43 protein-coding genes are annotated in these 47,703 nt (G+C 73.6%); 22 read left to right on the top strand and 21 right to left on the bottom strand.

The features are described from left to right. The 6 genes from ACFQH9_RS16560 to ACFQH9_RS16535 all read left to right on the top strand — a co-directional run. On the top strand, positions 1-204 hold a 204-nt coding region (locus tag ACFQH9_RS16560; protein WP_379567026.1), incomplete at its 5' end, for a Trp biosynthesis-associated membrane protein. 67 nt (positions 205-271) lie between these two features. Further along, a complete protein-coding gene (gene trpC, locus ACFQH9_RS16555; protein ID WP_379567025.1) occupies positions 272-1,099 on the top strand; it encodes an indole-3-glycerol phosphate synthase TrpC in 828 nt (275 codons plus the stop codon). 50 nt (positions 1,100-1,149) lie between these two features. Continuing rightward, entirely contained in the window at positions 1,150-2,466 is a 1,317-nt protein-coding gene (gene trpB, locus ACFQH9_RS16550) for a tryptophan synthase subunit beta (RefSeq protein WP_379567069.1), read from the top strand. Then, on the top strand, positions 2,463-3,284 hold the full coding sequence (gene trpA / locus ACFQH9_RS16545) for a tryptophan synthase subunit alpha (RefSeq protein ID WP_379567024.1): 822 nt from the start codon (positions 2,463-2,465) through the stop codon (positions 3,282-3,284). Before trpB ends, trpA begins: the two co-directional genes overlap by 4 nt. A gap of 66 nt (positions 3,285-3,350) precedes the next feature. Further along, a complete protein-coding gene (gene lgt, locus ACFQH9_RS16540; RefSeq protein WP_379567023.1) occupies positions 3,351-4,358 on the top strand; it encodes a prolipoprotein diacylglyceryl transferase in 1,008 nt (335 codons plus the stop codon). Then, the gene (locus ACFQH9_RS16535; RefSeq protein WP_379567022.1) at positions 4,355-5,005 is read left to right on the top strand and encodes a DUF2461 domain-containing protein; all 651 of its coding nucleotides are present in this window, start codon (positions 4,355-4,357) and stop codon (positions 5,003-5,005) included. Before lgt ends, ACFQH9_RS16535 begins: the two co-directional genes overlap by 4 nt. Positions 5,006-5,123: 118 nt before the next feature. On the opposite strand, the gene ACFQH9_RS16530 is transcribed toward ACFQH9_RS16535, so the two are convergent. Further along, complete coding sequence (locus tag ACFQH9_RS16530) at positions 5,124-5,459, bottom strand: VanZ family protein (protein ID WP_379567021.1); 336 nt, start codon at positions 5,457-5,459, stop codon at positions 5,124-5,126. A 53-nt stretch (positions 5,460-5,512) separates the two neighbouring features. Here ACFQH9_RS16530 and pyk point away from each other — a divergent pair, with 53 nt between their 5' ends. From pyk to ACFQH9_RS16510, 4 genes are all read left to right on the top strand, one after another. Further along, positions 5,513-6,934, top strand: coding sequence for a pyruvate kinase (gene pyk, locus ACFQH9_RS16525; protein WP_379567020.1), 1,422 nt, complete (start codon positions 5,513-5,515; stop codon positions 6,932-6,934). A gap of 22 nt (positions 6,935-6,956) precedes the next feature. Next, positions 6,957-7,871 (top strand): acyl-CoA thioesterase, encoded by a 915-nt coding sequence (locus ACFQH9_RS16520; protein WP_379567019.1) that lies wholly within the window; start codon positions 6,957-6,959, stop codon positions 7,869-7,871. Between the two features lie 71 nt (positions 7,872-7,942). After that, positions 7,943-9,262 carry an O-acetylhomoserine aminocarboxypropyltransferase/cysteine synthase family protein gene (locus tag ACFQH9_RS16515; RefSeq protein ID WP_379567018.1) on the top strand — a complete coding sequence of 440 codons (1,320 nt, stop codon included), beginning with the start codon at positions 7,943-7,945 and terminating at the stop codon, positions 9,260-9,262. A 1-nt stretch (position 9,263) separates the two neighbouring features. Next, positions 9,264-9,740, top strand: a complete 477-nt coding sequence (locus ACFQH9_RS16510; protein WP_379567017.1) for a CoA-binding protein — start codon at positions 9,264-9,266, stop codon at positions 9,738-9,740. 48 nt (positions 9,741-9,788) lie between these two features. On the opposite strand, the gene ACFQH9_RS16505 is transcribed toward ACFQH9_RS16510, so the two are convergent. The 6 genes from ACFQH9_RS16505 to ACFQH9_RS16480 form a co-directional block, all read right to left on the bottom strand. Then, the gene (locus ACFQH9_RS16505) at positions 9,789-10,835 is read right to left on the bottom strand and encodes an ABC transporter substrate-binding protein (RefSeq protein WP_379567016.1); all 1,047 of its coding nucleotides are present in this window, start codon (positions 10,833-10,835) and stop codon (positions 9,789-9,791) included. 24 nt (positions 10,836-10,859) lie between these two features. Continuing rightward, a complete protein-coding gene (locus ACFQH9_RS16500) occupies positions 10,860-11,519 on the bottom strand; it encodes an ABC transporter permease (RefSeq protein WP_379567015.1) in 660 nt (219 codons plus the stop codon). Beyond that, the gene (locus ACFQH9_RS16495) at positions 11,520-12,245 is read right to left on the bottom strand and encodes an ABC transporter permease (RefSeq protein ID WP_379567014.1); all 726 of its coding nucleotides are present in this window, start codon (positions 12,243-12,245) and stop codon (positions 11,520-11,522) included. Further along, the gene (locus ACFQH9_RS16490; RefSeq protein WP_379567013.1) at positions 12,242-13,258 is read right to left on the bottom strand and encodes an ABC transporter ATP-binding protein; all 1,017 of its coding nucleotides are present in this window, start codon (positions 13,256-13,258) and stop codon (positions 12,242-12,244) included. Before ACFQH9_RS16490 ends, ACFQH9_RS16495 begins: the two co-directional genes overlap by 4 nt. Before the next feature lie 225 nt (positions 13,259-13,483). Beyond that, the gene (locus ACFQH9_RS16485; protein WP_379567012.1) at positions 13,484-13,801 is read right to left on the bottom strand and encodes a hypothetical protein; all 318 of its coding nucleotides are present in this window, start codon (positions 13,799-13,801) and stop codon (positions 13,484-13,486) included. A 9-nt stretch (positions 13,802-13,810) separates the two neighbouring features. Then, the gene (locus ACFQH9_RS16480; RefSeq protein ID WP_379567011.1) at positions 13,811-14,956 is read right to left on the bottom strand and encodes a DUF418 domain-containing protein; all 1,146 of its coding nucleotides are present in this window, start codon (positions 14,954-14,956) and stop codon (positions 13,811-13,813) included. A 139-nt stretch (positions 14,957-15,095) separates the two neighbouring features. On the opposite strand from ACFQH9_RS16480, the gene ACFQH9_RS16475 reads away from it, so the two are divergent. Next, entirely contained in the window at positions 15,096-16,079 is a 984-nt protein-coding gene (locus tag ACFQH9_RS16475) for a malate dehydrogenase (protein WP_379567010.1), read from the top strand. A 76-nt stretch (positions 16,080-16,155) separates the two neighbouring features. Here the strand turns inward: ACFQH9_RS16475 and treZ are convergent, their stop codons facing one another. The 5 genes from treZ to ACFQH9_RS16450 all read right to left on the bottom strand — a co-directional run bounded on the left by treZ (position 16,156) and on the right by ACFQH9_RS16450 (position 24,004). Further along, positions 16,156-17,898 (bottom strand): malto-oligosyltrehalose trehalohydrolase, encoded by a 1,743-nt coding sequence (treZ, locus tag ACFQH9_RS16470; protein ID WP_379567009.1) that lies wholly within the window; start codon positions 17,896-17,898, stop codon positions 16,156-16,158. A 352-nt stretch (positions 17,899-18,250) separates the two neighbouring features. Then, complete coding sequence (locus tag ACFQH9_RS16465; protein WP_379567008.1) at positions 18,251-18,718, bottom strand: MarR family winged helix-turn-helix transcriptional regulator; 468 nt, start codon at positions 18,716-18,718, stop codon at positions 18,251-18,253. Positions 18,719-18,936: 218 nt separating this feature from the next. Further along, positions 18,937-21,291, bottom strand: a complete 2,355-nt coding sequence (treY, locus tag ACFQH9_RS16460) for a malto-oligosyltrehalose synthase (protein WP_379567007.1) — start codon at positions 21,289-21,291, stop codon at positions 18,937-18,939. Positions 21,292-21,305: 14 nt separating this feature from the next. Further along, a complete protein-coding gene (gene glgX / locus ACFQH9_RS16455) occupies positions 21,306-23,456 on the bottom strand; it encodes a glycogen debranching protein GlgX (protein ID WP_379567006.1) in 2,151 nt (716 codons plus the stop codon). Positions 23,457-23,536: 80 nt separating this feature from the next. Then, the gene (locus ACFQH9_RS16450) at positions 23,537-24,004 is read right to left on the bottom strand and encodes a PPOX class F420-dependent oxidoreductase (protein WP_379567005.1); all 468 of its coding nucleotides are present in this window, start codon (positions 24,002-24,004) and stop codon (positions 23,537-23,539) included. A gap of 72 nt (positions 24,005-24,076) precedes the next feature. Between ACFQH9_RS16450 and ACFQH9_RS16445 the strand changes: the two genes are divergently transcribed. From ACFQH9_RS16445 to ACFQH9_RS16425, 5 genes are all read left to right on the top strand, one after another. After that, entirely contained in the window at positions 24,077-24,514 is a 438-nt protein-coding gene (locus ACFQH9_RS16445) for an HIT family protein (protein ID WP_379567004.1), read from the top strand. Positions 24,515-24,517: 3 nt separating this feature from the next. Beyond that, a complete protein-coding gene (locus tag ACFQH9_RS16440) occupies positions 24,518-25,147 on the top strand; it encodes a histidine phosphatase family protein (protein WP_379567003.1) in 630 nt (209 codons plus the stop codon). Between the two features lie 70 nt (positions 25,148-25,217). After that, positions 25,218-27,206 (top strand): 1-deoxy-D-xylulose-5-phosphate synthase, encoded by a 1,989-nt coding sequence (gene dxs / locus ACFQH9_RS16435; protein WP_379567068.1) that lies wholly within the window; start codon positions 25,218-25,220, stop codon positions 27,204-27,206. Continuing rightward, on the top strand, positions 27,206-27,871 hold the full coding sequence (locus ACFQH9_RS16430; RefSeq protein WP_379567002.1) for a response regulator transcription factor: 666 nt from the start codon (positions 27,206-27,208) through the stop codon (positions 27,869-27,871). The genes dxs and ACFQH9_RS16430 overlap by 1 nt, the downstream gene beginning before the upstream one ends. A 15-nt stretch (positions 27,872-27,886) precedes the next feature. After that, entirely contained in the window at positions 27,887-29,023 is a 1,137-nt protein-coding gene (locus tag ACFQH9_RS16425) for a sensor histidine kinase (RefSeq protein ID WP_379567001.1), read from the top strand. On the opposite strand, the gene ACFQH9_RS16420 is transcribed toward ACFQH9_RS16425, so the two are convergent. Beyond that, positions 29,016-29,996 carry a glycosyltransferase family 2 protein gene (locus ACFQH9_RS16420; protein WP_379567000.1) on the bottom strand — a complete coding sequence of 327 codons (981 nt, stop codon included), beginning with the start codon at positions 29,994-29,996 and terminating at the stop codon, positions 29,016-29,018. The two genes, ACFQH9_RS16425 and ACFQH9_RS16420, sit on opposite strands and share 8 nt — an antisense overlap. Positions 29,997-30,153: 157 nt before the next feature. Between ACFQH9_RS16420 and ACFQH9_RS16415 the strand changes: the two genes are divergently transcribed. Next, the gene (locus ACFQH9_RS16415; protein ID WP_379566999.1) at positions 30,154-31,044 is read left to right on the top strand and encodes an ATP-grasp fold amidoligase family protein; all 891 of its coding nucleotides are present in this window, start codon (positions 30,154-30,156) and stop codon (positions 31,042-31,044) included. A gap of 7 nt (positions 31,045-31,051) precedes the next feature. On the opposite strand, the gene ACFQH9_RS16410 is transcribed toward ACFQH9_RS16415, so the two are convergent. Then, entirely contained in the window at positions 31,052-32,404 is a 1,353-nt protein-coding gene (locus ACFQH9_RS16410; protein ID WP_379566998.1) for a lipopolysaccharide biosynthesis protein, read from the bottom strand. Continuing rightward, positions 32,401-33,774 carry a UDP-glucose dehydrogenase family protein gene (locus ACFQH9_RS16405; protein ID WP_379566997.1) on the bottom strand — a complete coding sequence of 458 codons (1,374 nt, stop codon included), beginning with the start codon at positions 33,772-33,774 and terminating at the stop codon, positions 32,401-32,403. Before ACFQH9_RS16405 ends, ACFQH9_RS16410 begins: the two co-directional genes overlap by 4 nt. 242 nt (positions 33,775-34,016) lie before the next feature. Here ACFQH9_RS16405 and ACFQH9_RS16400 point away from each other — a divergent pair, with 242 nt between their 5' ends. Next, on the top strand, positions 34,017-35,243 hold the full coding sequence (locus ACFQH9_RS16400; RefSeq protein WP_379566996.1) for an FAD-dependent monooxygenase: 1,227 nt from the start codon (positions 34,017-34,019) through the stop codon (positions 35,241-35,243). Positions 35,244-35,272: 29 nt separating this feature from the next. Here ACFQH9_RS16400 and ACFQH9_RS16395 read toward each other — a convergent pair whose 3' ends face one another. From ACFQH9_RS16395 to ACFQH9_RS16385, 3 genes are all read right to left on the bottom strand, one after another. Beyond that, positions 35,273-36,532 (bottom strand): HRDC domain-containing protein, encoded by a 1,260-nt coding sequence (locus ACFQH9_RS16395; protein WP_379566995.1) that lies wholly within the window; start codon positions 36,530-36,532, stop codon positions 35,273-35,275. Positions 36,533-36,623: 91 nt separating this feature from the next. Beyond that, on the bottom strand, positions 36,624-37,277 hold the full coding sequence (locus tag ACFQH9_RS16390; protein ID WP_156067259.1) for a response regulator: 654 nt from the start codon (positions 37,275-37,277) through the stop codon (positions 36,624-36,626). 306 nt (positions 37,278-37,583) lie between these two features. Then, positions 37,584-38,177, bottom strand: a complete 594-nt coding sequence (locus ACFQH9_RS16385) for a DUF3000 domain-containing protein (protein WP_379566994.1) — start codon at positions 38,175-38,177, stop codon at positions 37,584-37,586. A 105-nt stretch (positions 38,178-38,282) separates the two neighbouring features. On the opposite strand from ACFQH9_RS16385, the gene hemE reads away from it, so the two are divergent. The 3 genes from hemE to hemQ are packed head-to-tail and all read left to right on the top strand — an operon-like array spanning position 38,283 to position 41,493. Further along, entirely contained in the window at positions 38,283-39,335 is a 1,053-nt protein-coding gene (hemE, locus tag ACFQH9_RS16380) for a uroporphyrinogen decarboxylase (protein WP_379566993.1), read from the top strand. Continuing rightward, positions 39,335-40,825, top strand: coding sequence for a protoporphyrinogen oxidase (gene hemG, locus ACFQH9_RS16375; RefSeq protein WP_379566992.1), 1,491 nt, complete (start codon positions 39,335-39,337; stop codon positions 40,823-40,825). The genes hemE and hemG overlap by 1 nt, the downstream gene beginning before the upstream one ends. After that, entirely contained in the window at positions 40,798-41,493 is a 696-nt protein-coding gene (hemQ, locus tag ACFQH9_RS16370; protein ID WP_379566991.1) for a hydrogen peroxide-dependent heme synthase, read from the top strand. The genes hemG and hemQ overlap by 28 nt, the downstream gene beginning before the upstream one ends. 66 nt (positions 41,494-41,559) lie before the next feature. Here hemQ and msrB read toward each other — a convergent pair whose 3' ends face one another. Together msrB and ACFQH9_RS16360 are read right to left on the bottom strand one after the other, a co-directional pair. After that, entirely contained in the window at positions 41,560-42,021 is a 462-nt protein-coding gene (gene msrB, locus ACFQH9_RS16365; RefSeq protein WP_379566990.1) for a peptide-methionine (R)-S-oxide reductase MsrB, read from the bottom strand. Positions 42,022-42,094: 73 nt separating this feature from the next. After that, entirely contained in the window at positions 42,095-42,403 is a 309-nt protein-coding gene (locus ACFQH9_RS16360; protein WP_379566989.1) for a hypothetical protein, read from the bottom strand. Between the two features lie 339 nt (positions 42,404-42,742). Between ACFQH9_RS16360 and ligD the strand changes: the two genes are divergently transcribed. Beyond that, on the top strand, positions 42,743-43,759 hold the full coding sequence (gene ligD / locus ACFQH9_RS16355; RefSeq protein ID WP_379566988.1) for a non-homologous end-joining DNA ligase: 1,017 nt from the start codon (positions 42,743-42,745) through the stop codon (positions 43,757-43,759). A 40-nt stretch (positions 43,760-43,799) separates the two neighbouring features. Here the strand turns inward: ligD and ACFQH9_RS16350 are convergent, their stop codons facing one another. Then, positions 43,800-46,445 carry a LuxR C-terminal-related transcriptional regulator gene (locus ACFQH9_RS16350; RefSeq protein WP_379566987.1) on the bottom strand — a complete coding sequence of 882 codons (2,646 nt, stop codon included), beginning with the start codon at positions 46,443-46,445 and terminating at the stop codon, positions 43,800-43,802. Positions 46,446-47,703 lie beyond the last annotated feature (1,258 nt).

The raw sequence follows: 47,703 nt of genomic DNA, 5'->3' as shown, positions 1-47,703 counted from the left end.
GTGCTCCTCGCGGCGGACCGGCGGCTGCCGCGGATGAGCGCGCGGTACGACGCCCCCGGCGCGCCCCGCCGGCCGGCGGATCCCGAGCGGGCGGCCTGGGACGAGCTCGACTCCGGTGTCGACCCGACCACGGAGGGTGCGTTCGCGCGGGAGCGTGGGCCGGACGGCGGCCCCCGCCCCGGCCGCCCGGACGGCACGGAATAACATGCGGATAACGCCTGGTAGGCCCGAACCCGGAAGGGGAGTGCGCCCCGTGGGCGAGCACGGTGACGTGAGTGCGGGAGTCCGGCCCAGCGTGCTGGACTCCATCGTGGAGGGTGTCCGGGAGGACCTCGCGGCCCGGGAGGCCGCGGTGGACTTCGCGGAGATCAAACGGCGGGCCGCCGCGGCGGCGCCGCCGAAGGACGTGCTGGCCGCGTTGCACGAGCCCGGGGTCGGGGTGATCGCCGAGGTCAAGCGGCGCAGCCCGTCCAAGGGCGCGCTGGCGACGATCCCGGACCCGGCCGTCCTGGCGAAGTCCTACGCCGAGAACGGCGCGCGCGTGATCAGCGTGCTCACCGAGCAGCGCCGCTTCGGCGGCAGCCTCGACGACCTGGCCGCCGTGCGCGCCGCCGTGGACGTCTGCGTGCTGCGCAAGGACTTCGTCGTCACGCCCTACCAGGTGCACGAGGCGCGGGCGTACGGCGCCGACCTGGTGCTGCTGATCGTGGCGGCGCTGGAGCAGCCGGTGCTGGTGTCGCTGCTCGACCGGGTGGAGTCCCTCGGGATGACCGCGCTGGTCGAGGTGCACACCGAGGAGGAGGCCGACCGCGCCCTCGAGGCCGGGGCGAAGGTCATCGGCGTCAACGCGCGGGACCTCAAGACCCTCGACGTCGACCTCGGCGTGTTCGGGCGGCTGGCTCCCGGCCTGCCCAACGACGTGCTGCGCGTGGCCGAGTCCGGGGTGCGCGGCCCGGGCGACCTGCTCACCTACGCGGGCTGGGGTGCCGACGCGGTGCTGGTCGGCGAGGGCCTCGTGACCAGCGGGGATCCGGGCGCGGCGGTGCGGGCCCTGGTGGCTGCGGGCTTCCACCCGTCGTGCAGCAGAATGGTGCGGTGAGTTCCTCCACCAGCGTCCGGGCGAGCAGCCAGGTCACGGCCAGTCAGGGCATCGAGACCCCGTCGGGCCACGAGCCCGACGAGCGCGGCCACTTCGGCCGCTTCGGCGGTCGATGGGTGCCGGAGGCGCTGGTCGCCGCGCTCGACGAGCTGGAGACGGCCTACGAGAAGGCCCGGCACGACCCGGAGTTCCTCGCCGAGCTGGACCGGCTGCACCGTGACTACACCGGGCGGCCGTCCCCGCTCACGGACGTGCCCAAGCTGTCCCGGCACGCCGGCGGGGCGCGGATCCTGCTCAAGCGCGAGGACCTGAACCACACCGGGTCCCACAAGATCAACAACGTCCTCGGCCAGGCGCTGCTCACCAAGCGGATGGGCAAGGAGCGGGTCATCGCGGAGACCGGGGCGGGCCAGCACGGCGTCGCCACGGCCACCGCGTGCGCGCTGCTCGACCTCGAGTGCGTGGTCTACATGGGCGAGGTCGACACCCGCCGGCAGGCGCTCAACGTCGCGCGGATGCGGCTGCTCGGCGCGACCGTGATCCCGGTGAAGACCGGTTCGCGCACGCTGAAGGACGCGATCAACGAGGCGCTGCGGGACTGGGTCACGAACGTCGACAGCACCCACTACCTGCTCGGCACGGTCGCCGGCCCGCACCCGTTCCCGCAGATGGTGCGGGACTTCCACCGGGTCATCGGGCTGGAGGCGCGCGCCCAGGTGCGCGAGCGCACCGGCAGGCTGCCCACCGCGGTCGCCGCCTGCGTGGGCGGCGGGTCGAACGCGATCGGCATCTTCCACGCCTTCCTCGACGACCCGGGCGTCCGGCTCGTCGGGTTCGAGCCCGGTGGCGACGGCGTGGAGACCGGCCGGCACGGGGCGACCCTGTCCGAGGGCTCGCCGGGGGCGCTGCACGGTGCCTTCTCGTACCTGCTGCAGGACGAGGACGGGCAGACCGCGGAGTCGTACTCGATCTCGGCGGGCCTGGACTACCCGGGTGTCGGGCCGGAGCACGCGCTGCTCAAGGACCTCGGCCGCGCCGAGTACCAGCCGGTGACGGACGCGGAGGCGATGGAGGCGTTCGCGCTGCTCTGCCGCACCGAGGGCATCATCCCCGCCATCGAGTCCGCGCACGCCGTGGCCGGCGCGCTGCGGCTCGGCAAGGAGCTGGGGCCGGACGCGGTCATCCTGGTCAACCTGTCGGGGCGCGGCGACAAGGACGTCGACACCGCCGCGAAGTGGTTCGGGATGATCGGGCAGGACGAGAGCGCCGAGTCGGCCGACGGCACCGCCATCGCCGAGGGCGCCACGCAGGAGCGGTCCGGGTCGTTCGCCGACCCGGGCAGCGAGACCGAGGGGATCCAGGCGTGAGCGAGCAGGCGAGCCAGGGGCGGAGCGTCGCCGACGTGTTCGCCCGGTGCCGGGCCGAGGGCCGCGGCGCCCTGGTGGGCTACCTGCCCGCCGGCTACCCGACGGTCGACGGCGCGGTGGAGCTGCTCACCGCGATGAGCGAGGGCGGCTGCGACCTGCTCGAGGTCGGCGTGCCGTACTCGGACCCGGTGATGGACGGGCCGACCATCCAGGCCGCCGCGGACACCGCCCTGCGCAACGGCTTCCGCCTGCGGGACGTGTTCGGCACGGTCGAGCGGGTCACCGCCGCCGGCGGCAACTGCGTGGTGATGACCTACTTCAACCCCGTGCTGCGCTACGGTGTCGACCGCTTCGCCGCGGACCTCGCGGCCGCCGGCGGTCTCGGCGTGATCACCCCGGACCTGATCCCGGACGAGGCCGACGAGTGGTTCGCCGCGTCGGCCGAGTACGGGCTGTCCCGGATCTTCCTGGTCTCGCCCTCGTCCACGGACGAGCGGATCGCCTCGACCGCGGCCGCCTCGAGCGGCTTCGTCTACGCCACCTCGATCATGGGCGTCACGGGCGCGCGGGACTCGGTGCACTCGGCCGCGGGCGAGATCGTCGCCCGGACCCGCCCGCACACCTCGCTGCCGATCGGCGTCGGGCTCGGGGTGCGCAACGGCGACCAGGCCGCCGAGATCGCGGGCTTCGCCGACGGCGTGATCGTCGGCTCGGCGTTCGTCAGCGCCGCCGAGCAGGGCGGGCCCGACGCGGTCCGCGACCTCGCCCGGGAGCTCGCCGCCGGCGTCGCCCGGGCGGGCCTGCCGCAACCGGCCTGACCCGGACGGGGCACGGCCGGGAGGTGGGGCGGCCGGGCGTCGGCCCGCCCGCGCTACGGTGGCGGCGTGAGCGCCCTCGCGAGCAGCACCGTGCTGGCCTACCTCCCCAGCCCGGACCGCGGCGTCTGGTACCTCGGGCCGATCCCGATCCGCGCCTACGCGCTCTGCATCATCGCCGGGATCGTCGTCGCGATCTGGTGGGGCGAGAAGCGGTTCGTGGCCCGCGGTGGCCCGGCCGGCACGGTCGTCGACGTCGCCGTGTGGGCGGTGCCTTTCGGCCTGGTCGGCGGGCGGCTCTACCACGTCGCGACCGACTGGCGGACCTACTTCGGTCCCGGCGGCGACCCGGTCAACGCGCTCAAGATCTGGGAGGGCGGGCTCGGGATCTGGGGCGCGATCGCGCTCGGCGCGGTCGGGGCCTGGATCGGGTGCCGGCGGCGCGGGATCCCACTGCCCTTCTTCGCCGACGCCGTGGCGCCCGGCATCGTGGTCGCGCAGGCGATCGGCCGGCTCGGCAACTACTTCAACCAGGAGCTCTACGGCGCCCCGACGACGCTGCCGTGGGGCCTGGAGATCTACGAGCGGGTGAACCCGGCCACCGGGGCGTCGGACCCGCTGGGCGGCGTGGCCGTCGACACCGCCAACCCGATCGCGATCGTGCAGCCCACGTTCCTGTACGAGCTGATCTGGAACCTGCTCGTCGCCGTCGTGATCGTGTGGGCGGACCGGCGCTTCCGGCTCGGCCACGGCCGCGTCTTCGCGCTCTACGTCGCCGGCTACACGCTGGGCCGGTTCTTCATCGAGCTCATGCGCACCGACCCGGCCACCCGGGTGTTCGGCGACATCCGGATCAACGTCGTGGTCTCCGCGCTGGTGTTCCTGCTGGCCGTGCTGTACGTGGCGCTGGTCCGCAAGCCGCGCGAGGTGCTGCCGCCCGAGGTGGCGCACCCGGACGGCGTCCCCGGTGACCCCGTCGCCGGGGACCGTGCCGAGGCCGCGGTCGACCGCTCCGCCGACGCCGACGGTCCCGAGGTCGGGGAGGGGTCCCGGCAGGCGGGCGGCCGGACGCCGTGACCACCCTGGCGACGCGGTTCGAGGGCTTCGGCGACGGCGCCGTCGAGTTCTACGACGGCCTGCTGGCCGACAACAGCAAGGCGTACTGGACCGACCAGCGCGAGGTCTACGAGACGCACGTCCGCGCGCCGATGACCGCGCTGCTCGCCGAGCTGGAGGAGGAGTTCGGGCCGGGCAAGATCTTCCGCCCGTACCGCGACGTGCGGTTCGCCAAGGACAAGTCGCCGTACAAGACCCACTGCGGCGGCTTCGCCCCGCCCTTCTACGTCCAGGTCGGTCCGGACGGGCTGCTCGCCGCGGCCGGGTACTACGGCATGGCACCCGACCAGGTCGCGCGCTACCGCACCGCGGTGGACGACGAGCGCCGCGGCGAGGCGCTGCGCCGGATCCTCACGGCCACGGAGAAGGCCGGGCTGACTGTCGGCGGGGAACAGCTGCGCACCCGGCCGAAGGGCACCGACCCGGACCATCCGCGGCTCGACCTGCTGCGACACAAGGGGATCATGGTGGCGCGCCGCTGGCCGCCGGACGACGTGCTGCACGAGCGCAGCTGCCTCGACCGCGTCCGCCGCACCTGGCGGGCCGCGCGGCCGCTGGCGGAGTGGCTCGCCGACCACGTCGGCCCCAGCGAGCAGCCCCGCCGGTAGCAGCGTCGTGGTTCCACGACGCGGGGGAACGGCCTGAGGAACCGCGTCATGGTTCCCCAGCGCCGCCACGTGGTGTCCGAAACCGCGTCATGGTTCCATGACGCGCTCCGGCGGGTGGCTATCGCCGCGCTCGCGGCGCCCGCGCCAGCAGCGCGTGCACGGCGACGCCCAGCGACACGCCCACGCAGTCCACGACCGCGTCGAGCACCTCGGCGCTGCGCCCGATCGGCAGGAGTCCCTGCAGGACCTCCGAGAGCCCCGCGTACCCGGCCAGCGCGAGGACCAGGGGGAGCGGCGGCACGCCCGCCCACCGGCCGGTGAGGCACAGCAGGGCGAACACACCCAGATGGACGAGTTTGTCGACCCCCGGCGGGGCACTCGGCACACCGGACGCGGGCAGGAACAGCACCACCAGGCTGACCAGCACCGCGAGGCCGAAACTCAGCCGTCCCACTGTTCGACTTCCTCCAACGTGATCGTTACAGAGACCGCGCTAGGCTGAACACCGTGACCCGTCGCACCAAGATCGTCTGCACCATCGGTCCGGCCACCGCCACGCCCGACCGTATCCGGGAGCTGGTCGCGGCCGGCATGGACGTCGCGCGGCTCAACTTCAGCCACGGCTCGCGCGAGGACCACGAGCGCGTGTACCGGATGGTGCGCGAGGCGGCCGACGCCGAGGGCCGCGCCGTGGGCATCCTGGCGGACCTGCAGGGGCCGAAGATCCGGCTCGGCACGTTCGCCGACGGGCCGACGGAGTGGCAGACCGGCGAGGAGGTGCGGATCACGGTCGCGGACTGCGCCGGCAGCCACGACCGGGTCTCCACGACCTACAAGGGCCTGGCGCAGGACGCCCGGGCCGGGGACCGGCTGCTGGTCGACGACGGCAAGGTCGGCCTGCGCGTGGTCGAGGTCGAGGGCGACGACGTGGTCTGCCGGGTCACCGAGGGCGGCCCGGTGAGCAACAACAAGGGCATCTCGCTGCCCGGGATGAACGTCTCGGTGCCGGCGCTGTCCGAGAAGGACCTCGCGGACCTCGAGTTCGCCCTCAAGCTCTCCGTCGACGTGATCGCGCTGAGCTTCGTGCGCAGCCCGGCGGACATCGACGGCGTGCACCGGGTCATGGAGAAGGTCGGGGTCAAGCTCCCGGTCGTCGCCAAGCTGGAGAAGCCGGAGGCCGTCGACAACCTCGAGGCCATCGTGCTCGCGTTCGACGGCGTGATGGTCGCCCGCGGCGACCTCGGCGTCGAGCTGCCGCTGGAGAACGTGCCGCTGGTGCAGAAGCGCGCGATCCAGATCGCCCGGGAGAACGCCAAGCCGGTCATCGTGGCCACCCAGATGCTGGACTCGATGATCACCAACTCGCGGCCGACCCGTGCGGAGGCCTCGGACGTGGCCAACGCGGTGCTCGACGGCGCCGACGCGCTCATGCTCTCCGGCGAGACCGGCGTGGGCCGCTACCCGATCAAGACGGTGCGCACGATGAGCACGATCATCGAGGCCGTCGAGGCGGGCCCGGCCACCGTGCCACCGCTCAACCACGTGCCGCGGACCAAGCGGGGCGTGCTCTCCTACGCCGCCCGGGACATCGGCGAGCGGCTCTCCGCCCGCGCGCTGGTCGCCTTCTCCCAGTCCGGCGACACCGTGCGCCGGCTCGCCCGGCTGCACACCCGGCTCCCGCTGCTGGCCTTCACCCCGGCCCCCGAGGTGCGCAGCCAGCTCGCGATGACCTGGGGCGTGGAGACGTTCCTGGTCGAGGCGGTGGACTCGACGGACGCAATGGTCCGCCAGGTCGACCACGCCATGCTCTCGATCGGCCGGTTCCAGCCGGGCGACCTCGTGGTGATCGTCGCGGGGTCGCCGCCCTCCACCGTCGGCTCGACGAACCTCATCCGGGTGCACCGCCTGGGCGAGGAGGACCACGCGTAGCCGCTCCTGGGAGGATCCGTCCGTGACCGAACCTCCCGCACCGGGCGTCGTGCTGGACGTCGACGGGGTGCCGCGCGGCCAGGCCGTGCTCGACGCGCTCATGCGCCTGCTCGAGCTCGAGCCGCTCGAGGTGGACCTGTTCCGCGGGGTCAGCCCCGCCACCTCGCCCGTGCGGGTGTTCGGCGGGCAGGTGGCGGCCCAGGCGCTGGTCGCGGCGGGCCGCACGGTCGAGCCGGACCGGCAGGTGCACTCGTTGCACGCCTACTTCATCCGGGGCGGCGACCCGAGCCGGCCGATCGTGTTCCGCACCGAGCGGATCCGGGACGGCCGCTCGTTCAGCACCCGCCGGGTGCTCGCGATCCAGGGCGGCGAGGCGATCTTCGCGCTGTCGGCGTCGTTCCAGCTCGCGCAGGAGGGGCTGGAGCACTCCGTGCCGATGAGCACCGGGGTGCCGACTCCGGAGGAGCTGCCCAGCATCGGGGACCGGGTGGTGTCCGGGGCCGGCGCCGCCTGGATCGAGCGCGTGCCCCGGTCGCTGGACATCCGGTTCGTCGACGAGCCGGTGTGGACCGAGGACCGGGTCGCGACCGACGACCCGTTGCGCGCCTGGATGAAGGCCGACGGGCGGCTGCCGGACGACCCGCTGCGGCACGTCTGCCTGCTCACCTACATCTCGGACCTCACCCTGCTCGGCTCGGTGGTCGGCCGTCACGACCTGAGCAGCACCTCCGTGCAGATGGCGAGCCTCGACCACGCCATGTGGTTCCACCAGCCGTTCCGGGCGGACGAGTGGCTGCTCTACGAGTGCTGGAGCCCGGCGGCGTCGGGTGGGCGCGGGCTGGCCCAGGGCCGCTTCTTCACCCGGGACGGCACGCTGGTCGCCAGCACCATGCAGGAGGGCCTGGTCCGGCTGCCCCGCCGCGGCTCCGGGGGCTGATGCCCGGCGCGGACACCGACGCCGCCGCTCCCACGATCGCCGACCGCGCCCGGGGCAGGCAGGATGGGCGCATGAGCGACGACACCGGGGACGGCCGGGAGCGGAGGGATCGCGCCTGGGGGTTCAACACCCGCGCGGTGCACGCCGGGGCGGTGCCGGACTCCGCGGTCGGCGCCCGGGCCGTCCCGATCTACCAGTCGACGAGCTTCGTCTTCGAGGACACCCGGGACGCGGCCAGCCTGTTCGCGCTGCAGAAGTACGGCCTGATCTACAGCCGGATCGGCAACCCGACGGTCGCGGTGCTGGAGGAGCGGCTCGCCAGCCTGGACGGCGGCATCGGCGCCGTGGCCACCGCCAGCGGCCAGGCCGCCGAGTTCCTGACCTTCGCCTGCCTGGCCGGGGCGGGCGACCACGCGGTCGCGGCCTCCGGGCTCTACGGCGGCACGATCACCCAGCTCGACGTCACGCTGCGCCGGTTCGGCGTCGACACCACGTTCGTCCCCGGGGGCGACCCGGCGGACTACGCGGCGGCGATCACCGACACCACGAAGTTCGTGTTCACCGAGGTCGTCTCCAACCCCGGCGGTGAGGTGGCGGACATCGCGGGGCTGGCCGAGGTCGCGCACGCCGCGGGCGTCCCGCTGATCGTCGACGCCACGCTGGCCACGCCGTACCTGTGCCGGCCGATCGAGCACGGTGCCGACATCGTGATCCACTCCGCGACGAAGTTCCTCGGCGGGCACGGCACCACGCTCGGCGGCGTCGTCGTCGAGTCCGGGCGGTTCGACTGGGGCAACGGCCGGTTCCCGTCGATGACCGAGCCCGTGCCGAGCTACGGCGGGCTGACCTGGTGGGGCAACTTCCAGGAGCTCGGCTTCCTGACCAAGCTGCGCGCCGAGCAGCTGCGCGACGTCGGGCCGACGCTGGCCCCGCACTCGGCGTTCCTGCTGCTCCAGGGCGTGGAGACGCTGCCCTTCCGGATGCAGGCGCACGTCGCCAACGCGCGGCGGGTGGCGGAGTGGCTGCACGCGGACCCGCGGGTGGCGTACGTGCGGTACGCGGGGCTGCCCGACCACCCGCACCACGACCGGGCGCGGCGGTACCTGCCGGAGGGCCCGGGCGCGGTGTTCAGCTTCGGGGTGAAGGGCGGCCGGGCGGCCGGGGCGCGGTTCATCGAGGCGGTGCGGCTGTGCAGTCACCTGGCCAACGTCGGCGACGCCCGCACGCTCGTCCTGCACCCGGGCTCCACCACGCACCAGCAGCTGACCGCCGCGCAGCTCGAGGCGGCCGGGGTACCCGAGGACCTGATCCGGATCAGCGTGGGTCTCGAGGACGCGGACGACATCCTCTGGGACCTCGACCAGGCCCTGGCCGCCGCGGCGAAGGAGTGACATGAGCTGGCAGAACCCGTCGGCGCTGGAACGGCAGCGGATCCTGCGCGACACCCGCACGGTCGCGATGGTGGGGGCCTCGCCCAATCCGGCGCGGGCGTCGAACTTCGTGGCGACCTACCTGCTGTCGAGCACGGACTACGAGGTCTGGTTCGTGAACCCGAACGCGACCGAGATCCTCGGCCGGCCGGTGTACCCGTCGCTGGCGGCCTGCCCGGGCGTGCCCGATCTCGTCGACACCTTCCGCCGCCCGCAGGACCTGCCCGGGGTCCTGGACGAGGTGCTGGCGCTGGACGGGGTGCGCACCTGGTGGCTGCAGTTCGGGCTGTGGGACGAGGACCTGGCCGCGAAGGCCGAGGCGGCCGGGACGACCGTCGTGATGGACCGGTGCCTGAAGGTGGAGCACGCCCGCTTCGCCGGCGGCCTGCACCTCGCCGGCTTCGACACCGGGGTGATCAGCTCCCGGCGCCGGGACTGAGGACGGCGGGAGCCCCGCCCGCACTCACCCGGAGCTCCCGCGCCCGTCCTAGACGACCTTGTTCTGGCTCAGGAAGGCCTTCGCGACCTCGGCGGGGTCGCCGCCGTTGAGCTGGACCTCCTGGTTGAGGGCCTGCATGACCTTCGTGGTGAGCAGGCTCGACACGCAGTCGAGGGTCTGGGCGAACTCCGGGCCCTGCGCGTCGGCGACGGACTGCTTCACCACCGGCGCCACGTACTGGAAGCCGAAGATGTGCTTCGGGTCGTCGAGTGTGGTGTAGTTGCCGGTGGCCAGCTGGCCGTCCGTGGAGAAGGCGTCGGCCGCGTTGGCCTGGCCCTGGTCCAGCACCTGGTAGACCAGGCCCGGGTCCACGCCGGTGAACTTGATGCCGGTCAGGCCGTACTCGTTCTTCATGCCGACCAGCCCGTTCTGCCGGGTCTCGAACGGCGGCTGGGCGGCGAGGGTGATCCCGTCGCCGGCGTTGCCCACCTTCGCCAGGTCCGGGACGGCCGCGAGCCCGTTCTGCTGCGCGAAGTCCTTCTTCACGATGATGACGTCCGTGTCCTCGAACGGCGTCTGCTTGAAGATCGTGGCCTGGCGGTTCTGCGCCTCGAACTGCTTGACCGTGTTGTAGGTGTCCTCGGGCGTGGCACCCACCGGCTTGCCCGCGATGCTGCTCTCGATCTCACCCAGGTACTCGGCGTAGGCGTCGATCTGGCCGGCCTGGAAGGCGCGGTCGATGACCTCGGAACCGCCGATGTTGGACTGGTAGGTCACGTCGTAGCCGCGCGCCTCCAGCGCCTGGGTGTAGAGCTCGCCGAGCACGAACTGCTCGGAGAAGTTCTTGCTGCCGAACCTGATCGGCGGCTTCCCCTCGCCGGGGGTGCCCGACGGGCAGCTGACGTTCTGCGCCGTCACCGGGGTGATGACGTCCTGGCCCGCGGCCTGCGCGCCCGCGCTCGGCGGGGCCGAGGACCCGGAGGACCCGGAGGAGCTGCCGCTGCCACCGCAGGCCGCGACGACGAGGGCCAGCGCCGCGACGCCCGCGGCGAGCGCGGCCGCCCTGCCGCGCCTGCCGATGATGCTCTCGGACATGAGGATCCTTCCTGTGGTGGGAACTCAGGCCGTCGTCACGGGGACGATCTTCATCCCGGCCGGCGTGACCGCGCGTTGCACGATCAGCAGCAGTCCGTCGACGGCGAAGGCGAGCGCGACCGCCAGCACGGTGTAGGCCAGCAGCTGGGAGACGGGCAGTGTCGGGTTGGTGATGACCGAGCCGAGGGTGCGCGGGTAGCCCGCGGTCCCGGCCAGGTAGGCCGTGGCGATCACGAAGACCGTCCCGGTGCGGATGCCGGCCATGATCAGCGGGACGGCGTGCGGCAGCTCGACCTGGGTGAGGATCTGCCAGCCGGTCATGCCCATCCCGCGGGCGGCCTCGACCGTGCCGGGTTCGACCTCGGCGACCCCGACGTAGGTGTTCGTGAGGATCAGGGGCAGCGCCAGGATCACCAGCGCGACCATGATGTTGACGAAGCCCACGCCGTAGAGCCCGATCCCGATGGCGATGATCGCCAGCGTGGGCAGGGCGCGCAGCACGTTGGCCCCGTTCACGGCGAGCCACGCGAAGCGGCGGGTGTGGCCGATGGTTGCGCCGAGCGGCACCGCGACCGCGATCGCGATGGCCACCGCCACCAACGACAGCACCAGCTGGCCGGCCACGTCGCCCAGCACCCGGCCCGGGTTGTCGGCGAGGAACCGCCAGGCCTCGACGAGGATCATCTAGGCACCTCCCCGGCGGGCCCGCGCCCACGGCGTGACGAGCGTGGTGAGGCCGACGATGAGCGCGTCGGCCACGAGGGCGAGCAGGATCGCCAGCACGCCCGCCGAGATCAGCCCGGAGATGAACGTGTTGCCGATGTAGAAGAGGATCGACTGGCCCAGCCCGTAGGGCGCGATGTACGCCGCGAGGGTGGCCAGCGAGATCGTGGTGACGGTGACGACACGCAGGCCTGCCATCACCGCGGGCAGGGCCAGCGGGAAGGTGATCCGCACCAGGATCTGGCCCGGGGTGAGGCCCATCCCGAGCGCCGCGGCCCGGACCTCCGGCGGTACCGAGCGCAGGCCCGTGAGGGTGTTCCGGAACAGCAGCAGCAGCGTGTAGCCGACCAGCGCGATCTCGATGGTCAGCAGGCCGATGCCGGTCACCGGGATCATCAGCAGGAAGAAGCCCAGGACGGGGATCGTGTAGAGGACCGTCGAGAACACGACGGCGGGCGTCTCGAACCGGGGCAGCCGGTAGGCCAGCAGCGCCGCGGGCAGCGCGACGACCAGCCCGATCACGATCGCGATGGCGCTGACGTAGACGTGCTGCACCAGCTCGGTGGCGAACCGGTCCCAGTGGTCGGCGAACCAGTCCCAGCAGAAGGTCTCGTTGGCCCGGCAGCCGGAGCCGTTGCCGAAGTCCGGGATGACCGGGCCCTGCGCCACGACGTCCACGACGTTCACGAGCCCGCCGCCTCGCGGATCTCCGCCAGGGTGACGGCGCCGGCGGGCCGGCCCTCCTTCGTCACCTCCAGGACGTCGGCGTTGGCGGACAGCAGCACCGACAGCCCGACGCGCAGGGAGGTGCCCGCCGACACGGACGGTGCACCGGGCGGCGCCTCGCGGCCGGGGTCGGCGAGCTCGCCGACGCTGCGCAGGGAGAGCCGCTTGAGCCCGCGGTCGGCGCCGACGAAGTCCGCGACGAAGTCGTCGACCGGGTCGCCCAGCAGCTCGTCGGCGCTTCCGTACTGGGCGAGCTTCCCGCCGGGACGCAGCACGGCGATCTTGTCGCCCATCTTGATGGCCTCGTCGATGTCGTGGGTCACGAAGATGACGGTCTTCCGGATCTCGTTCTCCAGCGACAGGAACTCGTCCTGGATCTCGGCCCGGGTGATCGGGTCCAGCGCGCCGAAGGGCTCGTCCATGAGCATCACCGGCGGGTCCGCGGCCAGCGCGCGGGCCAGGCCGATGCGCTGCTGCTGGCCACCCGAGAGCTGGGCCGGGTAGCGCTTCGCGTAGCTGCGGTCGAGGCGGACCAGGTCGAGCAGGCGGTCGGTGCGCTCCGCGATGCGCTGCCTGTCCCAGCCCAGCAGCCGCGGGATCGTGCCGATGTTCGCGCCGATCGTCATGTGCGGGAACAGCCCGACCTGCTGGATGACGTAGCCGATGTCGCGGCGCAGCGTGGTCACGTCGTAGCTCAGCACGCTGCGGCCGCCGATCAGGATGTCGCCGGACGTCGGTTCGATCAGGCGGTTGACCAGCTTCATCGCCGTGGTCTTGCCGCCACCCGACGGCCCGACCAGGCAGCACGTCTCCCCGGCCGGCACGGTCAGCGACAGGTCGTCGATCGCAGGCGCGTCCTGCCCCCGGTACTGCTTGGTGACGTGGCGGAACTCGATCGCGAGCGCCCCCTGCGAGCCGGCCGGGACCCCGTCCGCGGTCCCGCTCGAGTCCTCCTGGGTGACCGCATCGGCCATCGGTCGCACCTCCCGTGCCCGTCGCCTCACCGCGGTACCGTGGCCCGTCACGACCCAGGTGCCCGCGAGTCGGCGCCTACCGGTACGCGCATCGAAATGCGCAACGCACCCTAGCCACGACCGGGCGAACGGGGAGCGCCGTGAAACGGGATCGTGACCTGGCGCCGGATGCGTCCGGAAAGTCCGGAAACGACGAAATCCTCGCAGGTGGGCCGGACCGTCCGATCAGTGGAAGAGCATCCGGTCCAGGATCAGGGTGACGATCCGCAGCACCCAGAAGGCCGGCGCCGCCAGGAGGAACAGCTTCCACAGCTCCGGCCAGTTCCGCTGCCGGGCGGCGTACCAGGTGGGCCAGGCGGCGAGGACCACGGCGATGAGGATCCAGCCGGTCTGGATCAGCAGGCCGGTGGACCCGCCGCCCCCGCCGAACACGACCTGCAGGGCGAAGGCGACCACACCCCAGCCGAGCGCGCCGAACAGCGCGCGGACGTAGGTGATGTCCGTCGCGGGCGCGGGCCTGCCGCTCTCCTGCTGCTTCGCCACGCCGCGACCCTATCCGGCCTGGTCGGCCCGGGAACCCGCAGGTCGGGCGCCGTAGGTGAGCCGGCGGAGCAGCACCTCGGCGGGCCCGCGCCGGGCGGCCCGCCGCAGCGCCACCGCGGCCGCCACGCACGCCAGCCAGGTCCCGAGCGCGAGCAGTGCCGCGCCGGGCACGCCGAGCCGCGCACCCAGGCCGAGCGTCCAGGCCGGCAGCAGGGCGCAGAACACCACGGACTGGGCGAGGTAGAAGCTCAACGAGCAGCGGCCCGTCGCCACCAGGGCACCCGTCACGGGGCCGGCGGTGCGGGTGGCGAGCAGGCCGAACAGGGCGGCGTAGCCGACGCCGCCGGCGAGCCCGCCCACCGCGTGCAGCAGGCCGAGCAGGGCCGAGACGGCCACCGACGGCCGCCACCAGCCCGCCGCGGCCAGCGCGAGCGGGAGGCCCGCGACCACCGCGACGGCCAGCCCGCCGGCGGCCGCGCGGGTGAGCAGCCGGCGGTGCCGGTCCGGCTCGTCGAGCAGCCGGCGCCGGGCGGCCAGGGCGCCGACGGCCAGCATCCCCGCGGTGAGCAGGGCCGAGGAGACCGTGCCGGCGAGCCACTCGCCCACGTGCAGGCGCACCGCCGTGCCGAAGGCCGGGGCGGCCACGGAGGGCAGGACGAGCCCACCGGTCCGCAGCCCGGTGCCGGTGCCGATCAGGACGGTGAGGGCCACCCCGACGGCGGCGACGGTGCGCAGGGTGACCTCGGTCCCACGCACCAGGACCCCGGCCAGCAGGACCAGCAGCAGCCCGTAGGCGCCCACGATGTCGCCGGGGAACAGCAGGATCCCGTGCACCGCGCCGATCGCGAGCAGCCACGCGCCCCGCCGGCGGAGCAGCCGCACGGCGCCCCGCCCGTCGTCGCGCCGGCGGGCGAGCTGCACCGCGCCGTAGCCCACGAGCAGCGCGAACAGCGGGTAGGCGCGGCCGTCGACCAGCAGCATCTGCGCGAACACCACGACGCCGCCCACCGCGCCGGGCGCGTCCGGATACCCGCGCACCCCGGGCGCGGCCGGCAGGAACAGGTGCACGTTGGCCAGCGCGATCAGCAGCAGCATCGCGCCCCGGGCCAGGTCGGGGGCGACCGCCCGGGCGGACAGCGGCAGGGGAGCGGTCACGCCCGGATCATCCCGCGTCGTCCGGTCCCCGGACCAGCGGGTCCCGTGCCCGCCGGCCACCCGGCCGGTGCGCGAGACACCCGCCACCCGGGTGATCCCCGTCGCGGCGCACCCGCGGACGGAGGGCTAGCCTCACGGCGTGTCCACTCCTGTCACCGTCACTGTCACCGGAGCCGCTGGCCAGATCGGTTACGCGCTGCTCTTCCGGATCGCCTCCGGGCAGCTCCTGGGGTCCGACACCCCGGTCAAGCTGAACCTGCTGGAGATCCCGCAGGCCGTCAAGGCCGCCGAGGGCACGGCCATGGAGCTGAGCGACGGCGCCTTCCCGCTGCTGGCCGGCGTCGACATCTACGACGACGCCGCCAAGGCCTTCGACGGGACGAACGTCGCCCTGCTCGTCGGCGCCCGCCCGCGCACGAAGGGCATGGAGCGCGGCGACCTGCTCGAGGCCAACGGCGGCATCTTCGCGCCGCAGGGCAAGGCCATCAACGAGGGCGCGGCGGACGACATCAAGGTCCTGGTCGTCGGCAACCCGGCCAACACCAACGCCCTCATCGCGCAGAGCGCCGCGCCGGACGTCCCGGCCGAGCGGTTCACCGCGATGACCCGCCTCGACCACAACCGCGCGCTCGCGCAGCTCTCGCTGAAGCTCGGTGTGCCGGTGTCCGAGATCAGGAAGATGACGATCTGGGGCAACCACTCCGCCACGCAGTACCCGGACCTCTACCACGCCGAGGTCGGCGGCAAGATCGCCGCCGAGCAGGTCGAGGAGTCCTGGCTGCGGGACGAGTTCATCCCGACCGTCGCCAAGCGGGGCGCGGCGATCATCGAGGCCCGCGGCGCGTCGTCCGCGGCGTCGGCGGCCTCCGCGGCGATCGACCACGTGTACACCTGGGTCAACGGCACCGCCGAGGGCGACTGGACCTCGATGGCCGTCCCCTCCGACGGGTCCTACGGCGTGGCCGAGGGCATCATCTCGTCCTTCCCGGTCACCACGAAGAACGGCAGGTACGAGATCGTCCAGGGCCTGGAGATCAACGACTTCTCCCGCGAGAAGATCGACGCCTCGGTCGCCGAGCTGGTCGAGGAGCGCGAGGCCGTCAAGGGCCTCGGCCTGATCTGAGCCCCTGCACTAGGGAACCATAATGCGCTCTGAGCAGGGCTTTCAGCGCATTATGGTTCCCTAGTGCGTTCGAGGGTCAGTCCGCGAGGACGGCGATCGCGAACGACTCGCCGGGCAGCGTGATGTCCGACTGCTCGCTGGCGGTGGGCTCGCTGGCCAGCAGGATCCGGGTGATGGTGGCGCCGAGGTCGAGCGCGACCTCCTCGGTCCCGAGGTTCACGAGCACCCGCAGCCGGCCGCGGTGGATGACCAGCGTGCGGGCCTCGGGATGGACGTCGACCGCCACCTCGTCGAGCCACGGGTCCGAGAGCTCCGGCCACGCCTTGCGGATGGCGATGAGCTCCTTGTGCATCGCGAGCAGCGTGGCGTGCGGCTCCTGCTCGTGCTCGGTCCAGTCGAGCTTCGAGTCGAGGAAGGTGCTCTCGGCGTTCGGGTCGGGGACCTCGACGTCGCCCCAGCCGTGCTCGGCGAACTCGGCGGTGCGGCCCTTCCGGACGGCCTCGCGCAGGCCCTCGTCCGGGAAGTAGGAGAAGAACTGCCACGGCGTGCGCGCGCCCCACTCCTCGCCCATGAACAGCATCGGGGTGAACGGCGAGGTGAACAGGATCGCCGCGCCGCAGGCCAGGATGCCGGGGGAGAGCAGCTGCGTGAGCCGGTCCCCGGTGGCCCGGTTGCCGATCTGGTCGTGGTTCTGCAGGTAGGTCACGAACCGGTGGCCCGGGATCCGCGCGGTGTCGACCGGCGCGCCGTGGGTGCGCTTGCGGAAGCTCGACCAGGTGCCCTCGTGCAGGAACCCGCGGGTCAGGACGTGCGCCAGGCCCGCGAGGTCGGCCTCGGCGAAGTCCGAGTAGTAGCCCTGGCCCTCGCCGGTGAGCACGCTGTGCAGGCAGTGGTGGATGTCGTCCGTCCACTGCGCGGTCATGCCGAGCCCGCCGCCCTCGCGGGCGGTGATCATCCTGGGATCGTTGAGGTCGGACTCCGCGATGAGCGACAGCGGCCGGCCGACGTGCGCCTCGAGGGCCGCGACCTCCACGGCCAGCTGCTCGAGGACGTGTTGGGCCCGGGTGTCCCGCAGCGCGTGCACGGCGTCGATGCGCAGCCCGTCGACGTGGAAGTCGCGCAGCCACATCAGCGCGTTGTCGATGGCGAACCGGCGCACCTCGTCCGACCACGGGCCGTCGAGGTTCAGCGACGGGCCCCAGATGTTGCTGCCCGCGAAGTAGGGCCCGAACCGGTCGAGGTAGGCGCCCGAGGGCCCGAGGTGGTTGTAGACGACGTCGAGGACCACGCCGAGCCCGCGGGCGTGTGCGGCGTCGACGAACCGCTTGAAGCCGTCCGGCCCGCCGTAGTTCTCGGTGACGGCGTACCAGCCGACGCCGTCGTACCCCCAGTTCCGGGGCCCGTCGACGGCGTTGACGGGCAGCACCTCGACCATGTCGATCCCCAGCGCGACCAGGTGGTCCAGCTTCTCGATCGCCGAGTCGAAGGTGCCCTCGTCGGTGAAGGTGCCGATGTGGCACTCGTAGAGCACGCTGCCGGCCAGGGTCCGCCCGGTCCACCCCTGGTCGGTCCACCAGAAGGAGTTCTGGTCGTAGCGGCGCGACGCCGAGTGGACCCCGTTGGGCTGCCAGAGCGAGCGGGGATCGGGCAGCGGGGTGGAGTCGTCGTCGAGCAGGAACGCGTACGCGGACCCCGGACCGTTGTCCTCGATGTCGGCGCGCCACCAGCCGCCCGGTTCCCGACGCATCGCGTACGTCTCGCCGTCCACCAGGACCCGAACCCTGTCCTTCTCGGGCGCCCACACCGCGTACTCAGCCACGGGGGAATCCTGTCTGATCGGCGGCCGACGCGCCCGCGCGGGCCACGTGACACGCGGCGCAACGACGGCGCGGGGACGAGGGGGCAGCGGGGGACCGTGCCGGTTCCCGCCGCCACCGCGCGGCGGGACCCGGGGCGGGACCGCCGGCCGGTCGGGGGGCACGGAGTCGGCCGGCGATCCCGGCAACGAGGTTCCGGTGGGATGGGGGATCGGACCCCGGACCTGTGTTGCGATGTTGAGCGTAGGAACGGCACGGTGTGCCGGGATCGGCCGTTCAGCCGCACTTTCCTCCTGAATATACCTATGTCGAGAAGTACGGCTGCCGAACCAGTTCCGGTGCCCCGGCCCCGGATCAACGCAGGCCGGGTTCGTCCAGGTCGGCAGCGATGCCGCGGGTGTCACGGGCCCGCTCCTCGAGCCGCCGCGACACGTGGTCGAGAATGCGGCCCAGCTCGGCGGTGGTGGCCGGATCGGCGGCGGCGATCCCCATGGCCACGTCGCGGTCGAAGAGCGCGAACAATCGCGCGGCCAGGTCCCGGCCGCGGTCGGTCAGGTCCACCAGCACGCTCCGCCGGTCCCGCGGGTTGGAGCGGCGGACGACGTGCCCGGCCAGCTCGAGGCGGTCCAGCTGGGCGGTGACGCTGGCCGGGGTCACGCCCACGCGGCGCGCCAACGACGACGGCGTGCGCGGGCCCTCGTGCAGCAGGTGCACCAGGATCGTGGTCTCCGGGACGCCCAGGCCCACGATCCGGGCCATCGTCTGGCGGTAGGCGTCCGACGCCGCCAGGACGTTCTTCAGTCGTACTGCGATCTCACTCACCGAACTCCTCGTCCCGGTCCTCCGCTCGAGTCGATCTCTACTTCGATCGCCGAGACTTCAGGTGGACAACGTGAAGCGACGGTGAGGGAGTTCCGGAACATGAGCTGCGTCATGCGCAATGCGCTCCGACGAGCGGGACGCGGCCGGGCGGACCCGACCGGTCCGCGCGATCGGGCCGGCCGGGTACCGGTCAGGCCGGACGGCCGGCCGGGTACCGGTCAGGCCGGACGGACGAGCAGGGCGACGGGATAGCGGGCGAGCAGCGTCGCGAGCCGCGGCGCGCTGCCGTCGACCGGCGTGTCGGTGATCATGTCGTGCCAGTCCGCGGCGCCGTCCGGGAGCGGGAGCACGGTGTCGCCCCAGCCGCCCTCGTCCTCGAGCCCGACCGGCAGCCGGGTCGCGACGGCCACGAGCTTGCGGCTGCGCGTGAACGCCACCGCGTGCTCGGCCGCGTGACCCTGGGCCGGCACGGCCCGGTAGCCGCGGAACAGCTCCGGACGGTAGCGCCGCAGCCGCGCCGCCGACGCCGTGACCAGCAGCTTCGCCGCGCCCTCGGTGGCCGAGTCGTCCACCTCGGGCAGCCAGCCCTCGTCGAGCCGGGCGAGCAGCCGCTGCCGGGCCGCGAAGTCGACCGGGCGCCGGTTGTCCGGGTCCACCAGCGAGTACTCGAACAGCTCCGTGCCCTGGTAGACGTCCGGTACGCCGGGCCCGGCCAGCTGCAGGAGCTTCTGGCCCAGCGAGTTCGACCAGCCGGCCGCGGCGATCCGCTCGACGAACGCGGTGATCTCGGCGACCAGCTCGTCGTCGCCCAGGACCTGCTCGGGCCAGGCCGCGACGGCCGCGTCGACCTCGGGGACGGCCTCGACGTGGCTGGTGGCGAGCTTGGCCTCCTTCGAGGCCTTGCCGAGGTAGCCGGCCAGCCGCTCCGCCGAGATCGGCCACGCGCCGACCACGCTCTGCCAGGCCAGCAGCTCCAGCGACCGCTCGGGCAGCGGGTGCCGAGCCGCCCAGCGGCGCACCTTCTCGACCCACTCGGCGGGGATCTCGGCGAGCACGGCCAGCCGCGCCCGGACGTCCTCCGAGCGCTTGGTGTCGTGCGTGGACAGCGTGGTCATGGTGCGCGGCCAGCCGGCCTCGCGGGCGGAGAGCGCGGCGTGGAACGCGGCGGGGGAGAGGCCGAACCGGCCCGGGTCGCCGCCGACCTCGTTGAGCGCGACGAACCGGTTGTACCGGTAGAACGCCGTGTCCTCGACGCCCTTGGCCATCACCATGCCGGAGGTCTGCTGCACGCGCGTGGCGAGCAGGCCCTCCGGGTCGGCGAGCATCGCCGCGTGGATCGCCTCGAGGATCGGGGCCAGGTCCGGCCGGTTCGCCCGGGCCACCGCGACCGCGGTGTCGAGCGCCTCCCGGCCCTCCGGCAGGTAGCTGCGGTAGACCGGGAAGCCGCAGAGGAACTCCGCGACCGCGTCCCGCACCCGGTCGGCGGCCTCGCCCGGCTCCTCCTCGGTCGACGGCGCGGCCTCCGGGACCGGCACGAGCGCCGCGATCCGGCGCACCTCGGCGGCCAGGATCGTGTCGGCCACCTCGCGGCGGCCCTGGTGCTCGACGGCGTGCGACGAGGCCTTCACGCCGGTGTGCTCGGCGGCGAACTGGGTGAGCAGCCCGGCCCCCGACGGGTCCACGAACACGCCCTGGACGTCGGCGAGCGCCTCGTACCCGGAGGTCCCGTCGACCGGCCAGGAGACCGGCAGCTCCTCGCCGAGGTGCAGGATCTTCTCCACCAGCAGCCAGCGGTCCGGTCCGATCGCCTCGCGCAGCCGCCGCGCGTAGCCGCCCGGGTCCGACAGCCCGTCCGGGTGGTCGACGCGCAGCCCGATGATGCCGGGCTCCTCGTCCAGCCAGCGCAGGATCTCGCGGTGGGTGTCGGCGAAGACCTCGGGCAGCTCGACGCGGACCGCGGCCAGCGTGGAGACGTCGAAGAACCGCCGGTAGGTCAGCTCCGCCGCGCCGCGCTTCCAGGACACCAGCCGGTAGTGCTGCCGCTCGTGGACCTCGGCGGCCGACCCGTGCTCGGTGCCGGGCGCCAGCGGGAACGCGTGCTCGTAGTAGCGCAGCTCGCCGTCCTGCACCGACAGCTCGGAGAGCGCCTTCGGCTCGTCGGCGTCGAGGATCGGCAGCAGCAGCGGCCCGGCGGACCAGTCGATGTCGAAGTGCCCGGCGAAGCGCGACCCCCGGCCGTGCCTCAGCACGTCCCACCACCAGGGGTTGGCCTTGGCGACCTCGACGCCGACGTGGTTGGGCACCACGTCGAGCAGCATCGTCAGGTCGGCCTCGCGCAGCCGGGCCAGCAGGGCGTGCAGCCCCTCGGGCCCGCCGCGCTCGGCGGAGATGCGGGTCGGGTCGACGACGTCGTACCCGTGATTGGAGCCGGCCCCGGACTCGAGCAGCGGCGAGGCGTAGAGCGCCCCGACGCCGAGCCGGTCGAGGTACTCGACGAGGCCCTGCGCGTCGGCGAAGGTCTGGTCCTTCGAGAACTGCAGCCGGTAGGTGGAGGAGGGGATGGGGCGCGTCATGTCGATGTCCGCTCTCAGACTGTCCGCTGGAGGACGAGGAGGGACCGGGCGGGCACCACGTGCGTGGCCCCGGCCCGGGTCATCGGGGGTTCGGCCGCGACGACGCCCGGGGCCGTCGACAGGCTGACCACCTCGCCGGCCGCGGTGTCGACGACGATCGCCCACTCCCGGCCGTACTCGGCGGTGGGCAGGGTGACCTCGAGGTCCTCCCAGTGCGCGTTGAACGCCAGCAGGAACGAGTCGTCGGTGACCCGCTCGCCGCGCTGGTCGAGGTCCGCGATGCCCTCGCCGTTGAGGAACGCGATCACGCACTTGCCGAAGCCCGAGTCCCAGTCGCCCTCGGTCATCTCGGTGCCGTCCGGGGTGAACCAGGCGATGTCGGCCAGCGAGTCCCGGCGGCGCGGGGCGATCGGCCTGCCCTGGAAGAACCGCCGGCGGCGGAACACCGGGTGTGCGTGCCGCAGGGCCGCGACGCCGGCGGTGAACCCGACCAGGCCGGCGTTCTTGCCGGCCAGTGACCAGTCCACCCAGGCGATGTCGTTGTCCTGGCAGTAGACGTTGTTGTTGCCGCCCTGGGTGCGGCCGAGCTCGTCGCCGTGCAGCAGCATCGGCACGCCCTGGCTGAGCATCAGGGTGGTGAGGAAGTTGCGCTGCTGGCGGGCGCGCAGCTCGAGCACCGCGGCGTCGTCCGTGGGGCCCTCGACGCCGCAGTTCCAGGAGCGGTTGTGGCTCTCGCCGTCGTTGCCGCCCTCGCCGTTGGCCTCGTTGTGCTTGTCGTTGTAGGAGACGAGGTCGGCCAGGGTGAACCCGTCGTGCGCGGTGACGAAGTTGATCGACGCGTAGGGCCGGCGGCCGTCCTCCTGGTAGAGGTCCGAGCTGCCGGTGAGCCGGGAGGCGAACTCGCCGAGGGTGCCCGGCTCGCCCCGCCAGAAGTCCCGGACGGTGTCGCGGTACTTGCCGTTCCACTCGCTCCACAGCGGCGGGAAGTTGCCGACCTGGTAGCCGCCGGGCCCGACGTCCCACGGCTCGGCGATCAGCTTGACCTGGGAGATCACCGGGTCCTGCTGGACGAGGTCGAAGAACACCGAGAGCCGGTCGACGTCGTAGAACTCGCGGGCGAGGGTGGAGGCGAGGTCGAAGCGGAAGCCGTCCACGTGCATCTCGGTGACCCAGTACCGCAGCGAGTCCATGATCAGCTGCAGGGTGTGCGGGTTGCGGACGTTCAGCGAGTTGCCGGTGCCCGTGTAGTCCATGTAGTAGCGCGGGTCGTCCTCGACCAGCCGGTAGTAGGCGTGGTTGTCGATGCCGCGCAGGGACAGCGTCGGGCCCATGTCGGAGCCCTCGGCGGTGTGGTTGTAGACGACGTCGAGGATGACCTCGATGCCCGCCTCGTGCAGGTCGCGGACCATCGCCTTGAACTCGTGCACCTGGCTGCCGGGCCGGCTGTTGCGCATGGTGTAGGCGTGGTGCGGGGCGAGGAAGGCCAGGGTGTTGTAGCCCCAGTAGTTGGAGAGGCCCTTCTCCTGCAGGTGGTGGTCGTTGAGGAACTCGTGCACCGGCATGAGCTCCACGGCCGTGACCCCGAGCCGCTGCAGGTGCTCGATCATCACCGGGTGCGCCAGGCCGGCGTAGGTGCCGCGCAGCTCCTCCGGGATGTCCGGGTGCGCGATGGTGAGGCCGCGGACGTGCGCCTCGTAGATGACCGTCTCGTGGTACGGGATCTTCGGCGGGCGGTCCGAGCCCCAGTCGAAGTAGGGGTTGACCACCACGGACTTGGGCACGAAGGGTGCCGAGTCCCGGTCGTTGCGCGAGAGCGGGTCGCCGAAGTTGTAGCCGAAGACGGCCTCGTCCCAGCGCACCGGCCCGTCGAGCGCCTTGGCGTACGGGTCGATGAGCAGCTTGTTCGGGTTGCACCGCAGGCCCTGCGCGGGGTCGTAGGCCCCGTGCATCCGGTAGCCGTACCGCTGCCCGGGCTCGACCGTCGGCAGGTAGGCGTGCCACACGAAGCCGTCGACCTCGGTGAGGGGGACCCTGGTCTCCTTGCCGCGCCCGGTGAACAGGCACAGCTCGACCTTCTCGGCCGCCTCGGAGAACACGGCGAAGTTCGTCCCGGCCCCGTCGTAGCTCGCACCCAGCGGGTACGGGTTGCCCGGCCACGGACGCATGCGATCCCTACTTCCCGGCGGCTGCCCGCCGAACCGTCTCGATTACAGGAGGAACCCGGCAACGCTACCGGGGGCCCGGCTCAGGAGTCGGCGAGCCGCGCGGGGAACCCGCCCGTCGCCACCGGGCTCCACCGGGTGGGTGTGACGCGGATCAACGCCTTGCCCTGGTCGGTCATCGCCCGCCGGTACTCCTCCCAGTCCGGGTGCTCGCCGGAGATCGCGCGGAAGTAGTCCACGAGCGGCTCGACGGCCTCGGGCAGGGTGATCAGCTCGGCCTCGCCGTCGACCTGCACCCAGGGCCCGTTCCACTCGTCCGAGAGCACGACCACGGACGCGGTGCCGGTGCGGGCGACGTTGCGGGCCTTGGCCCGCTCCGGGTAGGTGGACACCACGATCCGGCCCTCCGCGTCCACCCCGGCGGTGACCGGCGAGCCCTGGACGCTGCCGTCCGACCGGGTGGTGAGCAGGACGACCTTGTGTCGCGGGCGGAGGAACTCGAGCAGCTCCTCGCGCTCGACGGGGGTGTTCGTGGCGATCGTGCGGGGCATGGCCGGAACTCTAGGAGAGCGCACCGACGACCGCCCCCTCGAACGGCGCCGGGACCGCTAGAGTCCGCCGTGATGAGCACCGTGTTCACGAAGATCATCGACGGCGAGCTGCCCGGTCGGTTCGTCTGGTCGGACGAGCGCTGCGTCGGGTTCCTCTCGATCAACCCGCTCGGCCCGGGGCACACGCTGGTCGTGCCGCGCGAGGAGGTCGACCACTGGGTCGACGCCGGTCCGGACCTGGTCGCGCACCTCACCGGTGTCTCGCACGCGATCGCCAGGGCGGTCGAGGCGCTCTGGCAGCCCCCGCGCGTCGGCTTCATGGTGGCCGGGTTCGAGGTCCCGCACCTGCACCTGCACGTCTTCCCGGCGTGGGACATGCGCGCGTTCGACTTCGCCAACGCCGCGAGGTCGGTCGACGACGCCGAGCAGGACGGGATCGCCGAACGGCTCCGCACCGCCCTGCGCGAGGCCGGCCACGGCGAGCACGTGGCCACCACCGGGAAGCTCTAGGCGATGCGGCTGGTCCTGGTCCGGCACGGGCTGCCGGACCGGGTCGACGGTGCGCCCGAGGACCGTGCGGACCCGGTCCGGGCGGACCCCGGCCTCACCGAGCTCGGCCTGCGGCAGGCGGGGCGGGTGGTCGACGCCCTGGCCGGCGAGCCGGTCGACGCGGTCTACGCGAGCACCATGACCCGGGCCCGGCAGACCGCCGAGCCGCTCGCCCGCGCGCGCGGGCTCGCCGTCCGCACCGTGCACGACCTGCGGGAGTACGACGCCGACCAGCAGAAGTACCTGCCCGTGCACCTGCTGGCCCGGGAGAACCCCGAGGAGTGGCGGCGGATGGTCGAGGGCCACCTGCCCGAGCACGTCGACGTCCCGGCCTTCCGGGCGCGGGTCGTCGCGGCGCTGGAGGAGATCGTCGCGGCGCACCCGGGCCGGGGTACCGCGGTGGTCTTCGCGCACGCCGGCGTGATCAACGTCTACCTCGGGCACCTGCTCGGGATCGAGCGGGCGCTGCCCTTCCCGCTCGACTACGCGGGCCTGACCAGGGTGATCGCCCGCCGGGACGGGGTCCGCAAGCCGCGGACGGTCAACGAGCTCGCGCACGTCGCCGACCTGCTGGAGCCCGCCGCCCGCGCGTGACCGCGGCGTCACGGTCCGGTGTCCGCCGGGCCCGGCACTGGCCACCGCTCGTAGAGTGGCGGGCGTGAGCGTGCAGCCAACCTCCGTTCTGTCGTCGATCCGGGGTCCGGCCGACCTCAAGCGGCTCGGTCCCGACGCGCTGGCCGGGCTGGCGTCGGAGATCAGGGACTTCCTGGTCAGCGCGGTGTCCCGGACCGGCGGGCACCTCGGCCCGAACCTCGGCGTGATCGAGCTGACGATCGCGCTGCACCGGGTGTTCGACTCGCCGCGGGACACCCTGATCTGGGACACCGGGCACCAGGCGTACGTCCACAAGCTGCTCACCGGCCGCCAGGAGGGCTGGGACCGGCTGAAGAAGACGGGCGGGCTGTCCGGCTACCCGAGCCGGACCGAGAGCGTGCACGACCACGTGGAGTCCAGCCACGCGTCGTCGTCGCTGTCCTGGGCGGACGGGCTCGCCCGCGCCTACTCGCTCACCGGCCAGCAGCGGCACGTGGTGGCCGTGATCGGCGACGGCGCGCTCACCGGCGGCATGGCCTGGGAGGCGCTGAACAACATCGCCGCGGCCAAGGACCGCAACGTCGTGGTCGTGGTCAACGACAACGGCCGGTCCTACGCGCCCACCATCGGCGGCCTGGCCGACCGGCTCGCCACGCTCCGCCTGCAGCCGGGCTACGAGAAGCTGCTCGAGGCGGGCAAGCACACCCTGCGTGGCACCCCGGTCGTCGGGCCGGCCGTCTACGCCGGGCTGCACGCGCTCAAGGCCGGCCTCAAGGACGCGATCAGCCCGCAGGAGCTCTTCGCCGACCTCGGGCTGAAGTACTTCGGCCCGGTCGACGGGCACGACGTGGCCGCCATGGAGTCCGCGCTGCGCCGCGCCCGGCACTTCGGCGGCCCGGTCGTGGTGCACGCCGTGACCCGCAAGGGCAACGGGTACGCCCCGGCCGAGAACGACGAGGCCGAGCAGATGCACAGCCCGTCGGCCTTCGACCCGGAGACGGGCCTGCCGACCGGCCCGAAGACCACCGGCTGGACCAGCGTGTTCGCCGACGAGCTCGTGCGCCTCGGCGCCGAGCGCCCCGATCTCGTCGCGATCACCGCCGCGATGCTGGGCCCGACCGGGCTGGCGCGGTTCGGCAAGGAGTTCCCGGAGCGCTGCGTCGACGTCGGGATCGCCGAGCAGCACGCGCTCACCTCGGCGGCCGGCCTGGCCCGCGGCGGCATGCACCCCGTCGTCGCGGTCTACTCGACCTTCCTCAACCGGGCCTTCGACCAGCTGATGATGGACGTCGCGCTGCACCGCGAGGCCGTCACGCTGGTGCTCGACCGGGCCGGCGTGACCGGCAACGACGGGCCCTCGCACAACGGCATGTGGGACCTGTCGATCCTCGGCGTCGTGCCGGGTATCCGGGTCGCCGCCCCGCGGGACGCGGACACCCTGCGCGAGGAGCTGGGCGAGGCCGTCGCGGTGTCCGACGGGCCCACCGCGCTGCGGTTCCCGAAGGGCCCGGTCATCGAGTCCGTGCCGGCCGTGCGCCGCGCCGGCACCGTCGACGTGCTGCGCGAGGACCGGGTCAACGGGTCCGACCCGGCCGTGCTGATGGTGTGCGTGGGCGCGTTCGGCGAGCTGGGTGTGGAGGCCGCCGAGCGGCTGGCCCGGCAGGGCGTGTCGGTCACGGTGGTCGACCCGCGGTGGGTGCTGCCGGTGCCGCCGGAGCTGGTCGAGATGGCGCGGGCGCACCAGCTCGTCGTCACGGTCGCCGACGCGGGGCGCCACGGCGGGTTCGGGTCGGCGCTGGCCGACGCGCTGCGCGCCGCCGAGGTCGACGTCCCGCAGCGCGACGTGGCCCTGCCGCAGGAGTTCCTCGAGCACGGCGCCCGCTCGGACGTGCTGGCCGCCGTCGGGCTCACCGCGCAGGACGTCGCCCGCCGGGTGACCGAGTGGGCGGTGAAGGTGCCCGGGTGCCTGCCCGCCGGGCCGGTCGTCGAGCCGGCCGACGCGGCGGTGCTGGAGTCGGGGCTCGAGTCCGGCGACCCGTCGGGCGAGCAGGCGGGCTGATGCGCGTCCTGGTCGTCGAGGACGAGGCCCCGCTCGCGGAGGCCGTCGCGCGCGGCCTGCGCCGGGAGGGCATGGCGGTCGACGTCGCGCTCGACGGCGACACCGGCCACGAGAAGTCCTCGATCACCCGCTACGACGTGGTGGTGCTGGACCGGGACCTGCCCGGCATGTCCGGCGACGACCTGTGCGCGGCCATCGTCGGCGGGGGCGGCACCACCCGCGTCCTCATGCTCACCGCCAGCGGCACGCTGGAGGACAAGGTCGACGGGCTGTCCCGCGGCGCGGACGACTACCTCGCCAAGCCCTTCGACTTCCCGGAGCTGGTCGCGCGGGTGCGCGCCCTGGGCCGGCGCTCCGCGCCCGCGGTGCCGCCCGTGCTCGTGGCGGGCGACGTGGCGCTCGACCCCGCGCGCCGCACGGTGACCCGGGCGGCGTCGCCGGTCGAGCTGACCCGCAAGGAGTTCGGCGTCCTCGAGGTGCTGATGGGCGCCGGCGGCGCGGTCGTGTCCAGCGAGGAGCTGCTCGAGCGGGTGTGGGACGAGAACGCCGACCCATTCACCACCACGGTCCGGGTCACCGTGATGACGCTGCGCAAGAAGCTCGGCGAACCCGGCGTGATCGAGACCGTGGTCGGCGCCGGGTACCGGGTGCCCTCCGCCGGCTGAGCGACGGGGACGACGGTGCGCACGCGGCTCACGCTGCGCTGGCAGCTGACGCTGCTGGGCACCGCGCTGGTCGCGCTGGTCAGCGCCCTGCTGCTCTGGCTGGGCTGGCTGCTGGTGGGCGGGGTCGCGGCGTCGGTGCCCTCGCTGCCGCCCGGCACCCCGGTCCGCGTCGGGACCCTCGAGGTCCCCGCGGAACAGGTCACCGCCGCGGTGCGGGACGCCGCGCGCGCCCAGGTCCTGCACGCCGGCCTGATCGCCTTCCCGCTGGTCGTGCTGGCCGCCGGGCTGACCTCCTGGGTGCTGGTCGGGAGGGTGCTCGCGCCGCTGCACGAGATCACCGCCACCGCACGGCGGCTGTCGGCGGAGAACCTCGACGCCCGGCTGGACCTGCGGGAGGCCCGCGGCGAGCTCGCCGAGCTCGCCACCACCTTCGACGCGATGCTGGCGCGGCTGCAGGGCGCCTTCGACGTGCAGCGCCGGTTCGTCGCCAACGCCAGCCACGAGCTGCGCACCCCGCTCTCGGTGCTGCGCACCGAGGTCGACGTGACCCTGGCCGATCCGGACGCCGACGTCGCCGAGCTGCGGCGGATGGGCGAGGTCGTCCGCGACGCCACGCGCCGGGCGGACGACCTCGTGTCCGGGCTGCTGCTGCTCGCCCGCGCCGAGGCGCTGGGGCGGATCGCCGAGCCGGCGCGGCGCCCGGTGGACCTGCGCGACGCCGGGGCGCACGCGGTGCGGGTCACCGCGACCGAGGCGGCCCGCCGCGGCCTGCGCGTGACGACGACGGGCGGGCCGGCGCCGGTCTTCGGCGACCCGGTCCTGCTCGAGCGGGTGGCGGGCAACCTGGTGGAGAACGCCGTGCGGCACAACCTCGACGGCGGCTGGGTGGAGGTGTGCACCGCGCCGTTCGAGGGCGGTGCGGAGCTGCGGGTCTCCTCCAGCGGGCCGGAGATCGACCCGGCGCGGGTGGGGGAGCTGTTCGAGCCCTTCCGGCGCGGCCCGGTGCCGCGCACCGGCGGGACCGCGGGCTCCGGGCTGGGGTTGTCGATCGTGCGCGCCGTGGTGGCGGCGCACGGCGGGGCGGTGCGCGCCGAGCCGGTGCCGGGCGGCGGCCTGACCGTGGTGGTCCGGCTGCCGGCCGGGCTCAGCTGACGGTCTGCATCACCTTCGAGATCCCGCCGTAGATGCTCGCGCGGGCGCCGTCCCGGGCCGCGCGCATCCTGACCCGGCCCGCCGGGCCGGCGCCGTGCCAGCCGAGCAGGGACTGGCCCCAGCGGCTGCGGGCGAGCCGCGTGGGGCCGGCGGTGAGCGCCTGCCTGGCCCAGCGCTCGGCGATCTCGTCGTGCCCGTCCCGGTAGGCGAACACCGCGGGCTGCACGTAGGCCAGGCCCGGGTGCAGCCGGGTCATCATCGGCGCGTACTCGGTCAGCATCTTGTCCAGCGCCTCGTAGCGGGCGGCGCGGTTGGCGCTGATGCTGCCGGTGCGCATGAGCCGCATGTCGACAAGGTAGCGGCGGATCCCGTAGAAGAGGGGGGTCGACGACCAGGCGCCGATCCGCAGCCACATCTCCAGGTCGACGGCGCTGGCGATGCCGGTGTCGAACACGCCGACCTCGTCGAAGCAGCTCCGCCGCACCAGCAGCGAGCTGCCGTTGTGCGTGGGGTTGTTCTCCGCGAGGAAGCGGTCCATGTCGCAGGGGCCCGCCGGCTGCCAGCGCGGGCCGACGACCCGGCCGCTCTCCAGCATCACCCGGGTGTGGCAGAAGGTCGCGCCGATCGGGCCCGGCGCGGTGTGCATGGTGTGCAGCTGACGGCGGAGGAACTCCGGGTGCCAGCGGTCGTCGCCGTCGAGGAAGGCCACGAACGGCGCCGTGGTCTCGGCGATGCCGAGGTTGCGGGCCGCGCCGGAGCCCGCGTTGGTGGTGGAGACGAGCCGGATCCGGGCGTCGAGGGCCGCCCGCCCGCGGACGACGTCCGCCGTGTCGTCCGTGGAGCCGTCGTCGACGACGACGTATTCGAAGCGGCCCTCGCTCTGCCGCCTCACCGAGTCGATGGCCTCCCCGATCCACCGACCGACGTTGTACGCCGGCGTGATCACCGAGACCACCGCTGTATTCTTCGGCACGAATCGGACCCTAGCAATGGGCGTTCCGTACGGCTCCCGCGCCCCCATTCACTCTTTCGGTTCGTGTGCCACCGGGTGATTACGGGTCGTCCGTCACGCTTTGTGTTTCCCGGACGTGACGGCGGGAGGGTCCGGGCGCTCCGCTATCGTCTCGCAGATGACGTTCGATGCGCGGGTTCTCCTCGCCCGCCGGCTGCGTTTCCTCCCGGACCGGCCCTTCGCCATCGCCAAGCACGCCCTCTTCCAGGGCGAACTGACCACGCTGCGCAACCCCGTGACCTGGTCGCAGCTGCTCGCCGCGAAGAATCTGCGCGTGCAGGACCCCGTCGTGCACCAGACCTCGGACAAGTACGCGGTCCGGGCGTACGTCGCGGAGAAGGTAGGCGAGGATTACCTCATTCCGCTCTACCAGGTCGTCGACAACGCCGCCGATCTCGACTTCGACGCGCTCCCCGGTCCTTGCGTGATCAAGGGGACGCACGGCTGTGACATGACCGTGCTGGTCCCGGACCTGGCGGCGGCCGACCGCGCCGCCATCCGCGAGACCGTCCGGCGCTGGCTCGGCACGGACTTCTACAAGGCGGGCTGGCGCGAGACGCCGTACCGCGGACTGAAGCCGCGCGCGGTCGTCGAGAAGTTCATCGGCACGCCGAAGGGCGACGCGCCCACGGACTACAAGTTCTTCATGTTCAGCGGCGTTCCGGGGATGGTCGTGGTCGACCAGGACCGGTTCACCGGGCACACCTCCACCATGCTCACGCCCGAGTGGCAGCAATACGACATCAGCGGCCGGTTCGCATTCGCCGAGTCGCTGCCCGAGCAGCCGGCGAACTACGCCGAGATGCTCGAGGTCGCCAAGGCACTCAGTGCCGAATTCGCCTTCGCTCGGATCGACCTCTACAACGTGGACGGCAAGATCTATTTCGGCGAGATCACCCACAACCCCGGCGGCGGACTGGTGCGTCTGCAGCCGCGGGAATTCGACCGCGCCCTCGGGGACATGTGGCGCCACGGCACACCGGTCCCCGAGCGCTTCGTGAAGGCCTGATCCCGCGTCAGGCCGGGGCCGGGTCCGGCCGGCTGCGCGGGTTCCGCTGCCCGCGCAGCCACCGCAGCACCACCGGCCCGACGGCCAGGGCGAGCACGATCTCGATCGCGAGCGTCGCCCAGCCCACGGAGTCCAGCCCGAGCGGGCCGTGCAGCACCGCGACGCCCGCGATGAGCAGCACGGACTGCACGAGCTGGATCCAGGCGAGCGGGGCCGTGCGGTTCTCCAGGCGCGTCATGGTCATGTACAGCGACACGACCACGCGCGGGAACACCGAGATCATCAGCAGCTGGAGCAGGAGCGTGGCGTTCTCCCGGTACTGCGTGCCGTAGAGCTGCAGCAGCCAGGGCGCCGCCAGCGCGACGACCACCGAGGCCGGGAGCACGGTGAGCGCGATCCGGCGCAGCACCGCGCGGGCGTAGCGGTGCGCGTGCGCCGGGTCCCGGGCGGCCTCGGCGACCAGGGACGACGTGATGCCCATGGTCAGCAGGTTCATCGCCGTGAACACCGTCTGCGCGGGCAGGAAGTACGCGCCCTCCTCCGGCCCCATCAACCCCACCACGAGGACCGGCAGGAAGGTCGACGACATCTGGTTGAAGACCTGGCCGGCGTAGTCGCCCGCCATGTACCGGGCGAGCGTGCGCCGGCTCACCGGCTCCTGGTCGTGGTGGGTGGCCGCGACGTGCCGGGGGATCAGCCGCCGGAAGAGCAGCAGCGTGACCGGGACGATCAGCGCGACCACCGGCAGCGTCCACGACGTGAACACGCCGTCGCTCACCGCCGTCTGCGCGACGACCACCAGCAGGACCAGCTTGACCACGCCGTAGATCCCGTTCTCCAGCGGGATCCACAGCGACTCGCGCAGCCCGGTGAGCGCCGCGTCCTGCAGGTTGAACAGCGACCAGATCACGACCGACGCCACGAACCACAGCCCGAAGGGCCAGGACATGTGCAGCGGGTCGCCCTCCGCGCGGAACAGGTGGCAGTACACCGCCACGCCGCCGGCGCCGAGGATCCCCAGGCCGGACGAGACGGCGTAGGACAGCAGGACCAGCCGGGCCGACGACGTCCCCGCCCGGGGCAGGAACCGGATCAGCGCCTGGGCGAAGTTCAGCTGGGTCAGCACCGACACCAGCAGCATCAGCGAGGTCAGCGCGTTGCCGCGGCCGACCTCCGGGTCCGGGTAGGTGCGGGCCGCGACGACCCAGTAGAGCAGCCCGAAGGCGGAGTTCACCGCCGTGTTGAGCATCAGGGCGTAGGTGTTGCGGTACAGCGGGACGGCGAGCTCGCGGCGGATCCCGTGGATCCGGCCGCGGAGCCCGGTCCGGGGCGGTGCCTGATCGGTCCCCGCGCGCGTCACCGGCTGCCCGCGCCGGCGTTCGGGCTCTCCCGCGCCTGCCGCCCGATGCCGGACCACGAGAAGCCCGCCCGGCGCACGACGGCCGGGTCGAGCAGGTTCCGGGTGTCCACCACCGTCCGGGAGGCGACGGTCCCGGCCAGCCGGTTCCAGTCCAGCGACCGGAACTCGGGCCACTCGGTGAGCACGACGATCGCCTCGGCGCCCGCGGCGGCCTCGTACGGGTCGTCGACCAGGGTCAGCGTCCGGGGGTCGAGCGCGCCGGCCGCGGCCGAGCCCACCGGGACCCCCGGGTCGTAGCCGACGAGCTCGGCACCGGCCTGGCGGAGCAGCGCGGCCACGCCGAGGGCGGGGGAGTCGCGCAGGTCGTCCGTGCCCGCCTTGAAGGTGAGCCCGAACAGGGCGAGCCGGGTCCTCGTGAGCGGCCCGCCGCGGCGCCCGGTGACCGCCACCCGGACCTTGTCGACCATCCGCTGGAACTGCCGGGTGTTGGTGTCGATGCTCGCCCGCAGCAGCCGGAACTCGAAGTCGGCCGAGTCGGCGACCTGCAGCAGGGCGTGGGTGTCCTTGGGCAGGCAGGAGCCGCCCCAGCCCGGGCCCGGGGAGAGGAAGGCCTGACCGATGCGGCGGTCGTAGCCCATGCCCTCGGTCACGTCGGCGACGTCCGCGTCGACCCGCTCGCACAGCTCCGCCAGCGCGTTGACGTAGGAGAGCTTCATCGCCAGGAAGCAGTTCGCGGCGTACTTGATCATCTCGGCGCTCGCGGCGTCCGTCAGCACGGTCGGCGCGCCGAGGCGGGCGTAGAGCGCGGCGACGCGTTCGGCGGCGTCCTGCGAGGAGTTCGAGCCGACGACGATCCGGTCCGGGTGCAGGAAGTCGTGCACCGCCGAGCCCTCCCGGAGGAACTCGGGGTTGCTGGCGACCTCGACGTCCTCGCGGCCGAGCAGCTCGGCGGTCCGGTCCGCGGTGCCCACCGGCACGGTCGACTTGTTGACGACCACGCAGCCCGGCGGCATGGCCTCGCGGACCTCCTCGACCACGGCCTCGACCGCGGCCAGGTCCGCCACCCCGCCGACACCCATCGGCGTGGGCACGCAGAGGAACAGGACCTCGACCGGGCGGCCCTCGGACTCGAGCTCCTTGAGCGCCTCGGCCGCGCCGACGACGAACGAGAGCCGGCCCGCGGCCAGGCCCTCGGCGACGAGCTCGGCCAACCCGGGCTCGCGGATCGCGATCTCCCCGCGGGAGAGCGCCGCGACCTTCGTCTCGTCGATGTCGGCGCACACCACGCGGTGGCCGAGCGAGGCGAGGCAGGCTCCGGTGGTCAGGCCGACGTAGCCGGTGCCGACCACGGCGACCGTTCGTGCGAACAAGCTGGCTCCCCCTGAGATGTGTCCGACGGCGACACTGCGTCCAACGACCGGGAGGTCGCGTGCGACACGATCGACCGTAGACCAGGGTCCTGGTCGCGGAACGCACAGGTCCGGCCCGTACCCGGCCGTCGGAGCGGTCCCGCGCAATCGTCCGAACGAGTGCCTTGCTACGTTCGCGCCCCGGACGCCCGGCGTTAACGCGCGACGTGTTGGACTCCGGTGGACGAGGGGGAGGGCGCGAGATGAAGGTGCTGTGCGTCGGCGGTGGTCCCGCCGGCCTGTACTCGGCGATCCTGGCCAAGCTGGCCGATCCGACGGCCGAGGTCGAGGTGCTGGAGCGCAACGCGCCCGGCGCCACCCACGGCTGGGGGATCACGTTCGGCGAGGACCTCCTCGACGACCTCTACCGGCACGACGCCGACAGCGGCCGCGCGATCCGGGACGCGGCGATCCTCTGGGGCGACCAGGTCGTGCGGGTCGGCGGCCGCCCGCCCGTGCACATCGGCGGCAAGTACGGCTTCTCGATGGGCCGCGCCGCCCTGCTGGAGATCCTCGCCGCGCGGGCCGCGCAGCTCGGCGTCACGATCCGGTGGGAGACCGAGCTGCCCGAGGACCGGGTGGCGGAGCTCGGCTCCGAGGCCGACCTCGTGATCGCCGCCGACGGGGCGGGCAGCCGCGTGCGCGCGGCGCACGACTTCGGCACCTCGGTGACCACGGGCCGCAACCGCTACATCTGGCTCGGCACCTCGCGGTACCTCGAGCGGTTCACCTTCGCCTTCGAGCGCACGGACGCGGGCTGGATCTGGTTCTACGCCTACCCGTCGACCGGCGGCACCAGCACCTGCATCGTCGAGTGCTCCCCGGAGACCTGGGCGGGGCTGGGCCTGGACACCGCCGGCGTCGACGAGGGCCTCGCGCGGGTGGCGGAGATCTTCGCCGAGCCGCTCGGCGGGGAGCCGCTGGTGCGCCCGCCGGGCCGCGTCGGCAGCTCCGGCACCGCCGCGCCGTGGCTGACCTTCCGGCACCTGCGCAACGCCACGTGGCGCCGCGACAACGTCGTGCTGATGGGCGACGCCGCGCACACCACGCACTTCGGGATCGGCTCGGGCACGGTGCTGGCCGTGCAGGACGCCGTCCGGCTCGCCGAGTCCCTGCGCCTGTTCGCCGACGACCTGCCGGGTGCGCTCGCGGGCTACGAGGCGCTGCGCCGCGCCGAGGTCGGCCGCGTGCAGGAGCAGGCCCTGCGCAACATGCACTGGTTCGAGGAGGTCGACCGCCACCTGGACGGCCAGGACCCGGTCCGGTTCGCCTACACCCTGCTCGACCGGCGCGGCGACCACCCCGAGGCCTGGCGCTACCAGCTGCACAAGGCCACCCAGGTCGAGGGCCTGCGCAAGGTGCGCAAGGGCGTCACGACGGTCCGCCGCACGGTCCGCGCGGTCAAGCGCGGCGAGCGGGTGGGGCTCTAGCTCCCAGGAGATCCTGGGGCTCCTGCCTCCTAGGGCTCCTGCCGCGGCGAGAGCGCCTTCTCGAGCACGGGGGCGGTCAGCGCGATCTGCCAGTTCCGCGCGCCGCCCCGCTCGAGGAAGGCGGGGACGTCGCCGTCGGCCGGCGGCGACCAGCACAGCCGGCGCAGCAGGTCCGGCTGCAGCAGGTTCTCCACCGGAACCGACCAGCGCTCGGACAGCTCGGCGAGGCCGGCGCGGGCGGCGGAGAGCCGGGCCGCGGCGGCCGGGTCGCGGTCGGCCCAGCGGGACACCGGGGGCGGCCCGTCGGTGGCCGCGGCGGGCCGGGGCAGCTCGGCGTCGGGCAGGGCCTGCGCGGACCGCAGGGCGTCGAACCAGTACGACTCGAGCCGGCGCTGCGCGCGCCCGCGGAACACCGGCAGCTGGGAGAGCGCCTTCGGGCTGGTGGGGGAGGCGACGGCCGCCTCGACGATCGCCGAGTCCGGCAGCACCCGCCCGGGCGCGACGTCCCGGTCGGCGGCCAGCCGGTCCCGGGCCTCCCAGAGCGCCCGGACGGCGGCGAGCGCGCGCGGCCTGCGGACCTTGTGGATCCCGGAGGTGCGCCGCCAGGGATCGGCGCGCGGGGGCGGCGGCCCGGCCGTGCGAACCGCCTCGAACTCCTCGAGCGCCCACTCGAGCTTGCCCTGCTCCTCGAGCAGCGCGGCGAGGGCGTCCCGGAGCTCGACGAGCACCTCGACGTCGAGCGCGGCGTAGACGAGCCAGTCCTCGGGCAGCGGCCGGCGTGACCAGTCCGCGGCGCCGTGGCCCTTCTCCAGGCTCAGCCCGAGCATCCGCTCGGTGAGGGGGCCGAGGCCGACGCGGGGCAGCCCCGCCAGCCGGCCGGCCAGCTCGGTGTCGAACAGCCGCGCCGGGCGCAGGCCCGCCTCGGCGAGGCAGGGCAGGTCCTGGGAGGCGGCGTGGAGGACCCACTCGGGGCCGTCGAGGGCCGGCGCGAGGCCGGTCAGGTCGCCGCCGAGCGGGACGGGGTCGACGAGGGCGGTGCCGGCGCCCGCCCGACGCAGCTGCACCAGGTAGGCGCGCTGCGAGTAGCGGAAACCGGAGGCCCGCTCGGCGTCGACGGCGACCGGCACGCTGAAGGGCGCCAGGGCCGCCGTGGTGGCGGCGAGCCCGGCCGCGTCCCGCACCACCTCGGGGAGACCGTCGGCGGGGCGCAGCAGGGGGACCGGGGCGTTCTCCTCGGCGTCACCGTCCGAGGCGGCTCCCTGCGCGGGACCCGGGACACCCCCGGGCACGGCCGAGGGACCGGCCGCCGCGTCCCGCGGCGCCGGCCCGCCCCCCGAGCCGTGCGGAGTCAACGGCGGACTCCGCGAGCGTCGTCTCCGGTCAGCGGATGACCCCGGCCCTCATCGCCAGCGCGACCATCTGAGCACGGTCACCGGTGCCGAGCTTGCGCCCGATCCGGGAGAGGTGGCTCTTCACGGTCAGCGCCGACAGGCTCAGCGCCTCGCCGATCTCCTTGTTCGACTGCCCGTCCGCCACCAGCTGCAGCACCTCGACCTCGCGGGCCGACAGCTCCCGCGGGGTGTTGTCGGTGCCCGGCACGCGGGTGCCGGTCGCCAGCAGCGGCGCGACGGTCGGGTCGGCGTAGACCCCGCCGTCGAGCACCCGCTTGACCCCGTCCGTGACCACGGCGGGCGAGGCGGACTTCAGCAGGTACGCCTGGGCCCCGGCCTGGAAGGCCGACCGGACGGCGTACGGGTCGTCCGAGGAGGCCAGCACGACGAGCCGGTTCCACCCGAGCTGGCGCAGCTCGGTGACGAGATCGAGGCCGCTGCCGTCCGGCAGGCCGAGGTCGAGGATCGCGAGGTCGCACGGCCCGTTGGCCTGCGCCCGCGCACGCGCCTCGGCGACCGAGGCCGCCTCGTGCACCGTGCCGGCGCCCATGGACCGCAGGCGGGCCGCGATGGCCTCCCGCAGCAGCGGGTGGTCGTCGACCACCAGCACGGTGAACTGCTCTTCCCGCGGATGGGGAACCATCGCGGGCTGGAGCACGGCACCCGGGGTGCCGCGCAAGGGTGTGCCCTGGCCTACTACGGCCACGTCACTACCTCCCTGGAGTCGGTCGTTGCCCCCCGACCAACACCGGGACCCCGGTGGGACGGAGAGTTGCGCCCGACCGCCCGAGGAGGTGTCGTGGAGGAACTGTAGCCCCCCAAGCGGTCTAACGTCGTGTATCCGATCGAACTTCTCCGGGTGAAAGTTACAGCCTTGTCGGCGGTGATGCGCCCAGTCGGGTGATCAACGCTCCGTACCCGGGCCGTGACCAGCACCTTCGCCTCCGACTCAGACACTTCGCCGCGCAAGCGTCCGAACTCCCACCGGCGGAAGTCCCGCAGCGGTGGCCACCAGTGTGCAGAACGCCTCCGCGTGTGCCGCAAGGTCCCCATCGGGTTCCAGTGGCGTCCAGGAGGCCCGGAGCTCCACGTCGTCGTCCCGTTTGGGGCCCGCGATGTCGCCGAAGCGCACCGAGGAGGTCTGCGTCACGGTGCCGCCGAGCGCGGTGTGCCGGCCGCCGAGGTCGTCGAGCGCCTCGGTGAGCCAGGACCACGCGACCACGGGGAGCATCTCGTCACCGAGCTGCTCCCGCTCCAGCCGCGCCTGCACGAAGCAGACGAGCCGGAACTCGCCCTCCCAGGCCTCCTGGCCGGCGGGGTCGTGCAGAAGGATCAGCCGCCCGGACGTGTCGGGTTCGTCCAGGTCGTCCGTGCCGTCCCCGCGGTGCACGATGTCGGCCTCGACGCTCGTCGCCCAGCTGTACGGGGCCAGCCGCGGCGGCGCCTCGAGCGACCGGACGACCAGCTCGGGTCGGGGCCGGACGGCCGCGAGGGAGTCGACCGCGCGGCGGAACAGCGGTGGTGGGGCGGCGGGATCGGGCACGGGGCCGGACTGTAGGTCGGCGGCGCGACCGGCGGAAACAGGCGCGCCGCTCTCCGATCGGGTCGATCTGCGGCCCGCCCGGGGGACGTGGGACGATGGGGCGTGATGAACCCGCTCACCACCGTGCCCACCCGGCGGTCGCTGCCCGGTTCCGCGTTCCTCGCCGCGGCGCGTGGCGAGCGCCCGGAGCGGCTGCCGGTGTGGTTCATGCGCCAGGCCGGGCGCTCGCTGCCGGAGTACCGGGCGCTGCGGGCGGACACCGGGATGCTGCAGGCCTGCCTGACCCCGGATCTCACGTGCGAGATCACGATGCAGCCGGTCCGCCGGCACCGGGTCGACGCGGCGATCCTGTTCTCCGACATCGTCGTCCCGCTCCACACCGCCGGGATCGCGGTCGACATCGTGCCCGGCACCGGACCCGTCGTCGCCTCGCCGGTGCGCACCGCCGCCGACGTCGCGGGGCTGCCCACGCTGCACCCGGGCCAGGTCGAGCCGGTCACGGACGCGGTCGCGCTGCTCCTGCGCGAGCTGGGGGAGACCCCGCTGATCGGCTTCGCCGGGGCCCCGTTCACCCTCGCCTCCTACCTCGTGGAGGGCGGCCCGAGCCGCAACCACGAGCGCACCAAGGCGCTGATGCACGCCGCCCCGGAGGTGTGGCACGCGCTCATGGCGCACCTCGCCGAGATCACCGCCACCTTCCTGGAGGCGCAGGTCGCCGCGGGCGTCGACGCGGTGCAGCTCTTCGACTCCTGGGCCGGCGCGCTGTCCGAGCGGGACTACCGCCGCTACGTGCTGCCGCACTCGGCGACCGTGCTGGCCCGGGTCGCCGGGGCCGGCGTCCCGCGCTTCCACTTCGGCGTCGGCACGGCCGAGCTGCTGGGCGCCATGACCGAGGCCGGCGCGGACGTCATCGGCGTCGACTGGCGCACCCCGCTCGACGTCGCCGCCCGCCGCGCGGGTGGCCGGGTGCCGGTGCAGGGCAACCTCGACCCGGCGGTGCTGTTCGCGGACTTCGCCTCCGTCGCGGAGGAGGTCCGGCGGATCGCGGCCGAGGGCGCCCGCGCGCCGGGGCACGTGTTCAACCTGGGCCACGGGGTGCTCCCGGGCACCGACCCGGACATGATCACCCGCACCGTCGAGCTGGTGCACTCGCTCTGATGCCCCGCTCGGTCGCCGTCGTCGGGGCCGGGATCTCCGGTCTGGCCGCGGCCCACCGGCTGCGCGCCCTGCTCGGCCCGCAGGCCCGGATCGTCGTCGTCGAGCGGTCGGAGCGGGTCGGCGGGGTGCTGCGGACCGTCGACCTCGCGGGGCGTCCCTTCGACGTGGGCGCCGAGGCCTTCCTCGCCCGCCGTCCCGAGGTTCCGGCGCTGCTCGCCGAGCTCGGCCTCGCGGACGAGGTCGTGCACCCCACCGGGGCGCGGCCCACGATCCGCGCGGGCGGTCGCACGGTCGGCATGCCGGGCGGCACGCTCATGGGCGTCCCGACGACCTCGGCGCAGCTCGACGGCGTGCTCTCCGAGGCCGGGCTGGCCGCCGCGGTCGCCGAGCCGGAGCGGCCGCTGCGGTGGGAGCCGGGCCAGGACGCCGCCCTGGGCGTGCTGCTGCGCGAGCGGTTCGGCCCCGAGGTTCCCGCCCGGCTCACCGACCCGTTGCTCGGCGGGGTCTACGCCGGCCGCGTGGACGAGCACGGCCTGCGCGCCACCGTGCCCGCCCTCGCCGCCGCGCTCGACGCCGGTGCCCCGTCGGTCACGGTGGCCGCGACCCGGGCCGCCCCGCCGGCGCGCGTCCGGCCCGCCGCGGAGGGGGAGTCCGGCGGGCCGCGCGTGTCCGGGCAGGCCGCCGGTCCGGTGTTCGGTGCGGTCCGCGGGGGCTACGGCGCGCTGCTGGACGCGCTGCGGGTCGCCTCGGGTGCGGAGCTGCGCCTGGGCACCACGGTGCGCGAGCTGGAGCGCCGGGAGCACGGCTGGCGGCTCGTGGTCGGCCCCACCACCGCCCCCGAGGCGCTCGACGTCGACGCCGTGGTGCTCGCCGTGCCGGCCCCGGCCGTGCGGAAGCTGCTCGACGGGCCGGTCCCCGCCGCGGCGGCCGCGGTCGCGGGGATCGAGCTCGCGTCGTCGGTCGTGATCGCCTTCGCGTTCCGTGGGATCACCGGGCCGGAGACGTCCGGGGTGCTGGTCGCGGCCGACGAGCCGCTGTCGATCAAGGCGGCCACGCACTCGTCGAGCAAGTGGGGACACGTCTCGCCGGACGGCCTCGTCCGGCTCCGGGTCTCCCTCGGCCGGTTCGGCGAGGCCGCCACCCTCCGGGTCGACGACGCCGAGCTCGTCGCCCGCGCCCGCGCGGACCTCGCGACCCTGCACGGGATCACGGCCGATCCGGTGGCGGTGCACGTCCAGCGCTGGGGCGGCAGCCTGCCGCAGTACGCACCCGGCCACCTGGACCGGGTGGCCGCCCTCGAGGCCGCCGTGGCGGAGGTCCCCGGGCTGGAGGTCGTCGGGGCGGCGCTGCACGGGGTCGGCGTGCCGGCCTGCGTCGGGACCGCCCGCGCCGCCGCGGAGCGCCTGGCCCGAGTGGCGGGGACCGCAGATCCCGGCCGCGGCCCGCGTGGCAGCATGGAGGCATGGCCCGCCTCGACTACGCCGAGCTGAACGCGACGATCCGCTACACGATGTGGTCGGTCTTCCGGGTGGAACCCGGGAAGCTCGGCGAGGAGCGCTCCGGCGCGGCCACCCAGGCCGCCGAGTTCGTCGAGGCCCTCGAGGGCAAGGGCGTCGTGGTGCGCGGGGTCTACGACCTGGCGGGCCTGCGGGCCGACGCGGACTACATGATCTGGTGGCACGCGGAGAACGTCGAGGCGCTGCAGGCGGCCTACGCCGACCTCCGCCGCGAGACCGCCCTCGGCCGCGCGTCGGTCCCGGTGTGGAGCCAGACCGCGCTGCACCGGCCGGCGGAGTTCAACAAGAGCCACATCCCGGCCTTCCTCGCCGGGGAGGACCCCAAGAAGTACGTCTGCGTGTACCCCTTCGTCCGCAGCTACGAGTGGTACCTCCTGCCGGACGCCGAGCGCCGGACGATGCTCGCCGACCACGGCAAGGAGGCCCGGGACTACCCCGATGTGCGGGCCAACACCGTGCCGGCCTTCGCGCTCGGCGACTACGAGTGGATCCTCGCCTTCGAGGCCGACGAGCTGTACCGGATCGTCGACCTGATGCGCCACCTGCGCGCCACCGAGGCGCGCCGGCACGTCCGCGTCGAGGTCCCCTTCTACACCGGCCCGCGCGTGCAGATCGGCGACCTGGTCACGGCCCTGCCCTGACCGGCCCCGGACGGCGGAGAAGCCCCGCACCCGGACGGGAGCGGGGCCTCCCGGTGCCCGCGGGTCCTACTCGGCGGGCTCCAGCGTCATCGAGATCGAGTTGATGCAGTAGCGCAGGTCCGTGGGCGTGGGGTACCCCTCGCCCTCGAACACGTGGCCCAGGTGGCTGTGGCACGCCGCGCACAGCACCTCGACCCGGCGCATGCCGAGCGAGTCGTCCGCCCGCTCGATCACGGCCGCGTCCTCCGGCGCGTAGAAGGACGGCCACCCGCAGTGCGACTCGAACTTGGTCTCGCTGCGGAACAGCTCCGCGCCGCAGGCCCGGCACTTGTACACGCCGACGGTCTTCGTGTCGGTGTACTCACCCACGAAGGGCCGCTCGGTGCCCGCCTGCCGCAGCACGTGGTACTCGGCGGGGCTGAGCCGGGCCCGCCACTCCTCGTCGGACCTCACGACGGACGGGGCCGGCTCCTGTGCCGTCTTCTCCGCCGTGTCCCGCGAACCGGACTCCTTGCCGAACAGACCCATGGCGTCACGCTAACCCTTCCCGGCACGAGGGTGCCGTCCCGTCCAACGCGCGTGGCGCCCCGGATGTTTCGCCCTACAACCAGGTCCCGAGGACGAAGACGAGCGCGTTGCCGACCACCCACACCACGCCCACGAGCAGCAGCACCACGACCAGCACCGCCGCCCAGTACCGCCCGCCCTGCGCGCGGTTCGCGGACTCCGCGAAGTCCTGCACCCCGTCCAGGTAGCCCTCGACGGTGAACGACGGGCGGTCGCGCTGCATCCGGTCGAGGTGCTGGGCGAAGGCGCGGGCCTCGGGGTCCTCCGGGTCGAGCCCGACCAGCTCGTCGTCGAAGCGCCGGGCCCACGCGGGCTCCCGGTGGCGCGGCTCCGGCGGGGTCATGGACCGAGCGTAGCGCCGCGAATCCGCTCCTCGCCCCGATCACCTCGTGGCGAGGTCGGTCCCCACGGCCACGGCGCCCAGGGGACGACGGCGGCCGGGCTCGACGTGCGCGTCCGCGGCTCGGGCGAGCCGGTGCTGCTCGCGCACGGGTCCGGAGGTGGACCGGACTCCTGGGCGGCCGTCGCCGACGGGCTCGCCCACGAGGGCTCGCGGCCGCGCTGCCCCGTGCCGAGTGGGTCGCGGGGAAGGGGCAGTCGCACTTCGCCGTCTCCACGGCTCCGTCGCTGGTCGCGGGCGTGATCCGGGATTTCGTCGGCCGGCACCGGTAGGTTGCGCGCCATGGCGTCGAAGGCGGTCGAGCTGCTCACGGTCCCCGGTCCCGAGGGCCCCCGCGAGGTGCGTCTGACCAGCCCGGACAAGGTGATCTTCCCGGCGCTCGGGATCACCAAGCGCGAGGTGATGGAGTACTACCTCGCCGTGTCCGGCCCGATGACCGAGGTCCTCCGGGACCGGCCGACCAACCTCAAGCGCTATCCGGACGGTGTCGAGGGCGAGCCGTTCTTCGCCAAGCGGCTGCCGAAGGGCGCGCCGGGGTGGGTGCGCACCGCACGGGTCACCTTCCCCAGCGGCCGCACCGCGGACACCTTCGCGCCGTCGGAGCCCGCGGCGATCGCCTGGGCCGCCAACATGGGCACCCTCGACTTCCACCCCTGGCCGGTCCGGGCGCCGGACACCGATCATCCGGACGAGCTGCGCATCGACCTCGACCCGCAGCCGGGCACGGACTTCGCCGACGCGGTCGCCGTCGCGGCCGTCGTGCGCGAGGTGCTCGCCGAGGCCGGCCTCACGGGGTGGCCCAAGACCTCGGGCGGGCGGGGCATCCACGTCGCGGCGCCCATCCGCCCCGAGTGGGACTTCGTCCAGGTCCGCCGGGCGGTCATCGCCCTCGCGCGCCGCGTCACCGACCGCATCCCGGACAGGGCGACGGTGGCGTGGTGGAAGGAGGAGCGCGGCGAGCGGGTGTTCCTCGACTTCAACCAGGCGGCGCGGGACCGGACCATCGCCTCGGCCTGGTCGGTCCGCGGCCTTCCCCGGGCCACGGTGTCCATGCCCCTCACGTGGGAGTCGCTGCCGGAGGTCGCCCCCGAGGACTTCACCGTCCGCACGGTGCCGGGGCTGCTGGCCGACCACGGCGACCCCCACGCGGCCATGCACCGCGAGCCGGGCGGCTGCGAACAGGCGCTCGAGTGGTACGAGGAGAGCGGGCTGGGGGAGATGCCCTACCCGCCGGAGTACCCGAAGATGCCCGACGAGCCGATGCGGGTGCAGCCCTCCCGGGCGCGGAACCCCGGCTGAGCTCGCGCGACGGACCGTCCACCACGGTCGCCCGCCTTGCTCAACCCTCGGCCTCCAGCGCCTGCCGGAGCGCGGCGCGACTGTTGATCCCCAGCTTGTCGTAGACGTGCGCGAGATGCGTCTCGACCGTCCGTACGGAGAGCACCAGCTTGCGGGCGATGTCGAGATTGCTCGTTCCGGCGGCGGCCAGCACGGCGATCTCGTGCTCCCGCTTCGTGAGCGAGGGTGGGTTCAGCTGATCGAGGGCAGGGGTCCAGGCGCCGCCCGCCGCCCTCGCGAGCCGGGTCGCGCGGGCGGTCGAGGTGGACGCCTTCCTCTGGTGGCGTGCTCGTTGGTGAAGCCTCGCGGCCTGCGCCGCCGCATCGGCCGCCAGGAGACGCGCGCCCAGCGACTCGAACCTCTCGGCCACACCGTCGAGAGCGTCGCCCGACCCGTCGACGATCGCCCGGGCGTGTTCCGCGAAGAGGACGACCAGGTGGCCGTCGACCCGCGCGGCGAGCTCACCGAGCCGCTCGGCAACGTCCGCGGCGCGGCCCAGACGGGCGGCAGTGTGCAGCGCCTCGGCCTCGGCGAGCCGCTGCCCCGCACCGGCGGCCGAGGATACCGCTCGCAGCGCGGCCTCGGCTCCCACATCGAGCCCGTCCGCGCGGGCTGAGCTCCAGGCACGGGCGAGGTGGAGGTGCGGTGCAAACCCGCCCAGGACGGGCCGGTCCGACGCGACGATCTCGGCCAGCACCTGTTCGCCGGCGCGGTCGTCGCGGAGGACGACGTGCGTCTCCACCAGCTTCGCCAGGCACAGCGGTGCACACCCGATCGGGTCGCTGTCCGCGAGCCGGGCAGCGGCTTCGGTCAACCAGCGGGCGGCGGCGGAGGGGAGGCCGCTCGCCAGCGCCGCCAACCCGAGCGCGAGCCCGCCCATCGCGTCGCACGCGGAGGGTGCCTGGGCCATCGTCGCTCGGTGCTGCTCGGCGGCGACCGTCTCCGCCTCCCGGATCCGCCCGGTGAGGAGCAGCCCGCCGAGCTCGGCGTGCCGGAGCATGGTGCGGGTGATCGACAGTTCGGGGTCGGCGGTGCATTCCCCGAACGCCGCCCAGCCGCGGGCCACGGCCGCGAGTGACTCGTCCCCGCGGCCGAGCGCACAGAGCCCGAAGGCCGAGGCGAGGGATTCCCAGAGTCGTAGCCAGCCTCCCGACCCCTCTGTCGACGGAGCGCTCGAGGCCAGCCGGACGGACTCCTCGGGCCTGCCCGCGAAGTACTGCAGCACTGCCCGGACCGCTGTTGCCGCACGCCCTCCCCGGCCCAGAGAGGTCAGGGCGTCGTCGACCCGACCGAGTCCGAAGAACTGGGTGAGCGCGCGGGTCGTGGCGAGCCGTGCACGATGATCCTCGGTGTCCGCAAGGGGCAGGGCGTCCACCGCGACGCGTTCGGCCTCGTCGTGTCGCCCCTGCCACCGCAGCGCTTCGGCGAGCGCAACGGACGCGAGGCCGCCGGCCTCGAACCCGAGCGCCGCGCGCGCGAGCCGCTCGGCCAGCTCGTGGTCCGACATCGCGTTGGCCTGCAGTGCCGCACGAGCGAGCACGGCCGGCTCGACGTGTTCGCCGAGCACGAGGAGCAGCTCGGCGATCCGCACGGGGTTCTCCCGGGTCCAGCGTCGGATGCACGCGGTCCGGGCGAGCCGGTGCCGGAGCTGCTCCGCTTCGGCCTGGGGCGTCCGGGTGCAGAGCACCTCCTTGTGCAGGGGCTGGGCCAGGCGTGCCTCGGAGCCGCCGGGCACCTGCTCGGTCACGACGATCCCCCGGCGCTCGAGCCCGGCCACCACGTCCGGAGACGCCAACCCGACGAGGTCTCCGAGATCCAGTTGGTTCGCGATGGCGAGCAGCTCCGCCGCCGACCGCGCGGCCGGGTCCAGCTCCCCGAGCTGCGCCTGCACCACCTCCGTGAGGCGTTGGGTCAGCACGAGGCGGCCCTGCCAACGCCAGACACCGCGCGCCTTCCGGAACCGCCCGGTCTCGTGGCCCGCGGCGACCAGCTCGTGCAGGAACAGCGCGGCGCCGCTGCTCGTCTGCCACAGGTACTCACAGGTCCGACTGTCGACCGTGCCGGCGAGGACCGCGGTGAGCAGCCGCTCCACCTGCGCGCGCGTCAGCGGGGCGAGCTCGATCCTCCTCGCCAACCCGTCCTTCCACAGCGCCGCCACGGAGTCCGGAGCCGGCGCGCCGCTGCGTACCGTGAGCACGACGCTCGCAGTACGGGTCAGCACCAGCCGGTGCACGAGCGCGGCGGACAGATCGTCGAGGAGATGGGCGTCGTCGATCCCGACGAGGGCCGGCCCACGCTCGCTCGGCTGGAGCGCGGACGCCAGTGCCTGCCAGGCCGCGGCCGGATCCGTCGCGCCCGCCACGGGAAGCAGGTGGGCCAGCGCGCAGAGCGGGATCGCCGCGATCTCCCGGGTGCACGTCACCCACTCCGTGTGCCGTCCCGCGCGCTGCGCGGCCCGCACGGCCTCCTGAGCCAGTCGGGTCCTGCCCACGCCCGGTGCACCGGAGATCACGACCGAGCCGGGTTCTGCCCGGCCGACGGCATCGAGGACGACCAGGAGCTCGCGATCGCGACCGAGGAACGGCCAGATCCCGCCGGACGGCTCGGGTGACCCGAGCCGACCGTCGAAGGGCCTCCCTGGGAACACTCCGCGGAATCGGACGGAAGCCTGGCCCGGCCACTCGTGAGCCTTGTCGTCCTGCACCCGCTCCCCACCCTCACCGAGTGCGGAACGCCGACGGCACGACCGGAAGCGGTTCGGCCGACGAGCATCCTGGCGTTCGGCGCAATTCTTTGGGCAATTCGTCGTCCCACCCAATGGCAACCCGGCGGTCCGCAATTCGCCACGCTACCCGCTCCCAGTGTGGCGCAAAATCGCGCCTCCGTGAATCGAGGCCGGGCGGCTCGTCCCGCAGAGTGCGTGCGGCGTCCGTTGTGCCCGCATCAAGCCCCTGTGCGGTCGGCCGCCGAAGGATCGACGAGCTCGTCACTGAAAGTCGGTAGATCCACGCGAGAATGTACGTAATCGGAGACGTCACGTCCGTGCCGGCTACGTGGCCAGTTCCATGGCTTCTGCACACGACCTCGTCGTGATCCCGCGAGCGCGAGCGCGGCAGGGGCGAGTGGCACTCGGTGGTCCGGATGCAGACTCTCGCTGTCCCCATTCACCTCGGGAGGGAATGTCGCTCGACCATCTCCTGCACGATGGGGCGGCGAGCGCCAGTGACCCCTGCGAAGGCCTGGCGGTCGAGCGGTTGCCCGGACCGTCCCTCCCGTCTCGTACCGCGGGTGAAGCGACGCAGACGCGATGACAGAGGACAAGCGATCGGCCGCCCCAGGACGGGCTGCCTCCCGCACCCACCCCGCGACCGGCGGCCGCCCTCGACGGCGACGGCATCGACGACCTCACCTCGCTGCCCTCGCGCACCCGCCGAAGCGCGTGACAGGCATCGGACATGGCGCAACCGCGAAGGCCGCGCAGGGGGCGAACGCGCGACGGGCTGCGCGGGGAAGGGAGCCGGCCCGACGGCCGCGTGAGAGAACGGGCCGGATGCGTCGGGCCAGATCGCGCCGCCGGGACAGGACCATCTGCCCAGGGATGCCAAGTGACCGCGAACTCGCTGGTCATCTGGCCGACGACCGCTGCCGGTCCGCGGCGGGACCTCCGAAGCACCGAACCACGGACGGAAGTGTGAGCGCCGTCATGGATCACGAAATCTCCCGTCAACCTGGCCTCGAACGCGGTCCGCCGCCCTCTGACCTGCGGATTCCTCGCGCGAACCGGGTGGGGCCCCCCGTTTTGCACCCGTCATCGGGGGCGTGTAGTTTTCTCCTCGTCAGCGAGACGCCGGACAGAACGAGCCCCTGAGGTTCGGTCAACAGGCCCGCTGGCCGCCCCCCGAGCC

This window comes from Pseudonocardia lutea (genome assembly GCF_042658055.1).
Lineage (GTDB): Bacteria > Actinomycetota > Actinomycetes > Mycobacteriales > Pseudonocardiaceae > Pseudonocardia > Pseudonocardia lutea.
Note: the sequence above shows the minus strand (reverse complement) of the source record. Positions and strands in the feature narration are given on the sequence as shown.

Bases quoted from the DNA above. Each gene is read 5' to 3' on its own strand.
- ACFQH9_RS16515 (WP_379567018.1), top strand. From the start codon at position 7,943: ATGAGCGACGACACCGGGGACGGCCGGGAGCGGAGGGATCGCGCCTGG.
- ACFQH9_RS16510 (WP_379567017.1), top strand. From the start codon at position 9,264: ATGAGCTGGCAGAACCCGTCGGCGCTGGAACGGCAGCGGATCCTGCGC.
- ACFQH9_RS16505 (WP_379567016.1), bottom strand. From the start codon at position 10,835: ATGTCCGAGAGCATCATCGGCAGGCGCGGCAGGGCGGCCGCGCTCGCC.
- ACFQH9_RS16500 (WP_379567015.1), bottom strand. From the start codon at position 11,519: ATGATCCTCGTCGAGGCCTGGCGGTTCCTCGCCGACAACCCGGGCCGG.
- ACFQH9_RS16490 (WP_379567013.1), bottom strand. From the start codon at position 13,258: ATGGCCGATGCGGTCACCCAGGAGGACTCGAGCGGGACCGCGGACGGG.
- treY (WP_379567007.1), bottom strand. From the start codon at position 21,291: ATGACGCGCCCCATCCCCTCCTCCACCTACCGGCTGCAGTTCTCGAAG.
- glgX (WP_379567006.1), bottom strand. From the start codon at position 23,456: ATGCGTCCGTGGCCGGGCAACCCGTACCCGCTGGGTGCGAGCTACGAC.
- ACFQH9_RS16450 (WP_379567005.1), bottom strand. From the start codon at position 24,004: ATGCCCCGCACGATCGCCACGAACACCCCCGTCGAGCGCGAGGAGCTG.
- ACFQH9_RS16445 (WP_379567004.1), top strand. From the start codon at position 24,077: ATGAGCACCGTGTTCACGAAGATCATCGACGGCGAGCTGCCCGGTCGG.
- ACFQH9_RS16440 (WP_379567003.1), top strand. From the start codon at position 24,518: ATGCGGCTGGTCCTGGTCCGGCACGGGCTGCCGGACCGGGTCGACGGT.
- ACFQH9_RS16430 (WP_379567002.1), top strand. From the start codon at position 27,206: ATGCGCGTCCTGGTCGTCGAGGACGAGGCCCCGCTCGCGGAGGCCGTC.
- ACFQH9_RS16415 (WP_379566999.1), top strand. From the start codon at position 30,154: ATGACGTTCGATGCGCGGGTTCTCCTCGCCCGCCGGCTGCGTTTCCTC.
- ACFQH9_RS16400 (WP_379566996.1), top strand. From the start codon at position 34,017: ATGAAGGTGCTGTGCGTCGGCGGTGGTCCCGCCGGCCTGTACTCGGCG.
- ACFQH9_RS16390 (WP_156067259.1), bottom strand. From the start codon at position 37,277: ATGGTTCCCCATCCGCGGGAAGAGCAGTTCACCGTGCTGGTGGTCGAC.
- hemE (WP_379566993.1), top strand. From the start codon at position 38,283: ATGAACCCGCTCACCACCGTGCCCACCCGGCGGTCGCTGCCCGGTTCC.
- hemG (WP_379566992.1), top strand. From the start codon at position 39,335: ATGCCCCGCTCGGTCGCCGTCGTCGGGGCCGGGATCTCCGGTCTGGCC.
- hemQ (WP_379566991.1), top strand. From the start codon at position 40,798: ATGGCCCGCCTCGACTACGCCGAGCTGAACGCGACGATCCGCTACACG.
- msrB (WP_379566990.1), bottom strand. From the start codon at position 42,021: ATGGGTCTGTTCGGCAAGGAGTCCGGTTCGCGGGACACGGCGGAGAAG.
- ACFQH9_RS16360 (WP_379566989.1), bottom strand. From the start codon at position 42,403: ATGACCCCGCCGGAGCCGCGCCACCGGGAGCCCGCGTGGGCCCGGCGC.
- ligD (WP_379566988.1), top strand. From the start codon at position 42,743: ATGGCGTCGAAGGCGGTCGAGCTGCTCACGGTCCCCGGTCCCGAGGGC.